We start from the raw sequence: 56,077 nt of genomic DNA, 5'->3' as shown, positions 1-56,077 counted from the left end.
CCCGACGCCCGCCGCGGCGTGGAGGTCGTCGCCGTCCGCACGGTCATCGCGTCCCTGGACGACAAGCCGCTGGACGCGCACGACGCGTACCTGCGCCTGCACCTGCTCAGCCACCGCCTGGTCAAGCCGCACGGCCAGAACCTGGACGGCCTCTTCGGGCTGCTCGCCAACGTCGCCTGGACCTCGCTCGGCCCGGTCGCCGTCGACGACCTGGAGAAGGTCCGTCTGAACGCCCGCGCCGAGGGCCTGCACCTGGCGGTGACCTCGGTCGACAAGTTCCCGCGCATGACGGACTACGTCGCCCCCAAGGGCGTCCGCATCGGCGACGCCGACCGGGTGCGGCTCGGCGCGCACCTCGCCGCGGGCACCACCGTGATGCACGAGGGCTTCGTGAACTTCAACGCGGGCACGCTCGGCACGTCCATGGTCGAGGGCCGCATCTCCGCCGGTGTCGTCGTCGGCGACGGCTCCGACATCGGCGGCGGCGCCTCCACGATGGGCACCCTGTCCGGCGGCGGCAACGTCCGCATCGTCATCGGCGAGCGCTGCCTCGTCGGCGCCGAGGCCGGTGTCGGCATCGCCCTCGGCGACGAGTGCGTCGTCGAGGCCGGTCTGTACGTCACCGCGGGGACGCGCGTCACGATGCCCGACGGCGAGATCGTCAAGGCCCGCGACCTGTCCGGCGCCTCGAACATCCTCTTCCGCCGCAACTCGGTCACCGGCGCCGTCGAGGCCCGCCCGAACAACGCGGTCTGGGGCGGCCTGAACGACGTCCTGCACAGCCACAACTGAGCCCGTCCGAACCACCGAAGCGCCCTCCCGGCCCGCCGGGAGGGCGCTTCGCGTGCGTATGCTGCGCGGGCACACCGCACATGAACCAGGGGAGGACTGGATGCGAAAGACAGCGGTCGGGTCGATGGTCACGGGCACGGTGGCCGTCGCGGTGCTCGTCGCCTGCGGGCAGAGCGTCGCGCGGACCGGGGACGGACAGGCGGACGCGGCGGCGGGGAAGACGGGTGGGCACACCTACAAGCTCCAGCACTCCGACATCCACTGGAGCGGCTCCAAGACCCCCTTCGAGTCGCAGATCAAGCTCCCGGACGGGCGCCGGGTGGCCATGCACTACCTGGAGAAGAAGGGCCTGTACGTCCAGGACTACAGCCCCAAGGCGCGCGGCTGGTCCAAGCCCAAGGCCGTCTACCGCACCAAGACCGACGCCTGCCAGGGCATCCACCTCAAGCACCGGGCCGGCACCGTCGCGGCGATCGCCGACTGGGCGACGTACTGCGCCGACGGCGAGCCCCCGCAGGAGTCCCTCGCCGCCGTCGCCACCGGCCGTCTGACCAAGTGGGACCGCCACCTCACCAAGGGCTTCGACGGCTGGGCCAAGGCCGACATCACGAAGAACGGCAAGCAGGTCACGTTCAAGTACCACTCTGACCGGCTGAAGTGGACCAAGGCGAAGGGCTTCCCCAAGAACCCCCTCGACTGACACCGGACCCGCGTTCTTCTTCGGACCCGCGCCGCGCCACAGGCATAGCGGCGCGGGTCCGCGCACGTCATCCACAGCAGAGGGGGCAGCAGGGCCGCCGGAGAAGAGAAGGTGACGATGGATGCCGAGAGCCAGGACCGCTTCCGGGAGTTCGTGGAGAGCAGATCAGCCGCCCTGCTGAGGACCGCCGTGCTGCTGTGCGGCGGCGACCGGCACGCCGCCGAGGACCAGCTGCAGACCGCCCTGGTGAAGGTCGCGGGCCGGTGGAGCAGGGTCGAGGACCCGGAGGCATACGTCCGGCAGGTCCTCTACCGCCAGCAGGTCAGCCGGTGGCGCCTGAAGTGGCCGCGCCGCGAGGTGGCCGTCGCCGAGCCGCCCGAGCGGGCCGGGGACGGCGGCGAGAGCGCCGCCGAGCTGCGCGTCGTGATGCGCGGCGCGCTCGCCCGGCTCACCCCGCGCCAGCGCTCCGTGCTCGTCCTCAGGTACTTCGAGGACCTGCCGGAGGCCGACGTCGCCCGGATCCTCGGGTGCTCCGTCGGCACCGTCCGCAGCACCACGCACCGCTCCCTCGCCCGGCTGCGCTCCCTAGCCCCCGAACTGGCCGCGCTCGGCCCGTCCTTCGACGAGGCCTCGCCGCCCCGTGACATCTCGCCTGTGGAGGTACGTCCGTGAACGTTGACCAGCTGGTGCGCGAGGCGCTCCAGGAACAGGCCGCCGAGCAGGGCGGACCGGGTGGGGACCTGGCGGGCCGGGTGCTCGCCACCAGGCGCCGTCGGCGCGCCCGGTCGATCGCGGGCGCCGCGCTCGGCACGGCCGCCGCCGTCGTCGTGGGCGTGACCGCCTTCGGCTCCGGGAACGAGGAGGCACCCCCGGCGAGCGCGTCCCGCACGGACGACGTGATCGCGCACCCCGGCCAGTCGGTGCCCCGGGACTTCGTCGCCGCCGGGAAGACCGGCCTGGCCGGATACTCCTCCAGCCGCGACGTCCCGCAGCGAAACGGCGACCAACTCCTCGTCCGCTCGTACTTCCTGCTGAACCCCACGACCATGAAGTACGAGAAGGCCGACGCGAAGTGGGCCTGGATCGCCGTCGCCCCCGGAATGCGGACCGCCGCCGTCCTGGAGGGCGAACTGCCCGCACGCCGCATCGGGATGCTCGACCTGCGGACGGGCAAGGTGACGCGCTGGATCACGCCGGGCCAACGCGTGGCGGCCGTGGAGTGGTCGCCGGACGGCAGACGTCTGGTGGCCACCGCGTACCGCAAGAACCCGGACCGGAAGGTCGCCGTGCCCGGCAACGGCTCCCTGAGCTGGCCGAAGCACCACGGCAGCCGCACCGGCTACGTCCTGATCGAGGCCGACTCCGGCAAGGTCGGGCCCTTCCGTGACGTGCCCCAGCCCGATCCGGACAAGGCGGGCATGTTCCCCGGCGTCTCGCGCCAGGACGTGCACTTCAACCACGACGGCACCCGGCTCTACGTCCAGCAGTACGCGCGTCAGGGCAAGAAGGCCTCCCGCGACTGGTACACCCTGAGCGGCAGGCCGACCTCCGCGCCCGCCGCCGAGAAGCACGCGGGCTGGCCGAAGGCCGGGCTCTCGCCGGACGGCAAGTACCTGGCCGACGACGGCAACGCCAAGGGCTCCGCGATCCGTGACCCGCGCACCGGCAAGCAGGTCGCGCGGGTGCCCGGTCAGGAGCAGCTCGCCTGGGCCGACGGCAAGCGTCTGATCGCCCTCGCCTGCGAGCCCGCCCGGTGCACCGGCAAGGACGCGGACCGCAACCGGCTCGTCCTCGTCACCGTCGGCAGCGAGAAGGTCGTGCCGCTCACCGCGGTCCGCACCGCGCCCAAGGGCTACGAGCGGGTCTGGACCCCGATGCTCACGGCCCGCTGAACCGCCCCCGCGGGCAGCGCGCCGCCGAGCGCCTCGTATGCCGCGAGCAGCCCGTCGACCGCGTTCCGGTCGGCGGGCAGCAGCGGTGCCCGCACCGGGCCCGCGGGCAGGCCGAGCGCGTCGAGCAGCGCCTTCGCGGTGACCGCGCCGGGCAGTCCGGAGGCCATCATCAGCTCGATCAGCTCGGTGAGCTGCCGCTGCAGGCGCGCCGCGCGGGCCGTGTCGCCCGCGTCGAACGCGTCCACGACCGCCCGCAGGCTGCGCGGCGCCACATTGGCGACCGTGCTGATGAAGCCCGCTCCGCCGAGCGCGTACAGCGGCAGTACGAACTCGTCGCAGCCCGTGTAGTACGCGAGGTCGGAGCCCGCCATCACCTTGGCGGAGCCGAGCATGTCGTACGCGCAGTCCTTCACCGCCACGATCCGCGGGTGCTCCGCGAGGCGCAGCATCGTGTCCGGTTCGACGCGGGTGCCGGTCCGGCCCGGGATGTCGTACACCACCACCGGCAGGCCCGACACGTCCGCGACCGCGCGGAAGTGCGCCTCGACCGCCTCCTGCGGCGGCTTGCTGTAGTAAGGCGTGACCACGAGCAGCCCGTCCGCGCCCGCCTTCTCGGCCTGCAGGGCCAGTTCGCCGGTGTGCGCCGTGTCGTTGCTGCCGACGCCCGCGACCAGCGTGGCCCGCGCGCCGATCGCCTCCCGGACGGCCCGCACGAGCGCGCCCTTCTCGGCGTCGGACGTCGTGGGGGACTCGCCCGTGGTGCCGGAGAGGACCAGGCCCTCGCAGCCGTCGGTGACAAGCCGGTCGGCGAGGACCTGGGCGCCGTCGAGGTCGAGGGCGCCGGACGCGGTGAAGGGCGTGACCATGGCGCACAGGGCGCGGCCGAAGGGGGCGTTCGCGGGCGGGGCCGCGGCGGGCGTGGAGGGTGTGGAGGGTGCCGTCATAGGGGCAGTGTCGGCCGACCCGTCGTGAAGCTCCACTTAATTCTGCTACGAGGTAATGCGCAGGTGTGCTACGAGGTTTGAGGTGTGTGCGCGGGGCCGGGTGCGCCCGTGTTTCGCCGCTGCCCACCGTCGGCCGGGGCGTGGGAGCATCCGTGGGGCGCGGTGTACAGGAGTGTGCCACGCGCCGCCGAGGCGTCGTTGACGGGCTCGGGCGGGCGCAGGACCCTCGGGCCATGACCACGCATCCGTACGAGCGTTACGTCGCCGTCGGAGACAGCCAGACCGAGGGGATCGGCGACGGCGACGAACGAAACGGCTACCGCGGCTGGGCCGACCGGCTCGCGGAGATCCTCGCCGTCGAGAGCCCCGACTTCGCGTACGCCAACCTGGCCGTGCGCGGCCGCCTGGCGGAGCAGGTCAGGGACGAGCAACTGGCCCCCGCCCTGGCGCTGAAACCGGACCTCGCGACCGTCGTCGCGGGCATGGGCGACCTGGTCCGGCCCGGCTACGACGCGGCCCGCACCGCCCGCGCCGTCGAGGAGATGTTCGCCGAACTCACCTCGGCGGGCGCCCGCGTGGTGACCGTGACCTTCCCCGACATCGGCCGCATCGCCCCGCTGGCCCGCCGGGCCCAGCCGCGCGTCATGGAGCTCAACGCCCGCATCCGCGCCGCCGCCGACCGGCACGGCGTCGCGGTCCTCGACCTGTTCCCGCAGCGGATCACCGCCGACCCGCGGCTGTGGAGCCGCGACCGCACCCACGCGAGCCCCGTCGGCCACGCCCGCATCGCCGCCGGTGTCGCCGACCTCCTCGGCCTCACCGGGCACGAGGACTGGGCGCGCCCGCTGCCGCCGCTCGCCCCGGTGTCGGCGCTCGGCGGCGCGGCCCAGGAGGTGCGCTGGCTCGTCGGGGCCGCCGGGCCCTGGGCGCGGCGGCGGGTGCGGCGGGTGCGGCCCGGAGGCACGGGCGGCGCGCACCGGGCGAAGCGGCCCGGGCTCGACGCGGTCACCCTGCCCGCACCCGAACGGGCTTGACCTGAACCTAACTTCACGTTGGAGCGTAGGGGTCGTACGCAGCGCACGAACACCGCGTACACACTGACTGACCTGCGCTTTCGCGGCCGTTTCTACGGCCTCGTGCGCCTACCGAACGTGGAGTTCACCATGACCCGCCGCGCCACCGCCCACCCCGACCCGACCCGCTCCGACATCGGACTCACCTTCTTCAGCACCTGGCACGTCGGCACCCCCGAGCGGCAGCGGGCTGCCGTGGCCGCCATCGCCCACGCCTGGGAGAGCCGCCCCTGGCCGCACGAGGGCCTGCTGGGCTACCACGTGTACGCCGGGGAGGACGGCGAGACCCTGATGCACCACTCGCAGTGGCGGGACGAGGAGTCCTACCAGGACTTCTTCGCGAACAGCCGGGACGCGCGCAACGACGAGATCGACGCGGCCGTGCCCGGCATCGAACGCCTCGGCCTGGTCAAGTCCCGGCTGTACCGCAGCGTGACGCCGGGCTCCGGCGACCCCGCGCCCGAGGCGTTCGTGACCGTGCACGTCGACTTCGAGGGACCCGACGCCGACCGGCAGCGGAAGTGGGTGGACACGGTCCTCGCCGCGATGGACACCGGCCCCGTCCCCGGCCTGGTCTCGGCGCACTTCCACCTGAGCACCGACGGCACCCAGATCGTCAACTACGCGGAGTGGGAGACCGCGGCGGCCCATCAGCGGGCGCTGGAGGGGCCGGGCGAGGGCATCGGCACGCTCTCGGAGGAGTGGCGCCGGGTGCGGGAGTTCCCGGGGATCGTGGAGGGGAGGGCGGTGCGGCGCTGGCGGCGGGAGTTCGGGGTCGTGCCCGGGTAGTTCATGCCCGGGGCTTTACCCGGAGGGCCGTCCGTGGGGTCATGGAGGCGTGAGCGGGACCGGGGCCCGGCGGCCGAGGCCGTCCCGCTCGATCCGAGGAGTCGCCATGGCCAAGGACAGCCGCAGGGGCAGCGGGAGCGGCAGGAGAGACACCGGCGGCAGGGGGGCAACCAGGGGAGCAGGCAGGGGCACGGGCTGGGGCAGGGGCACCGCCAGGGACGCCGCCGGTGACTCTGCCGGTGACGGTGGCGCCGACGGCAGCGGCGGCGTGCGGGAGTTCGAGATCGTCCGGGAGTTCGAGGTCGGCTCCCCGCCGCAGCAGGTGTGGGACGCCTTCACCACGGTCACCGGCACCGGCGGCTGGCTGTGGCCGGTGGAGTACGAGCCGCGGGTGGGCGGTGCCGCGCCGCACGGCGCCGTCGTCACGGCCTGGGACCCGCCGCGGCGGCTCACGGTCCGCTCCGAAGGACCGGCCGCGCTCTTCGCGGAGCGGAGCACCATCAACCTGGAGCACCTGATCGAGCCCTGCGACGGCGGCCGCCGTTCCTGGGTGCGGCACGCGCACAGCGGGATCTTCGTCCAGGACTGGGAGAACCAGTACGACGCGGCGAGCAAGCACACCGACTTCTACCTGCACACCCTGCGCGAGTACTTGACGTACTTCGCGGGCCGCCCGGTCACCTACACCCACCTCGACGCCCCCGCCGCCGCCACGGCCCGCGACGCCTTCACCCGGCTCGCCCTCGAACTCGGCCTGCCCGCCGACGCCTCGGAGGGCGCCCGCTTCCGGCTGAGCGCCGCCGGTGCCGACCTCGACGCCGTGCTCGACTTCCGCACGCCGTACTTCATCGGCCTGCGCACCGACGACGCCCTCTACCGCTTCTTCGGCCGCAACCACTTCGGCCGCCGCGTCGGCGTCACCGTCCACGACTTCGCGTCGCACGCGGACGCCAAGAGCGCGGAGCCCGCGTGGCGGGACTGGCTGACGCGGCTGTACGGCTGACGCGGGCTCCGGCTGTGGCTCTACGGCTGTGACTACGGCCGGAAGCGCACCACCTGCGGGTCGTGGTCGCTGTTCTGGTCCGCGAACTCGGCGTTCACATGCACGCTGTCGTAGTGGAACCGGCCCACGCCGGGGCTCACCAGGATCTGGTCGAGGACCTGGGAGTTGCCCTGGAAGACGTAGGAGTACCGCTCGGAGCGCGGCAGCGTCCTGACCCCGGCGCGCAGCGCGCCGCCCTTCTCCAGGGCCTTGGTCGTGGCGGAGAACTCGAAGTCGTTGATGTCGCCGACCACGAGCACGTCCGCGTCCCGCTGGGTGGCCCGGATCTCCCGGACGAAGGAGTTCACGGCCTCGGCCTGGCGCACCCGCTGCGTCTCCGAGGACCGCACCGGCGGCTGGTGGTGCGAGGTCAGCGACTCGTCGCCGCCCTTGGACGCGAAGTGGTTGGCGACCACGATCACCGGCTTGCCCCGGAAGGAGAACTCTCCGGCGAGCGGCTTGCGGCTGTTGGTCCACGCCGTGTCCGCCGGGGCGATCCGGCCGGGCGAGTGCGTGAGCGCGGCCCGCTTGCCGACGCGGACGACGCCCGTCGGGGTCGTCGCGTCACCGGCGGCGCGGTCGGTGAACGACACGCGCTCGGGGTTGAAGAGGAACACCTGCCGGATGTTGCCGCCCGGCTCGCCGCCGTCCTTGTTGTTCTCGGGGTCGATGGACCGCCACTCGTAGCGCGGCCCGCCCGCCGCGACGATCGCGTCCGTGAACTTCTTCAGGGTCCGCGCGGCGGACACCGTGCCGTCGTTCTTCGCGCCGTTGTCGTCCTGGATCTCCTCCAGGGCGACGATGTCGGGCGTGGCCAGGTTCGTGACCACACCGGCGGCGAGCGCGTCGAACTTCGACTGCGGGTCGCCCGGGTCGAGGTTCTCGACGTTGTACGTGGCCACGGCCAGCTCGCCCGTGCGCTGCGGCCGGGTCCTCTCCCGCTGCAGGCCCTTGCCGCCCTTGCCCTGCGGCACGACCTTGCCGAGCTCCCGGGCGGTCAGCGTGTACCCGCCGAACTGGTTGAAGTCCAGCGGCCCCTCGGTCGCGCCGGTCAGCGTGTCACCGACGTTCGCCTTCGGGAACGGCTGCTCGGAGACCGGCGCCAGCTGCTGGATCTGGAGCCTGCCGGTGTTCTGGGAGTCGTACGAGCCGTACAGCGCGCCCCCACGCCGGGTGGCGTTCTCGTGCGGCTTCACGGTCACCCAGAGCTCGTTGTACGGGTCGGTCGCGCCGACGACGCGCGAGGAGCCGACGCGTACGTTCATGCCCTCCAGGGACTCGTAGAGGTCCAGGGCGTACGAACGGGGCTTCAGGGGCAGCCCGTTGACGCTGTTGCCCGCGGCCGGGTCGCCCTTGGGGGCGTACGCGGCGGGCACGGACTTCGCGCCGACGGTCACCGGCGCGGGCAGGGCGTTGCCGGAGGACTCGACGGTCACCGTCGGCTTGGTGATCTGGGTCAGCGACTGGTTGCCGGAGGCGGCGCCGCCGGGCACGTACTCGGTGACGGTGCCGGAGACCCGGACCGCGTCGCCCGCCTTCACCGTCGGCGCCGAGGAGGTGTACACGAACACGCCCTCGCTGGTCGCGCGGTCGTCGTCCGGCTGCGCGTCCTGGATCCAGAAGCCCTTCGAGCCGTAGCCGCGCACGCCCGTGACGATGCCCGGTACGTCGCTGACCTGCTGCCCCGCCAGCGGTGAGAGCCGCGTCGTGCCCTGGATGTCGTGCACCCGCACCTGGTCGGCGGACGCGGTGGAGGCGGTGGCGACGAGCAGCCCGGCCGCGAGGGCGGTGGCGACGAGGGTGCTGACGGCGGCGGATCTCGGTATGTGGGGCATGGGGGCTCCGGAGTGAGGGTGGGGAAGGGGACGGTGCGCGGCCGGGGGAGTGGCGCTCTACGCGCGTCAATCTCTTGTGCGGGCGGGGGAGTTGTCAAGGTTCTTCGGGTGTGCGTGATCTGTACGTCTCCTGACGGGAGGAGGAAGCCGGGCGGAGTCGGGGCGAGGTGGGCGAAGCCGGGCGGTGGTGCGGGGCGACGGGCGGGAGCGGGGGCCGGTCCGGGCCAGTGCGTCCGACGGGCGGGCGGCAAACGGTCAAATCCGTCTAGGCTTCACGCAGCAGACCCGCACGCCCGCCAGACCGCACGCCCGCCAGGGCGGCAGACCGTACGCCCGCCAGGGCGGCAGACCCGCACGTTCGTCAGGAGAACCAGCCGATGTCCCAAAGCCCCGCCACCCTGCCGCCGGTGCTGCTGCACTCCGAAGCGGAGCTCGCGCGGGACGCGCTCGCCACGCCGCTGCTCGCCCGCGCCGTGCGGCTCGCCCGCTGGGCGGGACCGGACACGCGGGTGGGCGCGGGCGGCGAGCTCGTCGACGAGCAGCTGCCGGCCGCCGCGGCCGAGCTGGGGCTCGCCGGATCCGACGGGGCGGACGGGTCGGACGGGCCGGACGAGGGGGACGCGGCGGCGTACGCCAGCGAGGCGTGGCGGGTCGCCGTCGACACCGGCCTGGTGGAGATCCACGAGGCCCCCGAGGACACTGACGGCGCCGAGGCCGAGGCCGACGGGACCGTCACCGAGGGCGAGGAGCTCGGGCTGCTCACCTCCGGGGCGCCGCAGGACGTCCTCGGCATCTGGCTCGCCGCCCTGGAGACCGTGTTCGCCGACGCGACGGTCCCCGACCTGGAGGACCTCGTCGACGCCATCGAGGACGGCGGCGAGATCGACTTCGAGGCCCTCGGATGGGACCCGCAGGGCGAGGCCGACTTCCTGGAGGGCGTCCTCGGCAACCTGTACCTGCTGACCGTCGGCGAGGGTGCCGCGGACGGCGCGGTGCCGCTGCCCGCGCTCGCCGCGTCGATGATCGTGCCCGACGACATGGGGGAGCCCACCGACGACATCCTGGAGCAGGTGTCGGACGCGATGATGCGGCTCGACGACCAGTTCCGGATGCTGGAGCCGATCGGGCTCGTCGAGTACCAGCCCGTCGACGAGGCCCTGATGGCCGACATCGACAGCGAGGAGCCGATGCCGCCCGTCGACGACGAGGACGTCACGCGGTACGGCATGGTCAGGCTGACGCCGCTCGGGCTCTACGGCATCCGGGCCAGGATGCTGGAGGCCGGGCTCGACGCGCCCGCCGTCGGTGACCTCGCCGACAAGGGCGCCGACACGCTCCTCGACGGCACCGCCGGGTTCCCGCAGGGGGCCGCGCAGGCCGAGATCGAGCAGTGGCTGGCCCGGCGGGAATCGCTCGGCGCCGCACGGGAGTTGCTGTCCGCCGCGCGCGGCGGCGACGAGGGGGCGCCGCTGCGGCGGCTGCGGTGCCAGCAGGCGCTGTCCCTCGTGGGCGGCGAGGCCGAGCCCGCGCTGCGGGAGGTTCTCGACGACGCGGATCTCGGCGGGCTCGCCCGGGTGTGGCTCGCCGAGCACGGGGCCGCCGATGTGCCGCCGCCGTCCGAGGGCATGGTCTTCTGGCTCACCATCGACACGATCGCCGCGCAGCTCGCCGCCGAGGGCAACTCCGAGGAGCTTCAGGCTCTCGTCGAGGGGCTCGCCGCGCAGCACAGCGGGTTCTTCGCCGCGGCGTGGCGCGTGGAGCACCCCGCCACCGCGGACGTCCTCGAGGCGATGGGGCGCCTCCACCCCGACAAGAAGGTCGCGAAGGAGGCCCGCAAGGCCGCGTTCAAGGCCCGCTCGCAGCAGGCCTAGGCCGACGTCCCCTTCGGGTGGGACAGCCTCCCCCGAATCGGCGCTCCGCGCCTCGTCCTCAATCGCCGGACGGGCTTTCTCCCACCCGCCCGCCCGAGCTGTTCCGACTCGACAAGAGCCCGGCACTTCCAAGCCCGCCCGGAGGGCAGGAAGGGGCGGGCGGGTGGAGAAAAGCCCGTCCGGCGTTTGAGGACGAGGCCGAAGGCCGATTCGGGGGAGGCTGTCCCACCCGAAGCTGACACCGGCCCGGAGAGCCCGTCCGGCGACTGAGGACGAGCCGGGCCGGAGGCCGCGAAGTACGGCTCCCCGGCCCGGCCCGAGGGCTCAGCACTCGTAGCGCGTCGTGTGCTTGAACGACGATGTGGCGCCGTCGAAGCCGTACGTGCCTCGGTACGCGGGCGGGTTCTGGTACTCGCCGACGATGGTGATCGTGTTGGCGCAGGAACCCTGGCCGGCGCGCTTGGCGTCCAGGCGGATGGTCTCGCCGACGAAGCCGCCGGTGATGTCCCAGGGGGCGCCGCAGATGCCGGAGGTGATCTGGCCGCCGGTCACGACGTGCGGGTAGGTGTTGGGGTTGTACTTCACCTCGATGCCGAACGTGACCTGGCCGTTGTGGAGCGTGAGTTTGCAGGCGGTGGAGACGGCCTCCGTCGAGACGTCCATCTGCGTGGCGAAGGCCTCGTCACGCGTCTTGACCTCGGCCCCCTGCGGGTTGTGGAAACGGTGCTCCGCGCGGGCCTGGCCCTTCTGCTTGCGTGCCTGTGTGGTCATGGAACCCTCCCTCCGGGAAGTCGTGCGTCAGGCCAGCTGCTCGGCGATCTCGACCCGCAGCAGCGCGCGGACGTTCTCGATGTGGTTGACGACGGTGACGGTCGAGGAGCCCGCGAAGAGCAGACCGAGCGCCACGTTGTCGTGCGAGGTCACGAGGGAACCGGAGTCGCCGCCCGCGGAGATGTTCGTGGTGAGGATCTGGTCCTTGAAGCGGGCGGTGCCCGCCGTGCCGTAGTTGACGTCGACGGTGGCGTCCACGGAGATGATCCGGCCGAAGCTGATGTTCGTGGTGCGGCCGGACTTCTTGACGAGGTCGCCGACGGCGACGTTGGCCTTGCGCCGCCAGGCGCGCGGGGCCCCGCTGAAGTACTGCTCGCGGGTCGCGTCCTGGAAGTCCACGGTGCCGAGCGCCGCGTCGACGACGTTGTTGTGCCGCTCCAGCGGGATCTGCGGGGCGAACTGGATCGTGATGAAGCGGTCCAGGGTCGCGATCCGGTCGGCGGGGTCCTGGCCGCCGTCGAACACGCCGGGCTGCACGATCGCGCTGCCGAGCTGGGCCCGGTTGGAGTCGGCGAGGACGTGGTTGTTGGACAGGATGTAGAACTTCGCCGGGACGCCGAGTCCGGCGCCGGGCGGGTCCACGGACGCGCCGGGCAGGAAGTCGTACACCACGCTGCCGAGGGTGCCCGCGGTCACGCGGACGTTGCCGACGGAGAAGCCGGAGGGGCTCGGCCGCATCCGGCGCTTGAGGAGCTGCGGCTCGAACGTGCCGAGCCCGCTGAGCTCTTCGAGCCGGGGCTGGGACAGGCCGGCGAGCTGTTCGCTGACGGTGCCGTCGGGGTTGTACGTCAGCGAGGAGCGGTCCTCGCCGCGCAGGGACTGCCGCTGCTGGCGCTGCGCGGCCACATGGCCGACGGCCAGGATGTCCGTGGGGGTGCCGTCGTCCATCTGACGTGGAATCACATCCCGTTCGGGGAGCAGTGATTCGGGCACCTTCTGGGTGACGAACACGAGCACGGCGGGCTCGCCGGTGGGCTGTCCGTCGATCCACTTCACGCCGTGACCGAAGCCGACCACGTTCGCGAGCGGCTCTTCGCGACGCATGAAGTCGGTCATCGCCTGCTGGCGGGCGCTGTCGCTGAGCGTGCCGCCGGTGGGTCCTCGCATCAATTCGGGCTGGCTCACGCCAGACCACCTCTTCCCCTGGTGGTGAAGTCCCGGGTCCCGGTGGACGTCTCAGGCGTCGCCCTGCGCGCCGACGTCGCCGATGGCCAGCACGCGCACGGGCACGCCGTCGAGTACGTCCGGAACCACGTCTTCGTCCCGGAGCCGGTCACGGGGCACCCGGTGCGTGACGAAGACGACGATCACGTCCGCGCCCGAGTGTTCGTCCCTGCCCGTGCCTACTCCGGTGACATTGGCCAGCCTCATCAGCCGGCCCTCATGGAGGCTGCGGGCCTGGTGTGCGTCCACTCCGGCTCGCCTCCCCGCGTGGGTGATGCGGTTCCGCAGGTGTACCTGCGGGATGCGGTACCTGGGTGTCTATTGCCGTGGCTACCGGCGGTCAAGGCGTTCTGCGCGAAATCTTGTCTTTACGGACGGTCCATGCCTGTTGACCTTGTTTATAAAGACTCTTCCAGGAATACGAAGTCTCTTCCGACCAGTAACGCGCACGCAGCGTACGCCGCTTCACGTAGCCCGGAGCGGGTTCAGGTGCGCAGGTGGGACGCGCCGTTGAGATCCAGGACCGCGCCGGAGGCCCACTCGGCCATCGGAGAGGCCAGCCACACCACCGCCGCCGCGATCTCCTCGGCCGTGCCCGCCCGCCCGAACGGGCTCTGCGCCCGGATCGCCTCGCCCTCCGCCCCGCTCAGCCGGTGCGCGACCCGCTCCGTCGCGAAGAACCCGGGCGCCACCGACGCCACCGCGATCCCGTGCGGCGCGAGCGCCACCGCGAGCGACTGGCCGAGCGCGTGCACGGCCGCCTTCGTCGCCCCGTACGCCGGGTGGTCCGGCTCGCCCCGGAAGGCGCCGCGCGAGCCGATGTTGACGATGCGGCCGCCGGTGCCCTGGCCGATCATGCGGTGCGCCGCGAGATGGCTGAGGTTCGCGGTGGCGAGCAGGTTGACCGAGACGTGCCGCTGCCACAGCGCGGACCAGTCCTCGTACGAGGTGGTGGCGGGCGGGTGCGGCAGGTTCACGGCCGCGTTGTTCACCAGTACGTCGACGCCGCCGCCGAGCGCCTCGGCCGCGCGGTCCGCGACGTCCTTGGCCCCGGCCGGGTCCGACAGGTCGCCGCCCACCAGGGCGTGTCCGGACCCCGGCAGCGAGTCGAGCGTGGCCCGCGCCTCCTCCTCGCGCGAGCCGAAGTGCACCGCGACCCGGTCGCCGTTGTCCGCGAACGCCCGCGCCAGGGCGCGGCCGAGCCCCCGGGAGGCGCCGCTGATCAGGACGCGGCGGCCGGTGGCGGGAAAGGGGGGAAAGGAAGGAACGGCAGGAACGGCAGGAACGGCGGGAACGGCGGGAACGGCGGCGTGCCTGCTCGCGTCGTCGGCCGTGTGCGCGTCACTCATGGGAGCCTCCTGGCGGAATGTGAGCATCCGGAAAACGACCGCCGAAGTCGGCCTTCGTTCAACCGCCGTTTATACGTGAGCGGGAATCTGTCGCCGACAGCAGGCCCGGTCGCACGCGCCCCCAGGAGAAATCATGCCGTCGCTCACCCGCAGGGACTTCGCCAGACGATCAGCGGTCACCGGGGCGGGCGTCGCCCTGGCCGGCAGCGTCGGCGCGCTCGCCACCGCGCCCGGCGCGCTCGCCGCGGAGGACCCGGAGGTGGCCGGGGCCGACGGGCCCGACGGCCACGACGCGTACGGCCACGGCGCACCGGGCTACGGCCCGCTCCTGCCCGACCCGAAGGGCCTGCTCGCCCTCCCCGCCGGATTCTCGTACCGCGTCATCACGTACAGCGGCAGGACGAAGCTGGACACCGGCGAGTTCACGCCCTCGAACCACGACGGCACCGCCGCCTTCGAAGGCCCGCGCGGCGTCACCCTGCTCGTCAACAACCACGAACTGGGCGGCCCCCGCACCCGCGTCAAGCACCCGGTGCCCCTCACCGACGGCCTCGTCTACGACCCGGCGGCGGCCGGCGGCTGCACGGTCGTCGAGGTCCGGCGCGGCGGCGAGGTCGGCGAGTGGGTCGGCGTCGCGGGCACCGCCACCAACTGCGCGGGCGGCTCCACCCCTTGGGGCACCTGGCTCACCTGCGAGGAGACCGAGGACAAGGCCGGCCAGAACGGCATGACCAAGGACCACGGCTACGTCTTCGAGGTCGACCCCTACGACCGGCGCGCCAACCGCGACCCCAAGCCCCTCAAGGCCCTCGGCCGCTACGCCCACGAAGCGGTCGTCGTCGACCCCAAGCGCGGCCACCTCTACCTCACCGAGGACGCCGCGGGCCCCAACGGCCTGCTCTACCGCTGGACCCCGCCGCACGGTTTCCGGCACGGCCGCGGCAAGCTGCGCACCCTGGCCGACGACGCCGGCGTCCTGAAGGCCCTCAAGTGCTACGACTCCGGCGGCCGCTTCGTCGACGACCTCGCGCGCGCCACCCGGATCGGCACGGTGTACGGCGTGGACTGGGTGGAGGTGGAGGACCGCGACGCGCGCACCGTGCCGGTCCGCAAGCAGTTCGACACCGGAGCCGTCACCCGCGCCCGCAAGCTCGAAGGCATGTGGTGGGGCGACGGCGGCACGTACATCGTCTCCTCGTACGCCCGTGCCGAGAGCCCCGAACAGCACGACGGGCAGGTGTGGTTCTACCACCCGGGCCGCCGCACCCTGACCCTGAAGGTGCTCCTCGGCGTGAATCCCGACCCGGGCAAGGACGGCGCGTACGACGGTCCCGACAACATCACCGTCTCGCCCTACGGCGGCATCGTCATCGCCGAGGACGGCGACGGCGTCCAGCACCTGTTCGGCGCGACGGAGCGCGGGCGGACGTACCCCATCGCCCGCAACGAACTGAACGCGGGCACCCCCGAGAAGCCGTCCTACAGCGAGTTCGCGGGCGTCACCTTCTCGCCCGACGGCCGGACGCTGTACGCCAACATCCAGACGCCGGGCATCATGCTGGCGATCAAGGGGCCGTGGCGCCGCCAGCGCCCGTGACCGGCGCCGCGCCCGCCCCGGCTACCGTGCGGGCGCGGCGACGGCCCGCACGGACGTCCCGTCCACGATCGCGTACCACCCGTCGGCGTCGGCCGTGAGCGCGGTGGCCGTGCCGTCCAGGCGCCACCGCGCCCGCCGCTCGCCGTCGCGCAGGCCGAGGGCGCGGACCTCGCGGCCCGCCGTGACGTAGACGGTGTCGCCGCCGATGGCGGGCGGGCGCTGGCCGGTGGCCTCGAACGACGCGGTCCACAGCGGCTTTTGGCCGTCGCGCACGTCGACGGCCGCGAGGGTGTTCGTGTCCGTCCAGTGCACCAGGACGCCGTCGGCGGTCACCGGGCCGCGCGCGCCGCCCGCCCGGCGCGGCCAGCTCGCGTCGAGGCCCGCCGACGCGTGGCTCCACAATTGCCCGCCGTCGCGGGGGTCGAAGCCGACGATCCTGCCGCCGCCGAGCACCAGGCCGACCCCGGCGGCCTGCCCCACGGCCGTCGTGCCCCGCCCCGCCGCCAGGCGAAGGCGCCGCCGCGCCAGCCGCCCGCCGTCCCCCACGTCGACGAGATGCAGGTCGGACTCCTCCGTGAGCAGCGCGAAGCGCGGGCCGCGCGCGCCCTTCCGGGGGAGCGTCACGGGGGCGGCAACCGCCCGGTCGTCGCCGGTGAGGTGCCGGTACGTCCAGCGTGCCGCGCCCGTGCGCGCGTCCACGCAGGACGCGCCCTCCACCAACTCCGAGGGCTCCGGCGCGAGCAGCAGCGACGCCCCGGAGACGGCAGGGGCCAGCCACGCGGGCACGTCCTTGCGGACGCCGGGCGCGGTACCGCCCGACAGGGTGCGCAGCCGCAGCTCGGGGTCGTTCGACGAGCCGGTCACGTGCAGCGTCACCAGGCGCCCGCCCGCGACCGCGAACCACCGGGTGGTCCCCGGCGACGGCCAGGCATCCCGCACCGGCCACGGCTTTCCCGTACGTACGTCGACGGCCTCCGCGAGGACGTCCGGCGCGATCAGGAGCCCGTCGGCCACGCCCCACAGCGCGGCCCCGGACCGCGTGCCGCCGTCCCGTCGCCACCGCTCGGTGCCGTCGGCGGCACGCACGGCGTGGACGGTGCCGTCGCCGAGTGTGGTGCCGCGTTTCGGTCCGCGCACCAGCACGGTGTCGCCCGCGAGCAGCAGCGCGTCCAGGCTGGCGCCGCCGACCGCGTCGTCCAGGGCCAGCGTCCACCGCGTGGCCCCGGGGGCGCGCTTTCCCTTCCGCAGGCTGAGGGCGCTCTCCGCCGCCGCGTCCTTCGGACGGGAGTCGGACGGCGCGTTGCTGATGGCCCACCCCATCAGCGCGACGAGCCCGCCACCCGCAGCGGTGAGGGCGGAGCGGCGGGCGAGGGTGCGGCCGCGGTTGGCGCGGTCGGAACGGTCGGCACGGTCGGGGGCGGTGAGGTGGGCGGAGGGTTCGGGGGACCGCTCCGCCCTGAGGGTGGCCGCCGTCCCGAAGACGGCCCCGCCTTCGTGACCTGCCGCCTTTGCTTCTTCCTCTGCTCCCTCTGATCTCTCTGTTCCCTCTGCTCCCGCCGTGCCTGCCGCCCCCGCCGCCTCCTCCGGCACCGCGTCGGCGATGCGGGACCGCAAGGGCTCATCGCGCCACCACAGCGGGCTTTCGGGTTCGGCGGTCCGGCGCAGGACGTCCCCGACCGAGGGGCGCTCGGCCGGATCCCGCCGAAGACAGGACGCGACGAGTGCGCGCAGCCCCGCCGTCTCCGGGACGTCCCCGAGATCGGGCTCCTCGTGGGCCGCGCGGTACAGGAGGACGGCGACGGGGCCCGTGCCGAACGGCCCCGAGCCGGTCGCCGCGAAGACGAGGACCGCGCCGAGGGCGAACACGTCGGTGGCCGGTCCCGTCGGGTCGCCGAGGATCTGCTCGGGCGCCATGTAGCCGGGCGTGCCGAGCATCGAGCCCGTCGCGGTCAACGGCCCGTTCCTCGCGTACTCGCCCGTGGCCCGGGCGATGCCGAAGTCGATGACACGGGGGCCGTCCGCGGTGACCAGGACGTTGGACGGCTTCAGGTCGCGGTGCACGATGCCCGCGGCGTGGATGCCGGTCAGGGCCTCGGCGAGGGCGGCGGCGAGCGCCTGGGCGACCTCACCGCGCAGCGGGCCGCCGACGGCGACGGCCTGGCGCAGGGTGAGCCCCGGCAGGTAGGCGGTGGCGAGCCACGGCTGGTCGGCATCCGGGTCGGCGTCCACCACGGCGGCGGTATGGGCACCGGTGACGGCCCGCGCGGCGGTCGCCTCCCTCCGGAAGCGCTCCCTGAACTTCGCGTCGGCGGCGAGGTGTTCGTGCACGGTCTTCACGGCGAGCAGCCGCCCGCCCGGACTCCGGGCGAGATAGACCTGCCCCATCCCACCCGCGCCGAGCCGGGCCAACAGCCGGTGTCCGCCCAGGGTTTCGGGGTCCTCGGAGAGGAGTGGTGAGGTCATGCGCGGGCGCAGGGGGCTACGGGGTCAGCAGGGCTGATAGGGACGGCAGGACGGACAGGGACGGCAGGGCCGAGGGGGGAGGCAACCCTGGGAGGGGCGGCGGCGCCGAGGCGCCTGGAGGCGGTCGTCATGATCGCTCCGGGGGTGCCATCGCCACGACCGTCCCGTCCGCGTACAGGTGGATCACGTCCGTCGCCGCGGCGGCCGCCTTCACCGTCGTGAGGCCCTCGGACCGTGCCGCCCAGGCCGTGCGGCCGGTGCGGACGTCCAGGGCGTGCAGACCCCAGCCGGGATCGCCGGTCGTGCCCGGCTCGGGCCCCACGACGTACACATGGCCGTCCGCCGTCAGCAACGAGCCGTCGGCGGCGGTGAGTTCCTCGACGTCCGTACGGGTCCACCGCGGCTTGCCGCCAGACGTGACCGCGTACCCGCTGAGGCCCTCGGACGTCGCGGCGAGCAGCATGCCGCGCGTCGGCACGGGTGTGACGGCCGTCGGCGAGTCCAGGCGGCGGGTCCAGCGGACGCGGCCCGTGGTGAGGTCGACGGCCCGGATCGCGGTGCGGCTCGCGTAGCACGCCACGCCCTTCGCGCCGGGGTGGGCGCGCGGGTGCCGGGCCCCGTCGCGCACCGTCCGTTCCACCTTGCCGTCCGCCGCGCGCAGGACGACCAGCGGGTCCCGCCGCGCGTAGTCGTCCGTGCCCGGCAGGCCGGGGTTCGCGGACACGGCCACGGCGATGCGTCCGCCCGCCTCCTCGACGCCGATCACCCCGGCGGCGGTGCCCTCGTGGAACCACAGGGCCTCGTATGTCCGCGCGTCGAACCCGTACGCCCGCCAGCGCCGCCCCCAGGAGCTGCGCCGCGCCCACATGGTGTCGTACGGGGCGTACGTCAGGAAGCACAGCACGTCCCCGGCCAGCACGAACGCCCCCTGGTTGCCCTCCAGGGCGCTGCTGCCGGAGTCGAAGGAGGGCAGGCCCTCGGCGCGGCGCTTCGGATTGAGGCGCGGGAACGGGGACGTCCACACCTTGCGGCCGGTGGTGGCGGTCAGTGCGTGCATCTCTGGTTCGAAGAGGTCGTCGCGGAGGACGTAGACCGTGTCGCGGTGGCGGTCCACGTTCTGCAACCGCTCCGCGGAGTACACCCAGCGCTCGGTGTTGGAGCGGGCTTCGAGGCAGGTCAGGGAGTCGGCGGCGAGCAGGTAGAGGTCGTCGTCCCGGCGCACCAGACCGTCGGGCCGGAGCTCGCCCACGTCCCTGCTCCACAGGACCCGCCCCTTGGCCGTCGCGTCCGACGGCCCCTTCGGCGAGCCCCCGTCCTCGCCGTCCGTGTCCCCGTCCCCGCCCTGGAGCGCGATGGCCACACCGGTGACGCCCGCCGCGGTGGCGAGGGCGGCGCCGCCCCAGAGGAGGAGGCTGCGGCGGGAGGGGGGTCGGTCGGTGGGGGGAGACGCGTCGGTGGGGGGAGACGCGTCGGTGGGGGTGGATTTGCGGGTGGGGGGTGAGGGGTTGGTGGGGTGAGGGTTGGGCGCTATTGGTGCCGGTGTCGGCGTAGAGGTCGGCGTCGACCTGGTGGGCTGCGGGGCGCTGAGCTGACCGTCGGGCGACGACCGGACCTCGGACTGCGGGGTGGCGGACGCAGGAGCCTTGAGTGCCGGAGCCTCGGGTGCCGCAGTCCCGAGTGCCGCGGCTCCGAGTGCCGCGGCTCCGAGTGCCGCGGCTCCGAGTTCCGGCGCCCCGGGCTCCGCAGCCTCCGAAACACCCCCCGCGCCCGCCCCCGCGCCCAAGCGCCTCTCCCCACCCCCCAACAACCGCACCACATCATCCTCATGACGCCGTATCAGCCCGGCGGCAGCGCCCCGCTCCCACCACGGCGCCCCCTCCACCCTCGCCGCGCACCAGGTCAGGACCTGCTCGACCGTGGGGCGGGCGGCCGGGTCGCGGGTGAGGCAGTGGGCCAGGAAGGCGTGCAGGGCGGGGTCGGGGACGCCGTCGAGGTCCGGGTCCTCGTGGAGGGTGCGGTACAGGACGCGGGCGGCGCCGTCCGTGCCGAAAGGGGCGCGGCCCGTGACCGCGAGGGCGAGGAGGGCGCCGAGGGCGAACACGTCGGCGGGCGGCCCGGGGCGGGCGTGGTCGGCGCCGCGGGCGAGCTGTTCCGGGGCGATGAAGCCGGGGGATCCGATGGCCTCGTCGGTGGCGGTGAGGCTGTCGTCGGCGGCGGCCTTGGCGATGCCGAAGTCGAGGACTTTGGGGCCGTCGCGGGTGACGACGACGTTGGACGGCTTGAGGTCGCGGTGGACGAGGCCCACCGCGTGCACGGCGGCGAGGGCCTCCGCGAGGGAGGCGCCGAGCGCGGCGAGGTCGGCGGTGGAGAGGGGGCCGTGCGCGGACACGGAGTCCGTGAGGACGGGGCCCGCGCAGAACTCGGTGGCGAGCCACGGCTGTTCGGCGTCCGGGTCGGCGTCGAGGACGGCGGCGGTGTAGGGGCCGGTGACGGCGCGGGCGGCGGCCGTCTCGCGCCGGAAGCGCTCGCGGAACTCCGATTCGGCGGCGAGGTGCGGGTGCACGGTCTTCACGGCGACCGGGCGCCCGGACGCGGCGCGCGCCAGGTGCACCTGCCCCATGCCGCCCGCCCCGAGCCGGGCCACGAGCCGATACCCACCCACCTCGACGGCCGCCCCACGCCTGGCCCCAGCCATGCCCCGCGTACCCCCTCGTCCCACCGTCCCGCCCGCCCCCGCACCCGGCCGAACTGTGCGACGCCTGGGGGGCATCGTACGGTTGCGCCCCCCGATGGGCCGCCGCCTCGCCCCCCGACGAGTCACCCCACCCGCAGGGTCCGCCCCGCTCTCACAGGTCCCCCCGCCCGTCGACGACGGCCAGGGTCCAGCGGGCGCCGTCCTCGGCGCTGACGGCCAACCGCTGCCGGCCGGGGGCGGTGTGGACTTGGCCGACGGTGAGGGGGCTGTCGCAGCGGACGGTCGTCGGCGCGACGGTCGTTGAGGCGTTCTTCCCGGACGAGCCCTTCCTCGACGAGCCCTTCACCGACGTGTCCTTCGCGCCGTCCCGGGTGGCGATCTTCACCGACTTGGCTCCCGTGCACGTGACGTGCACCGTGTAGGCGTCCTTGCTGGGCGTGAAGTCCGGCAGCGGCGCGGCTCCGGCACCGGTGCGCACCTTGACGAGGAAGCGGGGGTGCGCGGGCAGCGCCAGTGCCTTGGCGGCGTCGCTCCTGGCCGCCTCCTCCTCGTTGCCGCGGTCCGCCGACGCGGCGCCGGAGGGCCGTCGCGGCGCGTCACCCGCGTCGGCACGGGAGGCGTCGCCATCCGACGTGCACCCTGCGGTGAGCAGCAGAGCGAGCAGGGCGGCGGCGCGGACGTGGGCGGGGCGGTACATGGGCGGTGGCTCTCCTGCACGTAGTCGTTGAACGCGATTCAACCCGGTCCAGCGCGGCTCGTCGATCGCCCCCCACGCCGATCGATCGCCTAACTCGCGCCCGCGCCCGCGCGTCGGCTCCGCCCCACAACGGCCCCCGCAGCATCTCGTGCTGCGGGGGCCGCTGTTCGGTGTCGGAGAGGGGCCGGGGGAGAGCCGGTCGGGGCGGGGCGTCCGTTACAGGGCCTGGGCTGCCGGCTTCACCATGCCGCGTACCGTGCGGGACTTCACGAAGTCGCCCATCGCCGTCATGTCCCACTCGCCCGTGAACTGGCGGATGAGCTTGGCCATCATCACGCCCGTCTGTGCCTCGGCGTTCGTCAGGTCGAAGCGGACCAGCTCCTCGCCCGTGGCGCCGTCGATGAGGCGGCAGTAGGCCTTCGCGACCTCGGTGAACTTCTGGCCGGAGAAGGAGTTGACCGTGAAGACCAGGCCGGTGACCTCCTGCGGGAGGGCGCCGAGGTCGACCACGATCACCTCGTCGTCACCGCCGCCCTCGCCCGTCAGGTTGTCGCCGGAGTGCTTGACGGCGCCCTTGAGGATCTTCAGCTTGCCGAAGTAGCAGCTGTCGATGTGGTTGCGCTGCGGGCCGTACGCGATGACCGACGCGTCCAGGTCGATGTCCTTGCCGCGGAACGCGGGCTCCCAGCCGAGGCCCATCTTGACCTGGGAGAGCAGCGGGCGGCCGCCCTTGACCAGGGACACCGTCTGGTTCTTCTGGAGGCTCACCCGGCCCTTGTCCAGGTTGATCTTCCCGGCGCCGGGGGCGGGGGCCGCCGGGGCGGCAGGCGCGGGCGGGGCCGGGGGCTGCTGGGCGAGGCGCGGGTCCGCGGCCGGGGGCGGCGGCATCTGCACCGGGGGGCCGGACGGCGGGGCCATGGGGGCGGCGGGCTGCGCGGGGGCCGGGGCCGGGGCGGGCTCCTCCACCGTCACGCCGAAGTCCGTCGCGATGCCCGCCAGGCCGTTGGAGTAGCCCTGGCCGACCGCTCGGGCCTTCCAGGCGCCGTTGCGCAGATAGACCTCGACGATCACGAGGGCCGTCTCCGCGCCGAGCTGGGGCGGGGTGAACGTCGCCAGGACCGAGCCGTCGTCCGCGTTGCGAATGGTGGCCGTGGGCTCGACGCCCTGGAAGGACTGGCCCGCCGCGTCCGGGCTGGCCGTCACGACGATCTTCTCGATGCCCGGGGGGACGGCCGTCGTGTCGACCGTGATCGCGTCGGGGGACGTGCCGCCGCCCGAGCGGTACGTCACGCCCGGGCCCGCGGGCTGGTTGTAGAAGATGAAGTCGTCGTCGGAGCGCACCTTGCCGTCGGCGGTGAGCAGCAGGCCCGATACGTCAAGACGCACGGGGGCGGAGACGTCCACCGTCACGCGGGCCGCGGTCAGGGGGATGTTCGAGCCAGGGGTCATAGCTGTCATGCCTGGGGTAACGAGCGGGGGGACTTTGCCGTTCCCTTACTCGGGGAGATTTTCGGCGGCGGGCGGGTGGTCCCTGCCGGGGGTTCCTTGCCGGGGGCTCCCCCATCCCGCCCCTTCCCGGAACCGGGGCGCTGCGCCCCCTGGACCCCAGCCCACCAGGCACGTCCCGTGCGGGTGGGACAGCCTCCGCCGATCGGCCTGCGGCCTCGTCCTCAAGCGCCGGACGGGCTGGAATTCCGCCGACCGGACGTGTCGCGTGGGACAGCCTCCGCCACCCGCCTCAGCGGGCGTTCCGAGGATGCGCCCGCGACATCCTCTCGTTGCCCCGCTTGTAGTTCCCCGTCCAGCGCGCCATCACCAGCTGCGCGTCGCCGGACTGTGTCTCCGCCAGGAACTGCTCGGCGCGGGGGCCGCGCAGGGTCGCTGCGGTGCGGGCGCCGTGGGTGATGACGACGGTGCCGTCGGCGCGCTGCTCGTACTGGAATCCTTGAGGTCTCGGCATGACCGGGATGGTAGGTCCCGGTCGTGCCCGGGCGGTACCGGATTTGGGCCGGGCCCGGAAGCGGGCCCGGACGGGCTCAGCTCACGGCACGACGACGATCTTGCGGCCCTCGCCCGCCGCGAACTTCTCCAGGGCCTCGGGGTACTGGGCCAGGGGCAGCCGGTCGCTGATGAAGACGTCGGGGTCGAGGACACCGGCGGCGAAGAGCTCGGCGGCGCGTTCGAAGCTGTGCAGGACGGCCATGGAGCCGGTGATGGTGATTTCCTGGTTGTAGATGCGGTACGGGTCGATGGTGACGCGGGTGGCGTAGTCGGCCACGCCGAACTGGAGGAACGTGCCCGCCTTGGCGACGCGGTCGAGGCCGTCCTGGATGGCGGCGGCATTGCCCGTGGCGTCGATGACGACGTCCCAGCCGCGCGGCCGGTCCAGCTCGTCGGGGTTCGCGCCGGAGCCGCTCACGCCGAGGCTCTTGGCGGTGGCGAGCCGGTCGGGGTTGAGGTCGACGACGTCGACGCTCGCGGCGCCGGTGCGCTTGGCCAGCTCCAGCATCATCAGGCCCATGGTGCCGGAGCCGTAGATCAGGACGCGGGCGCCGAGCCGGGAACGCAGCACGTCGTAGCCGCGGACCGCGCAGGACAGCGGCTCGATGAGGGCGGCGTCCTGGGTGCGGATGTGCTCGGGCAGGCGTACGCAGTTGGCGACAGGAGCCACCGCGTACTGCGCCGCTCCGCCCGCCGTGGTCACGCCGATCGCGGCCCACCGCTCGCACAGGTTGTTGTGGCCCTCGCGGCAGTAGCGGCACTCGTGGCAGTACAGGGAGGGGTCCACGGCGACCTGGTCCCCGATCGACACCTCGGTGACGTCCTTGCCCACGCCCACCACCTGGCCTGCGAACTCGTGCCCCGGCACCACCGGCAGCGTCGGCGCGAACTCGCCCTGCAGAATGTGCAGGTCGGTGCCGCACAGGCCGCACGCGGCGACCTCCACGACCACGTCGCGCGGTCCGGGCGTGGGGTCGGGGACCTCGCCGACCACGGCCTTGCCGACGGACTCGATGATGGCGGCTTTCACTTGACGGCTCCCAACGACAAGCCCTGGACCAGTTTGTCCTGGGCGGCGAACCCCGCGGCGAGCACCGGCAGGGAGATCACGAGCGACGCGGCGCACACCTTGGCCAGGAACAGGCCCTGGCTGGTGATGAAGCCGGTCAGGAAGACGGGTGCCGTCTGGGCGACCACGCCCGTCAGGACCCGGGCGAAGAGCAGTTCGTTCCAGGAGAAGATGAAGCAGATCAGGGAGGTCGCGGCGATGCCCGGCAGGGCGATGGGGGCGACGACCCGGGTGAGGATCGTGGGCAGCCTGGCGCCGTCGATCTGCGCCGCCTCGATGATCGCCACCGGCACCTCGGACAGGAACGACTGCATCATCCAGACGGCGATCGGCAGGTTCATCGACGTGTAGAGGATGACCAGGAGCCAGATGTTGTCGAGGAAGTCGGTGTTCTTGGCGAAGAGGTAGATGGGGAGGAGGCCCGCGACGACCGGGAGCATCTTGGTGGAGAGGAAGAAGAAGAGGACGTCCGTCCACTTCTTCACCGGGCGGATCGACAGGGCGTACGCGGCGGGGAGAGCCAGGACCAGGACGAGCAGGGTCGAGGCCGTCGACGCCACGAACGAGTTGATGAGCGAGGGCCAGGGGCTCGCGCCGCCGCCCGCGCCGAAGAACTCCCGGTAGCCGTCCAGGGTGAGGGACGCCGCCACCGAGGGCGGGTTCGTCGCCGCGTCCTCCTCGGAGTGGAAGGACGTCAGCGCCATCCAGGCGATGGGCAGGAAGAAGAGCAGCCCGGCCAGCCAGGCGGCGAGCGCGAGGCCCGCGCCCCGGGCCCGTGCCGGTTTCCGGTTCCGGAGCGCCTCGGGCCGGGTGGCCTGCACGGCGGGGCCGGTCGTACGGATGTCGTTCACGCGGACGTCGCTCATGCGCGGGACACCTCCTCACGGAAGAGGGACGACACCACGCGGAGCGCGAAGGTCGCGATGATGATCGAGCCGATGACGACGAGGACGCCGGCGGCGGACGCCAGGCCGTTCTCGTGGGCCTGGTAGAAGCTCTGGTAGACGGTGTAGGGCAGGTTCGCGGTGCCGAGGCCGCCCGAGGTGATCGTGAAGACCGCGTCGAAGTTCTGCACGATGTAGATCGAGCCGAGCAGGGCGCCGAGTTCCAGATAGCGGCGCAGATGCGGGAGCGTGAGGTGGCGGAACACCTGCCAGTTGTTCGCGCCGTCCATGCGGGCCGCCTCGATCAGCTCGGTGTCACGGCTCTGCAGCCCCGCGAGCAGGATCAGCATCATGAACGGCGTCCACTGCCAGATCAGGGACAGCTCGATGGCGATCAGCGGGGTGTTGGAGATCCAGTCGGGCTGGGTCGCGCCGTCCCCGCCGACCCAGTGCAGGACGCCGTTGAACAGGCCGTACTCGGGGTTGTAGAGCACGTGCTTCCACAGCAGCGCGGCGGCCACGGGCACAAGCAGGAACGGCGCGATGAGCAGGGTGCGCACCACGCCCCGGCCGCGGAACTTCCGGTCGAGGAGGAGTGCGAGGCCGAGTCCGATGACGAGGCTCGCGAGGACGACCGTCGCGGTCAGGAGGATCGTCGTCCACACCGATTTGCGCAGGTCGGCGTCTGTGAGGACCTCTTGGTAGTTGGCGAGGCCGGTGAAGCTGCGGGCGTCCGGGTAGAGCGCGTTCCAGTCGAAGAAGGAGATCACCAGGGTCGCCACGAACGGCAGTTGCGTCACGGCGATCATGAAGATCAGGGCGGGAAGCAGCGGGGCCCGGGTGGCCCAGGCGCGCAGACGTCCCGGGGGGCGTGGCGCGGAGGTCCGTTCGGCCGCGCGCGGGAGCGGGGTGCTTGTCGTGGCGGTCATCGTCCCTCGTACTCCTCGGAGATCTTCTCGGCGAGATCCTGGGACTTGTCCAGGGCCGACTCGACGGACTGGCGTCCGGCGATGGCCGCGCTGATCTCCTGGGAGACCCGGGTGCCGAGGTCGGTGAACTCGGGGATGCCGACGAACTGGATGCCGGGCGCGGGCCGGGGCTGCACCCCCGGGTCGCGCGGCCGCGCGTCGGCGATGGCGGCGCGCATGACGCCCTGGAAGGCGGCCGCCTCCTCGCGGTAGCGCGGGTTCTCGTACGTCGACGCGCGCTTGCCCGCGGGCACGTTGGACCAGCCGATCTTCTCGCCGACCAGCTCCTCGTACTCCTTGCTGGACGCCCAGGAGATGAACTTCCAGGCCTTGTCGGGGTTCCGCGAGGACTTCTGCAGGCCCCACGCCCAGGTGTAGAGCCAGCCGGAGCTCGCCGTCTTCTCCACCGGCGCGGCCACATAGCCGATCTTGCCCTTGACCGGGGACTTGGCGGCCTCCAGCGAACCGGCCGCGGCCGTGGCGTCGTACCACATGGCGGTCTTGCCCTGGGTGAGGTTGTTCAGGCACTCCGCGTACCCGGACTGGGCCGCGCCGGACTCGCCGTGCTTGCGCACGAGGTCCACGTAGAAGCGCGTTGCCTTCTCGAACTCGGGGGAGTCCAGGCGCGCCTTCCAGTCCTTGTCGAACCAGGTGCCCCCGAAGGTGTTGACGACCGTCGTCAGGGGCGCCATCACCTCGCCCCAGCCGGGCAGACCGCGCAGACAGATGCCCTTCATGCCCTTCTCGGCGCCGTCCACCTTCGCGGCGAGGTCCGCGACCTGCTGCCAGGTGGGCTTCTTCGGCATGCTCAGGCCCGCCTTCGCGAAGACGTCCTTGCGGTACATCAGGAACGACGACTCGCCGTAGAAGGGCTCTCCGTAGAGCTTGCCGTTCTCGCCGGTGAGGGACTGGCGCATCGGCGGCAGGATGTCGTCCTGGTCGAAGGCGCGGTCCTTGCGGGTGTACGGGCCGAGCTCGCGCAGCCAGCCGTTCTTGGCGTAGATGGGGATCTCGTAGTTGCTGAGCGTCGCCACGTCGTACTGGCCCGCCTGGTTGGCGAAGTCCTGGCTGATCTTGTCGCGGACGTCGTTCTCGGGCAGCACGGTGAAGTTCACCTCGATGCCCGTCTTCTTGGTGAAGTGGGCGGCGGTGAGCTTCTGCAACTCCACCATCTGCGGGTTGTTCACCATCAGTACGTTGATGGAGTCGCCGCCGGAACCGGACCCGCCCGCCCCGGCCCAGCAGCCGGAGAGCAGCGGGGCGAGCAGCGTCCCTGCGGCGGTCGCGGCGAGCAGCCGCCGCGACCTCCGTCGGCTCTGGGTTCGCATGAATCGCTCCTGAACAAGGGGGACAGAGAGGGGGGATGGAGAGGGGGAGGGGGATTGAGAGGGGGATGGAGAGGGGGAAAGTGGGAGGAATCGGGGATTTCAGGGTGTGCGGTGCCGCACCGGCGGCCGTGCGGAAGCCGGTGTGCGGCAGCGGGATGTCAGGTTGTCGGGCCGGTGGCCGGTGGTGTGCGGCCCGTGGACCGGCCGTCAGACGCGGATGACCTGCGGTCCGCGCAAGGAGTAGCGGTGCGCCTCGGAGGCGGGCAGTTGCACGCCGGTGACGATGGACTCCAGGTCGCCCACGCTCGCGAACCGGCAGAAGCTCGCCGCCCCGAACTTGGTGTGCACACCCGCGAACACGGTGCGCCGGGAGGCCCGCATGGCCTGCCCCTTCACCTCGCTGACCGCGGGGTCGGGGGTGGTCAGGCCGTGTTCGCGGGAGATGCCGTTGGCGCCGATGTACGCCAGGTCGATCACGAAGCCCGCGAGCATGCGGGTCGTCCAGTGGTCGACGGTGGCGAGCGTCCCGGACCGGACCCGGCCGCCGAGCAGCAGGACGGTCACGTGCTCGGACGCGGCGAGCGCGCCCGCCGTCGAGAGCGAGGCGGTGATCACGGTCAGCGGGCGGTTCTTGGGCAGTGCCTCGGCGATGAGCTGCGGGGTGAAGCCCTCGTCGATGAAGACGGTCTCGGCGTCGCCGAGCTGCTCGGCCGCGGCGGCCGCGATCCGCCGCTTCTCGGGCACGTGCATGGTCGTACGGAAGGCGAGCGTCGTCTCGAAACCGGCGCTCTCCACCGGGTAGGCGCCGCCGTGGGTGCGGCGGACCAGGCCGTGGTCCTCCAGGGCGCGCAGATCGCGGCGCACGGTCTCCTTGGCGACGCCGAGCTCGGCCGCGAGCACGGACACGTCGACGGATCCGGAGCGGCGTGCCGCGCGCACGATCTGCCGCTGACGTTCCTCCGCCGACATGGGTGCCACCTCTTCCCACAGACTCCACTGCGATGTGCTGCCCGTTCGGGCCCTGTGGGGAAGTTCTACAGCGCGCGGAAGTGAGTGACCAGGCGCGCAACGGCCACGATGATGCCCGAATCCGCCCGTTTACCCGGGCGATGTCCTGCGTGGCAACGTGATCATGTGCCCGTTCGTCGGCTCACCGTGCCCGTTTCCCGCCCGTTTCGAGCGCGGGCGGAGAGCGGGGCGAGGCTCGGACGGCTGGAAATGAACGCTCGGAAATGAACGGCCGTGGGCCTGCCGTCGGCCGGGACGGGTCGGGTGCCGGGCCGGTCCGAGCCGGTCCGGGGCGGCGGCAGGCCCCCTCCTGCGTCAGGGCCGGTGGAAGCCGACCTCGGGGTGGGCGGGCGTCGGCCCGTCGAGCAGCGGCTGCCCGATCCCGCGCAGGTGCTGGTCGTAGAACGCGGCGACGTAGGCGCGGGTGATCTGCTCGGACCGCCGCCCCGAGAGCGGCACCTGCGGGTCGCTCATGCCGAGCTGACCGAAGACGACCGGCGTGTCGGTGAACGTGAAGTGCCCGGACCCGGCGACCGTCAGCCAGCGCTTCCAGCCCCGCAGGCGAGGCCAGGCGTCGCCCCAGTCGTAGGGGTCGCCGCTCTGGACCGTGGTCGTGGTGCCGAGCAGCAGGAAGGGGCGGTCCACGCCGTCGGGCCTGGTGTGGAAGCCGCCGTCCATGTTCACGCCCGCGCGCACCCGCGGGTCGGTGTCCATCAGGGCGGCCGTGGCGGCGCCGCCGATGGAGTGTCCGCCCATCCCGATCCGGCGGGCGTCGATCATCCCGGAGTGCCGCCAGGTCGCCTTGCCCGACGGGCCGCCGACGAGCCGGTCCAGGACGAACGACAGGTCATCGGCCCGCCCCGCGGTGATCCGCGGACCCGAGTCGCCCCCGCCGTCCACACAGCCGACGCAGGGCGGCACGCGCCCGCCGTCGAACTCCGCTCCGGCCGCCTCGTAGGCGTGGTCGACCGTCGCGACCACGTACCCCCGGCTCGCCAGGTCCTCGGCGAGGTGCGTCAGCGTCGAGCGCGGCGCGGTGAAGCCCGGGGAGAGCACGACCAGCGGGAACCTGCCGCCCGCGGGGTGCGCCCCGGTGCGGGCGTAGGTGCGCGTGGAGCTGTAGTCGGCGGCGGAGATCCGCCCGTCGAGCTCGTTGTACGCGAGCAGCTCCTGGGCCGCCTTCTTGGAGGTGTACGCGGTGGGCCGCCCGCCCGCGCCGCGCGCCGGGTAGTACATCGACAGCATCAGCTCCCGCGCCCCGGCCGAGGGCACCCAGGGGTCCTTGCGGCTCTTGTCGACCAGGTGCAGGGTGTCGCGGCCGACGGTGAACCGGCCGGTGGGGCGGGGGAGTTCGGGCCGGGTCGCGGGCGCGTCGGCGGTGGAGGCGGCGGCGCCGTGGGCCGCCGTCGTCGTGGGTGCGGCCTGGGCGCTCGCCGCGGCCGCGAGGGGCACGGCGAGCGCCAGCGCGAGCACGGTGGCGACGGCGCGCCCGCGCGGGGTCTTTCGAGGTGCAGTCATGACAACTCACGCTAGCCAGCGGCCCGTTCCCGCACGTCGCCCCGCGGGCTGACCCGCACCAGACCCGAGGCGTACGGAACCGTCAACTCCAAGGACGAGCCTCAATACGGCCACACTGGCGGGTTCGTGCAGAAGTGGCCGCCCAGGTGCGCGTGGTCGGGGTTGGCGGGGTCGAGCTCGCCGTGCTCGGCGATCAGTTTCTCCGCGTACTGCTCGGAGTCGTCCCGCGGCTCGTACCCGAGCGCCCGCGCGGGCCCGAGGTCCCACCACAGGCGGGTGTTGGCGGACGAGCCGTACACGACGGAGTGCTTGACGTGCGGCGCGGTGAGCGCCGCGTGGAAAAGGCGGGCCCCGTCGCCGGGCGACATCCACACCGACAGCATCCGGACGTTCGCGGGCTCCAGGAAGCAGGAGCCGATCCGCACGGACACCGTCTCGATGCCGTGCTTGTCCCAGTAGAACTGCGCCAGGTCCTCGCCGAAGGACTTCGAGAGGCCGTAGAAGGTGTCGGGCCTGCGCGGGGTGTCGACGGGGATCAGCGGGTCGTCGCCGACGGGGCGCGGGGTGAAGCCCACCGCGTGGTTGGAGGAGGCGAAGACGACCCGGGGGACGCCCTCCTCGCGCACGGCCTCGTAGAGGTTGTGCACGCCTTCGACGTTCGCCTTGAGGATCTTGTCGAAGGTGGACTCCAGGGAGATCCCGGCGAGGTGCAGGACGGCGTCGACGCCGCGCACCGCCTCGCGCAGGGCCGCCCGGTCGGCGAGGTCCACCGTGAGGGCGTCGGGCTCGCCGTCGACGGGACGCAGGTCGAGCAGCCTCAGGTCGTATCCGTACGCGGGCAGGAGCCCCCGCATCAGGGTGCCGAGACCACCGGCTGCGCCGGTCAGCAGGACGGTGCGGGGAGCGGGCATGTGGTGATCTCCTCGTACGCGTTCATGTATGAGATTCACATTCGTGGACACGCTAGGGAGCGACGCCCCTCGACGTCAAGTACCGCGCGGAGTCCGCGAATCCGCTCCTGAGTTGCGGGTTTGCGCGCTTGACCGGCCCGGCGCCGCGGCTTAGCGTGGGCGCGTTCAGGGATATGGATATGAATCAGAAACGTGCACGCTTAGGGAGAGCCCGTGACGTCAGCCCCCCTCGCCGCCAGGCTCCGCGTTCCCAGCGGGCCGCTGTTCTTCCCGGTCACGCCGTACGGGGCCGAAGGATCCGTCGACATCGAGGCCTTCCGCACGCATGTGCGCGGGGGCGTGGAGGCGGGCGCGGCCGCGGTGTTCGCGTGCTGCGGCACGGGTGAGTTCCACGCCCTCACCCCCGAGGAGTTCCAACTGCTCGTCACGGCCGCCGTCGAGGAGACCGCGGGCCGCGTCCCGGTGATCGCGGGCGCCGGGTACGGCACCGCGCTCGCCGTCCGGTACGCGCGCCTCGCCGAGGAGGCGGGCGCCGACGGGCTCCTCGCCATGCCGCCGTACCTGGTGGTCGCCGCCCAGGAGGGCCTCCTTCGGCACTACACCGAACTGGCCGCCGCCACCTCCCTGGACGTCATCGTCTACCAGCGCGACAACGCCGTGTTCACCCCCGAGACGGTCGTCGAGTTCGCCCGCGCCGACGGCATCATCGGCTTCAAGGACGGCCTCGGCGACCTCGACCTGATGCAGCGCGTCGTCAGCGCCGTGCGCGCCGAAGCCCCCGGCGAGTTCCTGTACTTCAACGGCCTGCCCACCGCCGAGCTGACCGGCCTCGCCTACCGCGGCATCGGCGTCAGCCTCTACTCCTCGGCCGTCTTCTGCTTCGCGCCCGACATCGCGCTCGCCTTCCACAAGGCCCTGAACTCCGGCGACGACGAGACCGCGGAGCGCCTCATCGACGGCTTCTACCGGCCCTTCGTCGAACTGCGCAAGGAGGGCCGCGGCTACGCGGTCTCCCTCGTCAAGGCCGGGGTGCGCCTCGCCGGACTCGACGTCGGCGGGGTGCGCCCGCCGCTGCACGAGCCGTCCGACGACCACGTCAAGCGGCTCGCCGAACTCGTCGAGCGCGGCCGGGCGCTGCTGCGGGAGGGCGTGTGAGAGCGTCCGCGTTCCTCTACCCCTGGGACGTCGTCGGCGACCCCCGGGCCGCCGCGCGGATCGCGGACCTCGGCGTCGAGCAGGTCACCCTCGCCGCCGCCTACCACTCCACCCGCGCCCTCACCCCCCGCCACCCCCGCCACCGCGTCGTCACCGCCGAGCACGCCGCGGTCCTGTACGAGCCGGACGACCGCTGGGCCTCCCGCACCCTGCGCCCCCACCCGGCCGGTGCCTGGGCCCCGGGCGACACCTACCAGGAGGCCGCCGACGCGCTGGCCGCCGCCGGGCTCGACGTGCACACCTGGGTGGTCCTCGCCCACAACTCCCGCATGGGCGCCGAACACCCGGACACCTCCGTCGTGAACGCCTACGGCGACCGCTACCCGTGGGCGCCCTGCATCGCGCAGCCCGCCACCCGCGCCTACCTGACGGACCTCGCCGCTGAGGCCGCCACGAGGCCGGGCGCGGGCGGCACCGAACTGGAGTCGTGCGGCTGGTACGGCCTCGCGCACCTGCACGCCCACGACAAGATCGCGGGCGTGGACCTCGGCGAGGCCGGGCAGTACCTGATGTCGCTCTGCTTCTGCGGGGGCTGCCGCGCCGGGTACGCCGGGCACGGCCACGACCCCGACGAACTGGCCGCCGCCGTGCGCCTCGCCCTGGAACCGGTGTGGCGGGGCGCGGCCACCGACCCCGGTTGGGCGGGCGTGGAGAAGCTCCTCGGCGCCGGGACGGCGGCGGTCACCCGGGCCTGGCGCGAGGGGTGCGCCCGCGCGCTCCAGGAGGCGGCGGTCGGCGCGGTGCGCGCGGCGGCTCCCGACGGCTTCCGGGTGCTGCTGCACGCCGACCCGGTGGCCCACCACTGCGGGGCCAACGCCGGGGTCGACCCGCGGCACGTCCTGTCCGTCGCCGACGGCGTGGTCGTGCCCTGCGCGTCCGGCCCCGAGCTGCTCGCCCCGTTCGCCGCGCATGCCGGACCCGACACGGTCGTCGCGGCCAACCTCACGGTCGTGGCGGGCATGGGCGGCAGCCCCGCGACCCTCGCCGCCGACGCCCGCGCCGCGGCCCGGCTCGGCGCCACTGAACTGCGGCTTTACCATGCCGGTTTGGCCTCGGACGACGATCTGGCCCGGGTCGGGACGGCCCTGTCGCAGATCGACTGACAACGGCTACGATCCGCGCACCACACGCCGCGAACGGGTGAGAACAGGGGGAACCCGCCCGCTCTCCCCGCGGCACGACTCATCGTCAGACGAGGAGACAAGGTGCGCAACAAGGGGATATCCGCGCTGGTCTGTGCCGGACTCACGGCGGGGGCGGCGGTGCTCGCGACCGCCGCGCCCGCGATGGCGCAGACCGGGCAGACCGGCCCCCGCCCCACCGGCACGGCCGACATCCGCGAACAGCTGGAGAACATCCCGGGCATGACGGTCGTCTCCGTCACGGAGAAGGAGGGCCACCCCCTCTACTCCCTGACGTACCGCCAGCCCGTCGACCACCACCGCCCCGGTGCCTCCGGGACCTTCACCCAGCGCCTGACCCTGTGGCACAAGGCCACCGACAAGCCGACCGTCCTCTACACCGGCGGCTACACCCTCGCGTCCGGCACCACCGCCCTCACCAAGCTGATCGACGCCAACCAGGTCAGCCTGGAGCACCGCTACTTCGAGCAGTCCCGCCCGAGCGGCGCCGCGGGCAAGGACTGGTCCAAGATGACCGTCCAGCAGGAGGCGGCCGACGAGCACCGCATCACCAAGGCCCTGCGCACCGTCGAGAAGGGCAAGTGGCTCGGCACCGGCGCCAGCAAGGGCGGCATGACCGCCACGTACCACGAGCGCTTCTACCCGGGCGACCTGGACGCCGTCGTCGCCTTCGTCGCACCGAACGACGCGAACAACAAGGACGACAGCACCTACGAGCGCTTCTTCAGGACCGTCGGCACCAAGGAGTGCCGCACCGCCCTGAACGCCGTGCAGCGCGAGATGCTGGTGCGCCGCGACGCGCTCCTGCCCAAGTTCGAGGCGGACGCCAAGGCGAACGGCCAGACCTTCCACGAGACGCTCGGCACCACCGACCGCGCGTACGAGTTCGCCGTCCTGGACCAGGTGTGGAACTTCTGGCAGTCCGGCACCGCCGCCGACTGCCCGACCGTGCCCGACGCCGGGAAGGCCAGTGACGACGAGCTGTACGACTGGTCGAAGAAGCACGGCCTGAGCGTCTACCACGACGCCGAGCTGGGCGAGAACGGCACCGGCCCCTACTACCGCCAGGCCGCCACCCAACTCGGCTGGGCCGACCTGAAGTTCAAGCACCTCAAGGGCGTGCGCCACTACCCGGACATCTACCAGCCGAACTCGGTGCTCCCGCCCGCCATGCGCGGCTCGTACAACAACAGCACCATCGCCGACGTCGACCGCTGGGTGAAGACCCGCGGCCAGCGGATGATGTTCGTCTACGGCGAGAACGACCCGTGGAGCGCGGAGCGGTTCGAGCCGAGCCACCGCGACTCGTACCTGTACGAGGTGCCGGGCGCCAACCACGGCGCGAGCATCGCGAAGCTGCCCGAACCGCAGCAGTCGCGGGCTGTCGCCACCATCAAGCGCTGGGCCGGCGTGCAGTAGCGCGTCCGGCCACGGACCGGAGCAGGGGCGCGGCGACCAGCAGCCGCGCCCCCGCGACGGCGTACAACGGCAGCCGGTGGTCGACGAGTTCGACGAGCGCCGCGCCGAGCGCGATGCCCGCCGCCGTCGGCGCGAACATCAGCGTGCCCGCGGTCGCGGACACCCGCCCCACCAGGTCCGGCGGCGCCTCGCGCTGCACGGCCGTCAGCGCGGCCACGAGCACGCACGGCAGCCCCAGCCCGTTCGCGAGGCTCCCCGCGAGCACCAGCGCGTCCCACGGAAGGGCGAGCAGCACCGCCGACACCGCGGTCAGCGCGATCCCGCCGCCCGCGAACCGCCGCTCGCCCACGCGCCGCATCAGGGCGCCCGAGGCGATCCCGACGGCGACGGACCCCGCACCCTGCGCGACGTACAGCGTGCTCGTGTACGCGGGGGAGTGGCCGAGCGCCTCGACGACCGCGTACACCAGCGCGCCGCTGACACCCGACGACAGCATGGTGAGGCCGCCCGCGACCACCAGCGGCCGCAGCCGCGCGTCGCCCCACAGCAGCCGGGCGCCCCGCGCGGTGCCCGCCCGCCACCCCTCGGGGTCCGGCGCCGGGCGGACCTCCGCCACCCGCAGCAGCGCGAAGAGACCACCGGCAAGGACGAACGTGACGGCGTCGAGCAGCGCCACCCGCGGCCCGCCCCAGGCGGCGAACACCGCCGCCCCGGCCACCGGCGCGAGCAGCTTCATGCCCTCGTTCGCGGACATCCGCAGCCCGTTGAGGTCCCCGAGCAGATCCTTGCCGACGGCCCCCGCGACCAGCGCGGCCTCCGCCGCGTCCGTGACCACGCCGCACGCCCCGTACACCACGAGCACGGCGAACAGCAGCCCCAGCCCCGCCGCCCCGCCCACGCGGTCCACCCACAGCAGGGACAGCAGCAGCACCCCGAGGCCCACGTTCACGGCGACCAGCAAAGGGCGGCGCCGGGTGCGGTCGGCGAGGGTGCCGAGCAGGGGGCCGAGGAGCAGCGGGGCCCACAGGGCGAGGGTGCACAGGGCGGCCAGGCCGTCGGAGCCGGTCCGCTCCTTCACCCAGATGCCCGACACCAGCGTCATCGCGGAACTCCCGAACCCGGAGACCACGACCGCCGTCAGGTACAGACCCGCGTTGCGGTCCCGCAGGACACGTCCGATCGTCGTTGCCATGCGCCCGATGCTGGTTCTGAGGCCGCGCGCAGGGCATCGGGCAGATGCCCTACGCGGCGGCGATGAGTTCGGCGCGCCCGAGGAGTCGACCTGAGGAGAAGGCCTTACCAAGGCCTCCTACGCGGACGAAGGAGAACCCATGCCGGACGACACCGAGGCCCTGCTGCCGGACTTCGGCCCGCAGGCACAGCTCGTGGCCCGCCTCGCCGAAGCCGTCAAGGACGACCAGCTCGACGGGCCCACGCCCTGCCCCGACTACGCGGTACGCCACCTCATCGGCCACATCGTCGGCCTGACCGCCGCCTTCACCGACGCCGGCCGCAAACAGCTCGGGCCGACCACGGACACCGACCCGGGGAGCGCCCTGCCGGACCTTCCCGAGGACTGGCGCGCGCCGCTTCCCGGCCAGCTCGCCCGGCTCGCCGAGGTGTGGCGGGACCCGGCGGCGTGGACCGGGGACACCCGGGCGGGCGGCGTCGAGCTGCCCGGCGACATCGCGGGCACGGTCGCCATGAACGAACTCGTCGTGCACGGCTGGGACCTGGCGCGCGCCACGGGCCAGGAGTACGCCCCCGACGAGGTCAGCCTCGCCGTCTCCTACGCCATGGTGTCCGCCACCGCCGCGGAGTCGCCCGAGGCGCGGGGCACCCTCTTCGGGCCGCCGCAGCCGGTCGCCGAGGGCGCCTCGCTCCTGGACCAGGTGGTGGCCCTGAGCGGACGCGACCCGTCGTGGCGGCCCTGACCCGAGGCGACCGGGCGACCGGGAGCGACAGGGGCGACCGGGAGTGACGGGCAGGCACAACGACCGGTCGTCGCACAGCCGTTGACGGGGCCCGCGCGGCACGCCTAGCTTCATCGCGTCGTACTTCATGCGTCATATATGAGACGCGATACGCGAGAGGCGCGCGCCCATGACTCCAGCGACCTCAGGAACCTCGACCTCAGGAACCTCGGCCTCGGCGGCGGCGGGGGCCCCGTGGGACTCCTCGGACCCGCGCCGCGCCGCCCTCGCCGACGTCGTGGCCATCCCCGTCACCCCGTTCGCCGCGGACGGCTCCCTCGACCGCGCGGCCCACCGCGCCCTGCTGCGCCGCCTGCTCGACACGGGCATCCGCACGCTCACGCCGAACGGCAACACCGGCGAGTTCTACGCCCTGAGCCCCGAGGAGCGGCGCGCCGTCACCGAGCTGACCGTCGCCGAGGCGGGCGGGCGGGCCACCGTCGTCGTCGGCGTCGGCCACGACCTGGCGACCGCGACGGCCGACGCCCGGCACGCCGCCGGGGCGGGCGCGCGCCTGGTGATGGTGCACCAGCCCGCGCACCCGTACGTCTCCGGCGCCGGCTGGGTCGCCTACCACCGGGCCGTCGCCGAGGCCGTGCCCGGCCTCGGCGTCGTGCCGTACGTGCGCGACGCGCGCCTGCCGGGGGCCCGGCTCGCCGAGCTGGCCGACGCCTGCCCGAACGTCACCGGCGTGAAGTACGCGGTGCCGGACGCGGCGCGCTTCGCTGCGTTCGCGCGGGACGCGGGCGCCGAGCGGTTCGTGTGGGTGGCGGGCCTCGCGGAGCCGTACGCGCCCGCGTACTTCTCGGCCGGGGCGACCGGCTTCACCTCGGGCCTGGTCAACGTCGCGCCGCTGCTGTCGCTCGCGATGCTCGGGGCGCTGCGGGAGGGGGACCACGGCACGGCGATGGCGGTCTGGGAGCGGATCCGCCGCTTCGAGGAGCTGCGGGCCGCCGACGGCTCGGCGGCCAACGTGTCCGTGGTGAAGGAGGCGCTCGCGGTCCTCGGCCTGTGCCGACGCGACGTGCGCCCGCCGAGCAGCGTGCTGCCGGAGCCGGTGCGCGCGGAGGTCGCGGAGATCGTGGCGGGGTGGGGCCGGTGAGCGGCCTGCGCAGCCAGCAGTGGTACGGGTCCGGCGTCTCGTCCGGCCTGCGGTCCTTCTCGCACCGCGCCCGCACCCGCCAGCTCGGCTATCTCCCCGAGGAGCACCTGGGCAAGCCCGTCGTGGCGATCCTCAACACCTGGTCGGACATCAACCCCTGCCACGTCCATCTGCGCGAGCGCGCCCAGGCCGTCAAGCGCGGGGTCTGGCAGGCGGGCGGCTTCCCCCTGGAGTTCCCGGTCTCGACGCTCAGCGAGACGTTCCAGAAGCCCACGCCCATGCTCTACCGCAACCTCCTCTCCATGGAGACCGAGGAACTGCTCCGCTCCTACCCCGTGGACGGCGCGGTGCTGCTCGGCGGCTGCGACAAGTCGACGCCCGCGCTCCTGATGGGGGCCGCCTCCGTCGACCTGCCCACCGTGTTCGTGCCCGCGGGGCCGATGCTGCCGGGCCACTGGCGCGGCGAGGTCCTCGGCTCCGGCACGGACATGTGGAAGTACTGGGACGAGCGACGGGCCGGTCTCATCGGCGACTGCGAGCTGGCCGAGCTGGAGAGCGGCCTGGCACGCTCCCCGGGCCACTGCATGACGATGGGCACCGCCTCCACGCTCACCGCCGCCGCCGAGGCCCTCGGCGTGACCCTGCCCGGCGCCTCGTCGATCCCGGCCGTCGACTCCGCGCACGACCGCATGGCCGCCGCGTCCGGCCTGCGCGTCGTCGAACTCGTCCGCAGGGGCCGCACGTTGTCGCACCTGCTCACCCCCGACGCCTTCCAGGACGCGGTGACGACGGTCCTCGGCCTCGGCGGCTCCACGAACGCCGTCATCCACCTGATCGCGATGGCCGCCCGCGCCGGGGTCCGCCTCACCCTCGACGACTTCGACCGCACGGCACGCCGGGTGCCGGTGCTCGCCGACGTGCGGCCGGGCGGCTCGACGCACCTCATGGAGGACTTCCACTTCGCGGGCGGACTGCCGGGCTTCCTCACCCGCATCCCCGACCTGCTGCACCTGGACCGCCCCACCGTCGCCCACGACACCCTGCGCGAACAGCTCAAGCCCGCCCGGGTGCACAACGACGACGTCATCCGCACCCGCGACAACCCCGTGGCCCCCGAGGGCGGCGTCGCCGTCCTGCGCGGCAACCTCTGCCCCGACGGCGCCGTCATCAAGCACATCGCCGCCGAGCCCCGGCTGCTGCGGCACACCGGCCCGGCCGTGGTCTTCGACGACTACCGCACCCTGCAGCGCACCATCGACGACCCGTCCCTCGGCATCACCGCCGACCACGTCCTGGTGCTGCGCGGCAGTGGCCCCCTGGGCGGCCCCGGCATGCCCGAGTACGGCATGCTGCCGATCCCCGAGCGGCTCCTGAAGCAGGGCGTGCGGGACATGGTGCGGATCTCCGACGCGCGGATGAGCGGCACCTCGTACGGCACCTGCGTGCTGCACATCGCGCCCGAGTCGCACGTCGGCGGCCCGCTCGCCCTGGTCCGCACCGGCGACACCATCACCCTCGACGTACCCGCCCGCACCCTCCAACTCAACGTTTCCGAGGAGGAGTTGGGCAGCCGCCTGGCCGCCTGGACGCCACCCCCCGTCCGCCACGAACGCGGCTACGGCGCCCTCTACGCCGCCCACGTCACCCAGGCCGACACCGGCTGCGACTTCGACTTCCTGGCCAGGCCGGGGTCCGTGCCCGACCCCTACGCAGGCTAGCTGGCTAGGTTGCATTCCTAACTAGGTCGCTCTACGGTCTAGGTAGTTCACAAGACCAGGGGGCGCACGACCATGTCATCCATCCTCACGCCGGACTCCGCACCGGAGTTCTCCGCCGCCGCCACGGCCGTCGCGGGCGTGCTCGGCGCCTATCTCCTCCTGGTCGAGCCGTGGCTCGGCCGCCGGATGTACGCCTCGCTGGCGCGCCGCCGCGCCACCGAACCGCGCGCGCTAGTGCGCTACTTCACCTTCTCCATCGGCTTCTGGTGGGTGTTCGCCGCACTGGCGTCGACGACCCTGCTGCTCTCGCCGGACGTCACGGCCGCGGACCTCGGACTGGCACTGCCCGAGGACCCGCTCTTCTTCTTCCCCGTGGTCCTCCTCTTCGCGGTGATCGCCGTCGCGTCCGGGCGGGCCTTCCGGGACATGGCCAAGGAGGGCAAGCACATCCCGGGCCGCGCCGCCATCGAGGCGATGCTGCCGCGCACCGGCACGGAGCGGCGGCTCGCGATCGCCGCCGCGGTGACCGACGGCGTCTGCGCGGAACTGGTCTACCGCGGCCTGCTCATCGCCTTCGGCGTCGGCGCCCTCGGCCTCGACCCCTATCTGGCGGCGGCGCTCTCACTCGCCGTGTACGCGCTCGCGGGCTGGTACCAGGGCGGCACCGGCATCGTCGTCCTCGCCCTCTTCGGCGCGCTGCTCACCGGCCTGTACCTGGCCACCGGCAGCCTGCTCCTGCCCATCGCCGTGCACGCCATGATCAGCGTGCGCGACCTGCTGATCCCGGCGCCCGAACTGCCGCGCGCCCAGGGCGGGACGGCGTGAGCGCGGACCGGCGCGCCAGCTGGTTCAAGGGCGTGCTCGACCTCCTGGTCCTCGCCTCCCTCACCGACGGCGAGAGCTACGGCTACGAGATCGCCAAGCAGCTCGGCGCGGCGGGCTTCGGACAGATCAAGGGCGGCACGCTGTACCCCGTCCTGAACCGTCTGGAGGAGGCGGGCCTGGTGGCGGCGGAGTTCCGGGCCACGGAGAAGGGGCCCGGCAGGCGCTATTACACACTCACCTCCGAAGGCCGCGAAGTCCTCTCCTCCCAGGGCGAGTTGTGGCTGGCCTTCGACGGTTCGGTACGTGAGGTCCTGGCGAAGGCGGGAGTGCGATGAACTCGGCGGACACGGTGGCGGGATACCTCGACGACCTGGGCGCGCGGCTGCGGGAGCTGGGGCTGCCCGCCGAACACGTCCGGGTGACCGTCGCGGACCTCGCGGCGCACCTCGCGGAGTGCGGGGGCACGGCGGAGGAGGAGTTCGGGCCGGTCGAGGAGTTCGCGCGCGAGCTGGCGCCGGCGGGGGCGGTGCGGGAGGCTCCGCCGCGGGCCGCCCAGGAGAGGGACGCGCGGACCGACCCGGAGGGGGACGCGCGGACCGAGGTCTGGCGGTGGACCGCCGACACGTTCGTCGACGAGGAACTCCTCGGCCGGTTCGGCGACGAGGGCTGGGAGATGCGGCGGGTCGACGCGGTCGGCCGGTTCGTCTGCCACCGGGACCTCGACCGCCCCCAGCGGTGGGAGTACCGGCGGGAGCTGGTCACGCGTGGCCGCGAGGGCCTGGACGAGCGGTTGGCGCCCGAGGGCTGGGAGGCCTGCGGCGACTGGGTGGTGTACGCGTGGTTCAAGCGCCCGCGCGCGGCGAGCCTCGGCCCCGCCGCGGAACTGTCCACGATCCCCGCACCCCCCACCCGCCGCACCTACTTCAGCCCCCGCTTCTACGCACTCCTCGCCCTCCTGGCGACCGCCCTCACCGCCTCCGCGGTGACCGCCGCCCTCCGGGACGGAGACGCGACCTCCGGCCTGGGCTACGTCACGGGCCTCGTGGCCGGGGCGGGGGTGCCGGTGGCCCTGTTCGTGACTTGGCGCCATTGGCGTAACCGTCGTCCATAACGGCACCGTGGGCCTGGGCTGTGCCCACCCTCCCCCAAGCTCTCGGCTTCGCTCGAGCAGGGGGGGGGACCCCCATCGCCCCTGGCAGCCCAGCTGCCCACAGGGTAGGGGGGCACAGGTAGATCGCAGCCGCCGAAGGACCGTCCGTGGCACAAGCGGCCAGGAGCCTGCGGCCGACTGGAAACGGGCGGGCGGGTGGGAGACCCGCCGCGAAGCGGCGAATAAGGACTGACGGCCCGCAGTCGCCGAGCGACCTTCCGTGGCACAGGCGGCCAGGAGCCCGCGTCCGACTGGAAACGGGTGGGCGGGGTGGGAGAGGGGATCCGGCGCGCAGCGGCGGGACCGAAGTCCCGGCTAGCGCAGAGCCGCCCGCATCATCGCCGAAGCCACCGGCGCCGCAAGCCCATTGCCGCTGACCTCCGACCGCGCGGCGTCGGACGACTCCACGATCACAGCGACAGCGACCTCCTTGCCGTCCCCGCCCTTGGCGTACGAGGTGAACCAGGCGTACGGCGTCTTGGAGTTGTTCTCACCGTGCTGGGCGGTACCGGTCTTGCCCCCGACGACGGCCCCGTCGATCTTCGCGTTGGTGCCCGTACCCTCCTCGACGACCGTCTTCATGGCGGACTGCAACCCCTCGGCGGTGCCGGCACTCATCACCCGCTTCGAGCCCTCGTCACCGAAGTCCCGCAGCACGTTCCCGTCCGCGTCGGTCACCTTCGACACCATGTGCGGGGACGCCAGCTCCCCGCCGTTGGAGATCGCGGCGGAGACGAGGGCCATCTGCAGCGGCGTGGCGGTGACGTCGAACTGTCCGATGCCGGTGAGCGCGGTCTGCGCCTTGTCCATGCCGGAGGGGTAGGAGCTCTCCGCCGCCCGCACGGGCACGTCCAGCTTGTCGGTGTTGAAGCCGAACTTCTCGGCCTGGGCCTTGACCTTGTCCTGCCCGAGGTCGACGGCCATCTTGGCGAAGACGTTGTTGCAGGAGTACCGCAGGGCCGTGCGGATCGTGGCGTCCTCGCAGGGCGCGGAGGCGTTCTCGTTCTTGAGGACGGTCCGTGTCCCGGGCAGCGTGTACGGGTCGGGGCTCGCGGTCTTCTCGTCGACCGACCCGTAGAGCCCGCTCTCCAGCGCGGCCGCCGCGACGACCAGCTTGAACGTCGAGCCGGGCGGCAGCGGCTGGCGCAGCGCGCGGTTCACCATCGGCTTGTCCTCGTCGGAGGTCAGGGCCTTCCACGCGTCGCCGTCGGTGGAACCGCTGATCTTCGACGGGTCGTACGACGGCGTGGAGACCATGCCGAGGATCTTCCCGGTCTTTGGGTCGACGGCGACGGCCGCGCCCTTCTTGTCGCCGAGCGCCTTGTACGCGGCCTTCTGGACGGCCGGGTCGATGGTCGTGAGGACGTCACCGGGGTCGGCACGCTTGTTGGTGAGCGTGTCGAGGGGGTTCTTGAGGCGGTTGTCGGTGCCGTCGAGGAGGTCCTTGTAGATGCCCTCCAGCTGGGTGGCTCCGTACACCTGTGAGCTGTAGCCGGTGACGGCGGAGTACAGCGGGCCGTCCTTGTAGGTGCGTTTGTACGCCAGGTCACCGCCCTTCGTGCGCTTCGAGCCGGTGACGGCGTCCCCGGCCACGATGATGTCGCCCAGCGGGTACGCGTACTGCTCGATCGCGTTGCGCCGGTTCAGCTTGTCGTCCGCGAGTGCCTTCGAGTCGTGGAACTGCACCCAGGTCGCCCGCACAAGCAGGGCGAGCACCAGGAGCAGCACGAACACCGAGGTGTGCCTGATCGTCTTGTTCATCCCACAGAAGGACGAGCACGCCTCCGCTTTCCGTTCCCCTCTTGCGGCGATGTGTCCGTTTTCTCAGGAGCTCTTCATGAACCGTGCCGCTCAGGAGCTCTTCATGAAGCCCGCCTCGTACGCCGCGATCACCGCCTGCGTGCGGTCCCGTGCCCCCGTCTTCGCGAGGACCGCCGCCACATGCGTCTTCACCGTCGCCGGACCGACCTCCATCCGCTCGGCGATCTCCGCGTTGGTGAGCCCGGCCGCCATCAGCCGCAGCACCTCGCTCTCGCGCCCGGTGAGCCGCGCGATCCAGGGCGCCTGCGCCGCCTCGGGGCGTCCGTGCTCGGCGGCGAGCGCGCGCACGGCCGCGGGGAACAGCAGCGAGTCGCTGCGCGCCACCAGGCGCACCGCCTGCACCAGCGCCTCCGCCTCGGCCCGCTTCAGGAGGAAGCCGGACGCTCCGGCGCGCAGCGCCTCGTACACGTAGGAGTCGTTCTCGAAGGTCGTGACGACGACGATGCGGGGCGGCTCGGGCATCGTCTGGAGGATCTGCTCGGTGGCGCGGATGCCGTCGATCTCCGGCATCCGTACGTCCATGAGCACCACGTCGGGCCGCAGCTCGCGCACCACGGACACCGCCTCGGCGCCGGTCGCCGCCTCGCCGACGATCTCCAGGTCGGGCTCGGCGGCGAGGATGGCGCGCAGCGCGGTGCGCACCATGCGCTCGTCGTCGGCGAGGACGACGCGCAGCGGGGCGGCGGGGTCGGTCATGGGTGTCCCTTCGTGCGGGTCGTGCGGGTCGTGCGGGTCGTGCCGCGGGGCGTGCGGGTCATGCGAGCCCCGTCAGGGGCAGTCGTACGTGGAGTCGCCAGGTGGGGGCGGTGGTGGCCGTGGCCGCGCCGTCGGCCGGAGCGGCGGCATCGGGCGGGCCGTCGACGGGTCCGGCCTGCGCCGTGCCGCCGAGGAGGCGGGCCCGGTCGGCGATGCCGCGCAGACCGTGGCCGCCGCCCGCGCGGGTGGGCGCGGTCCCGGCGGCGGGCAGCGGGTTCTCGGCGACGATCTCCAGGCCGGACCCGTCGAGGACGACGCGCAGGGTCACGACGGTGTCCGCCCCGGCGTGCTTGAGGGCGTTGCTGAGGGCTTCCTGCACGATGCGGTAGCCCTCGCGGGACACCATCGGCGGCAGCGCCTCCGCGTACCCGGACCCCGACGTGCCGAGCACCTCGGCGTCGATGTCCGCGTCGACGCGGAGGCCGCCCGCCCGGGTGCGGTCGAGGAGCCCGGCGAGGTCGCCGCCGAGCGTGGGCGCCGGTGCGGTGGAGCCGCGCTCGCCGCCCTCGCGCAGCACACCGAGGACGGCGTCCAGCTCACCGACGGTCCGCCGGGTGGTCTCCTCGATGGCGGCCAGGGCCTCGCGGACGAACTCGGGGTCGCGGTCGAGCAGTTTGCGGGCCGCGCTCGCCTGGAGCGTGACGGCGCTCAGCGCATGGCCCACCGAGTCGTGCAGCTCCCGGGCGAGGCGGTTGCGCACGGCCAGGTCGGCGGCGCGGCGCTCGGCGTCGGCGAGGCGGTCGGCGGGCGTGGGCCCGAGCAGCAGCGGCGCCCAGCGTGCGAGGAGGGCACCCGCACCCGCCACGCACCCGGCGAGCGCGGCGAGGAACAGGGTGCCCGTGACCGGTCCGAGCGCGAGCACCCAGGGTTCCCGCAGGTTCTCGGGGAGCCCGAGCCAGGAGTCCCCGAGGAGCACGAAGACCGGCAGGAGGATCTGGAAGGTCGCGAACGGCACGAGTCCGAGCGTCATCCCGCTGATGACCCCGCCGAAGCCGAGGTGCAGCGTGAACCAGGCGACGGTGCGCCCGCGCGCGGCCCGTGACCGCGGCGGCCCGTCGGCGAGCGACGCGTCGGGAACCTGGCACAGCGCCCGCACCGCCGCCACCGACATCGGCCGGGTCAGCGGGAACAGCGCGGTGATCGCGGCCAGCGGCAGCCCGAACGCGAACGACAGGAGCTGGGAGGTGAACGAACCGAACATCATGGCCTCGCCGAGCAGCGGCCCGGCCATCGTCGACCCGACGAAGACGTACGGCATGGCGAGCGCGCCGCCGAGGATCAGATGGATCCACCGGCGCCGCGTCCGCCGCCCGACGAGGACCGTGGCGAACCGCCGCACACCGCCCGAGGACAGTCGTCTCACGCGGACTGCCGTGGGCTCTGCGGGGCGACCCGGGGCGTGGTGCGTGTGCCCCCGGTGCGCGCCGCCGCCCGCTCCTTGAGGAAGCGTGCCCCCGTCGCCGCCACGAGCGTTCCGATGATCATCTGCACAGCGTAGGACAGGACCATCGCGGACGTGGGCTGCTCGGCCACGTCCCCGGAGCCCGCGAGCGTCGCCACGAACAGCCACCCGCCCCAGCACGCCACCGCGCCGGACCCGGCCCAGGCGAGTGCGAGCGGCACCTTCACGGGCAGCGCGGGCAGCCGCCGGAACGCGAGGACCAGGGCGCCCGCCACGGCCGCGGCGAGGTAGCCGAACTCCAGGACCGAGAGGACGTGGAAGTCGGACGTGCGCTCGGCGACGCGCGACTCGTTCAGGCCGAACGTCGAGCCGCCCGCCCACAGCAGCCGCAGCCCGGCCGGGTACAGGGCGAGCACCGCGGCCACCACCGCGCACACCCGCGGCGCCCGCCCGCCCGGGCCCGCCTTCGGCAGGTCCCACATCCGGCCCCGCCACAGGTGCCCCCACCGGTCGCGGGCGTACAGGACGAACAGCGTCCCCAGGCTGAGCCCTTGGAGGATGAACCCGCCGTACACCACCCCGAACACCCAGTCGTCGAGGAAGGCCGCGCGCCCGGTCTCCTCGGGGGTGTCCACGGATCCGCCGAACGCCCGCACCGCGAGCTGCGTCGGGAACCCGGCCATGATCGGCAGCAGCAGGCCGGTCGCGGCCCACATGGGCAGGCCGAGCAGCCAGGCCGGTACGCGTCGGCCCCAGGGCCGCGTGAGCAGCAGGGCGAGGACGATGACGGCGCCGTCCATGAGGACGGTGACGCTGTTGGCGACGGCCATCAGACCGCGGTGGTCGAGGAGGGAGCTGCCGTCCGGGATGCCGATGTGGCTCCCGGCGATCCAGGCGACCTTCAGGGAGAGGTAGGGCAGGCAGGCGGCCACGGCGACGGCGCGCAGCAGCGGCCGGAGCCTGCCGGGGGAGGGGCGCGCGCCGAGGTCGGCGGCCGGGGCGAGGACGGGTGTCTGGCTCATGCCCCCACGCTCCCGCCGCGGCCCCGCCCACCGCCTCCTGCCTGCCGGTGAACCACCTCCGCCGCACGGGGGAGGGGACACCGGCCCGCGAGGAGGGGCACGGGGGAGCCGCGCGGCGGGGGCGGGTGGGCCTCAGAGCCGCCGCGTGGCCAGCGTGAGCCGGTCCCGCGCGTCGAACAGCGCGTCCTTGACCATCTGCTCGTGGGCGGGCGTCAGGCGGGCCACCGGGACCGAGCAGCTGATGGCGTCCCGCGCGGGGGTGCGGTAGGGGATGGCCACGCCGAAGCAGCGCAGGCCAAGGGTGTTCTCCTCGCGGTCCACGGCGAAGCCCTGGTCGCGTACCGCGTGCAGTTCCTCGATGAGCTTCTCGCGGTCGGTGATCGTGTTCTCGGTCAGCGACGGCAGCGTCTCGGGGAGCATCTTGCGGACCTGCTCGTCGGTGTGCGAGGCGAGCAGCGCCTTGCCGAGCGACGTGGAGTGGGCGGGCAGGCGCCGGCCCACGCGCGTGAAGGGGCGCAGATAGTGCTGGGACTGGCGGGTGGCCAGGTACACCACGTTCGTGCCGTCGAGGCGGGCGAGGTGGATGGTCTCCGTGGTGTCGTCGGAGAGCCGGTCCAGCGTCGGGCGGGCCGCCGCCACCACCTCGTCGCCGTCGATGTACGACGTGCCGACGAGCAGCGCCCGCACCCCGATGCCGTAGCGCGTACCGGTCGCGTCCGTCTCGATCCAGCCCAGCTCGACGAGGGTGCGGAGCAGCATGTAGAGGCTGGACTTCGGGTATCCGACGGCCTCCTGGACGTCGGCGAGGGCGTGCATCCCGGGCCGCCCCGCGAAGAACTCCAGCAACTCCACCGTCCGCACCGCGGACTTGACCTGCGCGCCCCCGCCCGTCTCCCCAGCCGACATCGCCCTTGACCCCTCACGTCCGACAGGAAATAGTCTCCACTGTCCCCCACGATTCATCATCGGGGACGGCGTTCAGCATATCGAACGCCCCTGGTGAGTGGCAGCAGATCCGACGCACGGCGAGCGGCTCGTGGCATCCGGGCCGCGGACACCGGCTCGCACGGCAACCCTGGAGGAACCCGCGGTGGCAGCAGCACCAGTCTGGAGTGTGGACCCCCGAACCGGGAAGCGGCGCGCACAGGTCGCCGCCGAGGCCACCGCGCAGGACGTGGACCACGCCGTCACGGCCGCGCACGCGGCGCGCGCCGCGCTGGCCGACCGCACCGTCCGCACGGCCTTCCTGCGCACCGCGGCCGACCTCCTGGAGGCCGCGGCGGACGACCTGGTCGCGACCGCGGACGCCGAGACGGCCCTCGGCACCGCCCGCCTCACCGGCGAACTGGCCCGCACCCGCTACCAGTTGCGGGCCTTCGCGGACCTCGTCGACGAGGGCGCCTACCTCGGCGTCGTCATCGACCACCCCGACAGCGCCGCCACACCCCCCGTCCCGGACCTGCGCCGGTACAAGATCCCCCTCGGCGTCGTCGCCGTCTACGCCGCGTCCAACTTCCCCTTCGCCTTCTCCGTGCCCGGCGGCGACACCGCGAGCGCCCTGGCCGCCGGCTGCCCCGTCGTCGTCAAGGCGCACCCCGACCACCCCGACACCTCCGAGCGCGTCGCCGCCGTCCTGCGCGCCGCCGCCGCGCGCCACGGACTGCCCGAGGCGGTCGTCGGCCTGGTGCACGGCTTCGAGGCGGGCGTCGACCTGGTCCGCCACCCGCTGGTCGCCGCCGCGGGCTTCACCGGTTCGGTACGCGGCGGCCGCGCCCTGTTCGACGCGGCGGCCGCGCGCCCCGTGCCGATCCCCTTCCACGGCGAACTCGGCTCCCTCAACCCGGTCGTCGTCACCGAGGCCGCCGCCGCCGAGCGCGGCGAGCAGATCGGCACCGGCCTCGCGGGCTCCATGACCCTCGGCGTCGGCCAGTTCTGCGTGAAGCCCGGCCTGGTCCTCGCCCCCGAGGGCGCGGGCGGCGACCGGCTCCTGAAGTCCCTCACGGAGGCCGTCGGCGCCACCGACGCCGGGGTCCTCCTCGACCACCGCATGCGCGACGACTTCGTCGCCGGAGTCGTCGAGCGCGCCCAACTGCCCGACGTGAGCGCCCCGGTGGCGCCCGGCGCGGCCGACGAGCACACCGTCACCGCCGGGTTCCTCACCGTCCCCGCCGCCCGCCTCGCCGCCGAGGGCGCCCACGACCTGCTCCTCGAAGAGTGCTTCGGGCCGGTCACCGTCGTCGCCCGGTACACCGAGGAGGCCGAGATCTCGGCGGTGCTCGCCCGGCTCCCCGGCAACCTCACCGCGACCGTCCACCTGTCCGCCGACGAGGCCGCGGGCGCCCCGGCCGCCCAGGGCCGCGGCACCCGGCTCCTCGCCGAGCTGACCCCGCTCGCCGGGCGGGTCCTCGTCGACGGCTGGCCCACCGGCGTCGCCGTGGCCCCCGCCCAACAGCACGGCGGCCCCTACCCCGCCACCACCAGCACCTCGACGTCCGTCGGCGGCACCGCCATCGAGCGCTGGCTGCGCCCCGTCGCGTACCAGAACACCCCCGAGGCGCTCCTGCCGCCGGAACTCCACGACGCCAATCCCCTCGGACTGCCGCGCCGCTACGACGGGCGCCTGGAACACTGACGGCATGAACGCCAAGGAGACCGGAAGCCTCACCCTGCCCGAACTCCCCTTCCCCCTGCGGCCGTACGGCCCCGAGGGCGACTGGAGCTACGAGAACGGCGCCCTCACCGGCTGGGCCGGGCCCCGCCAGGACCGGTTCGTGCCGCCCACCGGCGAGGCCCTCGACCCGGCGTCCGACGCGCCGCGGCTGCTCGGCGCGCCCGAGGGGGACTTCCAGCTGATCGCCCGCGTCACGGTCGGCTTCGCCGCCGCCTTCGACGCGGGCGTGCTCTACCTGCACGTGGGGGAGCGGGAATGGGCCAAGCTCTGCTTCGAGCGCTCCCCGGACCGCCCCACGATCTGCACGGTGGTCACCCGGGGCCGCTCGGACGACGCCAACGCCTTCGTCGTGGACGGCTCCAGCGTCTGGCTGCGGATCAGCCGCACGGGCACGGCGTTCGCCTTCCACGCCTCGACGGACGGCGCGCACTGGACGTTCGTGCGCATCTTCCAGCTCGGCGACGAGGAGGCGGCCGCCGCCGCGCTCGTCGGCTTCCTCGCGCAGTCGCCGCAGGGCGAGGGGTGCGTGGTGACGTTCGAGGAGATCGAGTTCCGCCCGAACTGGCCGAAGGGCCTGCGCGACGGCTCCTGAGCCGGGACCGGCCCCGGCACGTCAGAGCGTGACGCGCGTTCCCGTCGCTGCGGCCCGCTCGATCGCGTCGAGCAGCCGCTGGCGCCGGGCGGCGTCCGCGAAGTCCGGGACGGTACGGGTGCCTTCGCGCAGGTCGCGCAGGACGCGGGCGTACTGGACCCCGACGTTGTACGCGGGCTCCGCACGCAGGTCGTCCAGCTCGGGTACGTCGAAGTACCGCCCGGGGACCGGGAGTTCGGCCAGCTCCGTGGCCGAGCCCCGGGCGCCCCGCACCGTCAGACGGGCCTGCTGCAGATGCCCGTGGTCACCGGTCACGACCAGGTCGCCGTCCGTGCCGTTGATCTCCCAGTGGAAGTCGGTGCCCCGCGAGAGCCCGCCCCGGAAGTGCACGGAGGCGACGGCACCGGAGGCGAGTCGCCCGCTGACCGCGACCTGGTCCTCGACGGTCATCGGGGCGACGCGCCCGCTGCCCTCCTCCGTGACGAGCGGCCGCCGGACCGCCGTCGTCGCCGACACCTCCCCGAATTCGCCGAGCACCATGGCCAGCGCGTCCACGGTGTGACCGAAGGGGATGGTGAGCATCGTGCCGCCGTTCTCCTTCTCCAGGAGGTAGCCGCCGCCAGGCTCGAACGTCGGCCCCCAGCGGCGGCCCGACGCGACGACGCTCGTGGACAGGACCTCACCGACGAAGCCGCCCGCGACGAGGTCGCGCAGATGCCGCACGGCGGGCGCCGCACGCGCCTGGAGCCCGGCGAAGGTCCGCACCCCCGCGCGGGCCGCCGCCGCGGCGAGGTCCTCTGCCTCCGTGACGCCGTTGCCCAGCGGCCACTCCGACAGGACGTGCTTCCCGGCCGCCAGCGCCGCGAGGATCACCTCCCGGTGCCGAGGCACGCGGACGCTGACGACGACCAGGTCCACGGCCGGGTCCGCGGCCAGCTCGGCGGCACTGCCGTAGGCGCGCCCGATCCCGTACTTCTCGCCCGCGGCGCGGGCCGACTCCGGCGTCGACGCGGCCAGGGCGCGCAGGTCGTAGCCGGGGAGGCGGGTGAGGGCGGGGAGGTGGGAGTGCGGGGCCCAGCCGGAGCGGGCGGAGAGCCCGACGATGCCGACACCCGTTCTGGCCTTGATGTTCTCGATCATGCCCGGACCGTAGGACCCGGGGGCCGATCACCCGCAAGGACGCCAACTATATTCTGGAAACCATGACAGCTCAGAGCCGCTTTACGCCGCCGTCGGCGGCCGCGGAGCACCGGCACGACATCTACGGGCTGCTGTGCCCCGGCCGGGAGATCTTCGAACTGCTCGCCACCAAGTGGGTGGGCCTCGCGATCACCGCCCTGGAGGACGGCCCCCACCGCTTCGGCGAACTCCGCTCCCGCCTGGAGGGCGTGAGCCCGAAGGTCCTCACCCAGACGCTGCGCCGCCTGGAGGACTACGGCCTGGTACGCCGCACGGTCTTCGCGGAGGTCCCACCCCGCGTGGAGTACGAACTCACCCCCCTCGGCAGAGGCGCACTGGAGCCCTTGGCCCACCTGCGCACGTGGATCCGCACGAACACACACCGCTTCGGCCCTCGCACGGGGTGACCGTCGTACGCAACGGCACCGCCGGCCTGGGCGGCGGCCAGGTGGCGGTTGGAGGGCAGACGGCCCGCAGCCGCCGAACAACGGGCCGTGGCACAGGCGGCCAGAGGCCCGCGTGCGACTGGAAACGGGCGGGCGGGTGGGGGATCCGCCGCGAAGCGGCGAAAGGACTGACGGCCCGCAGCCGCCGAGCGACCGTACCCGGCACAGGCGGCCAGAAGCCCGCGGGCGAGTGGAAACGGGCGGGCGGGGTGGGAGAGCGCGGCGGGAATGGAAAGGCCCGGCCCCGGGTTGCACAAACGCGGAGGACGTCTCCGCTTCGTACGACCCAAGGAAGAACCACATGCGCGTCGAGATCTGGAGCGACATCGCCTGCCCCTGGTGCTACGTGGGCAAGGCCCGCTTCGAGAAGGCCCTCCGGGCCTTCGAGCACCAGGACGCCGTGGAGGTGATCCACCGCTCCTTCGAGCTGGACCCGAACCGCCCGAAGGGCGACACGGCCGCCGTGATCCCGATGCTGGCGCAGAAGTACGGCATGACCGAGGACCAGGCGAAGGACGCCGAGCGCCGCCTCGGCGACAACGCGGCGGCCGAGGGCCTCGCGTACCGCACCGAGGGCCGCGACCACGGCAACACCTTCGACATGCACCGCCTCCTGCACTTCGCCAGGGAGCAGGGCGGCCAGGACGCCCAGGACCGCCTCATCGGCGCGTTCTACCGCGCCAACTTCGCCGAGGAGCGCTCGGTCTTCGACGACGACGAGCGCCTGATCGCCCTCGCCGCCGACGCGGGCCTGGACGCGGACGCGGCGCGCGCGGTCCTCGCCGACCCCGACGCGTACGCCGACGCGGTCCGCGCCGACGAGCGAGAGGCCGCCGAACTCGGCGCGAACGGCGTGCCGTTCTTCGTGCTCGACCGGAAGTTCGGCGTCTCCGGCGCCCAGCCCGCGGAGGTCTTCACACAGGCCCTGGAGCAGGCGTGGGGCGCCCGCTCGCCGCTGACGGTGCTCGCCGACGGAGCGGCGGACGGCGCCGACGGCGACGCCTGCGGCCCGGACGGCTGCGCGGTCCCGCAGGCCTGACCCGCACCGGCCCCCGCTGATCTCCGCCGATCTCCGCCGCCCCGCGCCGGACGGCATCCGCCCTGGTCGGAGGCCATGAGTAAGCGTCGCTAAGCGGTACGGGGCAGACATCCGCAATGGACCGGGCCCGGCCGGGACGGCACAGTGACCTCATGGAGACTTCCGGCCAGGGCCCCGTCCAGACCGTCCAGACCGCCTCGGGCTCCGCCACGACATCGGCGGCTTTCCAGGCGCTCGTCAGCTCCGAATTCACCCCCCGCACCACGTATCTGAACAGCGCGAGCACCGGTCTCCTGCCGGGCCGCGCCGTCCGGGCCATGCACGAGGCGACGCTGTCCGTGGCGGAGGGCCGCCCCGCCGACATGTTCGCGGACGTGGAGGCGGCCCGCGCCGCCTTCGCGCGCCTGGTCGGCGTGGCGCCGAGCCGGGTCGCGGCGGGCGCGTCCGTCGCCGTGTACAGCGGCCTGGTCGCCGCCTCGCTGCCCGCGGGCGCCGAAGTCCTCACCGCCGAGGGCGACTTCAGCTCGACGGTGAACCCCTTCCACATGCGCGGCGACCTCAAGGTCCGCACCGTCCCGCTGGAGCGGATCGCGGAGTCCGTGCGCCCGGGCACCGCCCTGGTCGCGGTCTCGGCGGCGCAGTCGGCGGACGGCCGGATCGCCGATCTGCCCGCGCTGCGCGCCGCGACCCGCGCGCACGGCGCCCGCCTCTATCTGGACGCCTCGCAGGCGACGGGCTGGCTGGACCTCGTCGAGCACGTCGCCGACGTGGACTTCCTGTCGTCGGTGGCCTTCAAGTGGCTCACGTGCCCGCGGGGCGTGGCGTTCTTCGTGGTCCCCGACGGCCCCGAGGACCCGGACGCCCCCGAGGCCTTCGGCGGTGTGCCCGCGCTGCTCGCGGGCTGGGTCGCGGGCGAGCGCCCCTGGGACAGCTGCTACGGCCCGGTCACCGAACTCGCCCGCTCCGCACGGCGGTTCGACGAGAGCCCGAGCCTGTTCGCGTACGCGGGCGCGCGGCACTCCCTCGCGGTGGTCGAGGAGTTGGGCGTGGCCGCGATCCGCGCCCACGACCTGGCGCTCGCGGACCGCTTCCGCGCCGGGCTCGCGGAGGCCGGCCACGAGCCGGTGGCCGCGCCGGGGTCGCCCATCGTGTCGGTGCCCGGACTCGGCGTCCGCCAGCCGGAGTTGAGCGCGGCGGGCATCGAGGTGTCGGACCGCGCGGGCCAGTTGCGGGCGGCCTTCCACCTGTACAACACGGAGGCCGACGTGGACCGGCTCCTGGAGGCGCTCGGCAAGCGCTGAGGAGCCCCAGGCCCTGTCCGACGGGTCGGCGCGGCGTCGCGGCGACCCATCGGAAAGGCCCTAACCCCCGAGCGCCGCCCGCCGCGCCTCCTCCGGGCAGTCCGCCGTCTCCACGCAGAGGTTGGTCTCGACCCGGGTGAGCAGCCGGGCCAGCTCCGCCCGCTCGGTGGGGTCGAGCCCCGCGAGGGTGTGGTCCTCCAACTGGCCCCAGGAGCGCCGTACGTCGGCGAGCAGCCCGCAGCTGGAGTCGGTCGCCTCGACGAGCACGGCCCGGCGGTCGTCCGGGTCGGGCCGCCGCCGCACGTGCCCGGCCTGCTCCAGGCGCTGGAGCATCTTGGTGACCGTCGACGGGTCGAGGTCGAGGAGCTTGATGAGGTCGGACTGGCGCACCGGGCCCGCGTCCCACAGGTGCATCATCACGAATTCCTGGCCGGGGTAGAGGCCGAGCCCCTTCAGGAGCTTGCCCGCGGCGATGCGGTGCAGCCGGGCCACCCGGCTGATCGTCATGCTGACCGGCCCGTCCTGTGCGGCCAGAGGCAGCCGCTCGCTACACGCGGGGTCGGCCTGTGCGGCCCCCGCCGTCCCTGTGTCGGCCTTCATCGCGGCTCCTGCCCTTTCACCGGCCCGGCCCTGTCCGCCGTCGCCGTTGTGCCACCAGTGTCGTCCTGCTTCCCCTCCGAGATTAACTTGGTCGGCCAAGGAATGCGCTACAGTGGCTCTCGGTTGAATTACTTGGCCGACCAATCTTCGTACGCCCTGGAGCTGTGATGACCACCGCATTCGACCCGATCGACCTGCACGGCGTGTCCCTCACCAACCGCATCGCGCTGGCACCCATGACCCGCAGCCGGGCGGGCGCGGGCGGGGTTCCCGGCGACCTCGTCGCCGAGTACTACGCCCAGCGCGCCAGCGCGGGCCTTGTCATCACCGAGGGCGTGCAGCCCTCCCTGGTGGGCCAGGGCTACCCCGACACCCCGGGCCTGCACAGTGCCGAGCAGGTCGAGGGCTGGCGCAAGGTCACCGACGCCGTGCACGCCAAGGGCGGCCGGATCTTCGCCCAGATCATGCACACGGGCCGCATCGGCCACCCCTCGCTGCTCCCGGACGGCCTGGTGAACGTCGGCCCGTCGCCGATCGCCGCCGCGGGGCAGGTCTACACGCACGAGGGACCGAAGGACTTCGTCACGCCCCGCGAGCTGTCCGGGGACGAGGTGCGCGCCACCATCGGCGAGTTCGTCGAGGCGGCCCGCAACGCCATCGAGGCGGGCTTCGACGGCGTCGAGCTGCACGGCGCCAACGGCTATCTCATCCACCAGTTCCTCGCGCCGGGCTCCAACCAGCGCGACGACGAGTGGGGCGGGTCCCCGGAGAAGCGCATCCGCTTCGCCGTCGAGGTGTCCCGCGCCGTCGCCGCCGAGATCGGCGCCGCGCGCACGGCCATCCGCCTGTCGCCCGGCAACGAGCTCAACGGCATCCACGAGCCCGACCCGGACGAGGCCTACATCGCCCTGGCGAAGGAGCTGGGCGCCCTGAACCTGGCGTATGTGCACGTCATGGAGGTCGGCCCGATCCGCGACCTGGTCAGCCGAGTGCGCAAGGAGTTCGGGGGCGTGTTCATCCTGAACCCCTCGACCGAGGAGCCCACCGGACCCGACGACCTGGGCCTGATCGAGGACGGCACCGCCGACATCGTGTCCTTCGGCGCCCTGTTCCTCGCCAACCCGGACCTGCCCGCGCGCCTGAAGGCGGGCGGGCCGTACAACACGCCCGACAAGGCGACGTTCTTCGGCGGCGACGCCACGGGCTACACGGACTACCCGACGCTGCCGACGGCGTGAGGGTCCGCGAGAACCCGTGACGGCGGTGGCCCGGCACCCAAGAGG

Annotated in this window: 50 protein-coding genes (1 of these 50 cut by a window edge); 24 read left to right on the top strand and 26 right to left on the bottom strand. The window is 73.4% G+C overall.

Annotated elements, in window-relative coordinates:
* The 4 genes from dapD to ACFVHO_RS06725 form a co-directional block, all read left to right on the top strand.
* Positions 1-792 carry the 3' portion of a 2,3,4,5-tetrahydropyridine-2,6-dicarboxylate N-succinyltransferase gene (dapD, locus tag ACFVHO_RS06740; protein WP_385710943.1) on the top strand. The gene continues 207 nt to the left of window position 1, outside the view, so the window shows 792 of its 999 coding nt (coding positions 208-999); its start codon lies beyond the left edge, outside the window; it ends in the stop codon at positions 790-792.
* A gap of 100 nt (positions 793-892) precedes the next feature.
* The gene (locus tag ACFVHO_RS06735; RefSeq protein ID WP_385710941.1) at positions 893-1,492 is read left to right on the top strand and encodes a hypothetical protein; all 600 of its coding nucleotides are present in this window, start codon (positions 893-895) and stop codon (positions 1,490-1,492) included.
* A gap of 117 nt (positions 1,493-1,609) precedes the next feature.
* Positions 1,610-2,164, top strand: a complete 555-nt coding sequence (locus tag ACFVHO_RS06730; RefSeq protein WP_385711200.1) for a SigE family RNA polymerase sigma factor — start codon at positions 1,610-1,612, stop codon at positions 2,162-2,164.
* A complete protein-coding gene (locus ACFVHO_RS06725) occupies positions 2,161-3,384 on the top strand; it encodes a WD40 repeat domain-containing protein (protein WP_385710940.1) in 1,224 nt (407 codons plus the stop codon). Before ACFVHO_RS06730 ends, ACFVHO_RS06725 begins: the two co-directional genes overlap by 4 nt.
* Here ACFVHO_RS06725 and dapA read toward each other — a convergent pair.
* Entirely contained in the window at positions 3,345-4,328 is a 984-nt protein-coding gene (dapA, locus tag ACFVHO_RS06720) for a 4-hydroxy-tetrahydrodipicolinate synthase (RefSeq protein WP_385710938.1), read from the bottom strand. The genes ACFVHO_RS06725 and dapA overlap by 40 nt on opposite strands.
* Before the next feature lie 233 nt (positions 4,329-4,561).
* Here dapA and ACFVHO_RS06715 point away from each other — a divergent pair, with 233 nt between their 5' ends.
* The 3 genes from ACFVHO_RS06715 to ACFVHO_RS06705 all read left to right on the top strand — a co-directional run bounded on the left by ACFVHO_RS06715 (position 4,562) and on the right by ACFVHO_RS06705 (position 7,193).
* Positions 4,562-5,362 (top strand): SGNH/GDSL hydrolase family protein, encoded by an 801-nt coding sequence (locus ACFVHO_RS06715; RefSeq protein WP_385710937.1) that lies wholly within the window; start codon positions 4,562-4,564, stop codon positions 5,360-5,362.
* A gap of 129 nt (positions 5,363-5,491) precedes the next feature.
* The gene (locus ACFVHO_RS06710) at positions 5,492-6,190 is read left to right on the top strand and encodes an antibiotic biosynthesis monooxygenase (protein WP_385710935.1); all 699 of its coding nucleotides are present in this window, start codon (positions 5,492-5,494) and stop codon (positions 6,188-6,190) included.
* Positions 6,191-6,296: 106 nt separating this feature from the next.
* The gene (locus tag ACFVHO_RS06705) at positions 6,297-7,193 is read left to right on the top strand and encodes an SRPBCC domain-containing protein (RefSeq protein WP_385710934.1); all 897 of its coding nucleotides are present in this window, start codon (positions 6,297-6,299) and stop codon (positions 7,191-7,193) included.
* A gap of 32 nt (positions 7,194-7,225) precedes the next feature.
* Here ACFVHO_RS06705 and ACFVHO_RS06700 read toward each other — a convergent pair whose 3' ends face one another.
* A complete protein-coding gene (locus ACFVHO_RS06700) occupies positions 7,226-9,067 on the bottom strand; it encodes an endonuclease/exonuclease/phosphatase family protein (protein ID WP_385710932.1) in 1,842 nt (613 codons plus the stop codon).
* A gap of 377 nt (positions 9,068-9,444) precedes the next feature.
* Here ACFVHO_RS06700 and ACFVHO_RS06695 point away from each other — a divergent pair, with 377 nt between their 5' ends.
* A complete protein-coding gene (locus tag ACFVHO_RS06695; RefSeq protein WP_385710930.1) occupies positions 9,445-10,938 on the top strand; it encodes a hypothetical protein in 1,494 nt (497 codons plus the stop codon).
* Positions 10,939-11,262: 324 nt separating this feature from the next.
* Here ACFVHO_RS06695 and ACFVHO_RS06690 read toward each other — a convergent pair whose 3' ends face one another.
* The 4 genes from ACFVHO_RS06690 to ACFVHO_RS06675 form a co-directional block, all read right to left on the bottom strand.
* The gene (locus ACFVHO_RS06690) at positions 11,263-11,709 is read right to left on the bottom strand and encodes a hypothetical protein (protein WP_385710928.1); all 447 of its coding nucleotides are present in this window, start codon (positions 11,707-11,709) and stop codon (positions 11,263-11,265) included.
* A gap of 27 nt (positions 11,710-11,736) precedes the next feature.
* A complete protein-coding gene (locus tag ACFVHO_RS06685) occupies positions 11,737-12,894 on the bottom strand; it encodes a hypothetical protein (protein WP_385710927.1) in 1,158 nt (385 codons plus the stop codon).
* Between the two features lie 51 nt (positions 12,895-12,945).
* The gene (locus ACFVHO_RS06680) at positions 12,946-13,140 is read right to left on the bottom strand and encodes a hypothetical protein (RefSeq protein WP_051811011.1); all 195 of its coding nucleotides are present in this window, start codon (positions 13,138-13,140) and stop codon (positions 12,946-12,948) included.
* A gap of 278 nt (positions 13,141-13,418) precedes the next feature.
* A complete protein-coding gene (locus ACFVHO_RS06675) occupies positions 13,419-14,282 on the bottom strand; it encodes an SDR family NAD(P)-dependent oxidoreductase (protein ID WP_385710925.1) in 864 nt (287 codons plus the stop codon).
* A gap of 133 nt (positions 14,283-14,415) precedes the next feature.
* On the opposite strand from ACFVHO_RS06675, the gene ACFVHO_RS06670 reads away from it, so the two are divergent.
* Positions 14,416-15,879, top strand: a complete 1,464-nt coding sequence (locus ACFVHO_RS06670) for an alkaline phosphatase PhoX (RefSeq protein WP_385710923.1) — start codon at positions 14,416-14,418, stop codon at positions 15,877-15,879.
* 21 nt (positions 15,880-15,900) lie between these two features.
* Here the strand turns inward: ACFVHO_RS06670 and ACFVHO_RS06665 are convergent, their stop codons facing one another.
* The 12 genes from ACFVHO_RS06665 to ACFVHO_RS06610 form a co-directional block, all read right to left on the bottom strand.
* Complete coding sequence (locus ACFVHO_RS06665) at positions 15,901-18,342, bottom strand: protein kinase (protein ID WP_385710921.1); 2,442 nt, start codon at positions 18,340-18,342, stop codon at positions 15,901-15,903.
* 127 nt (positions 18,343-18,469) lie between these two features.
* Positions 18,470-21,037, bottom strand: a complete 2,568-nt coding sequence (locus ACFVHO_RS06660; protein WP_385710919.1) for a protein kinase — start codon at positions 21,035-21,037, stop codon at positions 18,470-18,472.
* A gap of 151 nt (positions 21,038-21,188) precedes the next feature.
* A complete protein-coding gene (locus tag ACFVHO_RS06655; RefSeq protein WP_385710918.1) occupies positions 21,189-21,734 on the bottom strand; it encodes a hypothetical protein in 546 nt (181 codons plus the stop codon).
* A gap of 216 nt (positions 21,735-21,950) precedes the next feature.
* Positions 21,951-23,183, bottom strand: coding sequence for a TerD family protein (locus tag ACFVHO_RS06650; RefSeq protein WP_385711198.1), 1,233 nt, complete (start codon positions 23,181-23,183; stop codon positions 21,951-21,953).
* Between the two features lie 289 nt (positions 23,184-23,472).
* Positions 23,473-23,694, bottom strand: a complete 222-nt coding sequence (locus ACFVHO_RS06645; protein WP_385710916.1) for a hypothetical protein — start codon at positions 23,692-23,694, stop codon at positions 23,473-23,475.
* 81 nt (positions 23,695-23,775) lie between these two features.
* Positions 23,776-24,765, bottom strand: a complete 990-nt coding sequence (locus ACFVHO_RS06640; RefSeq protein ID WP_385710915.1) for a zinc-dependent alcohol dehydrogenase family protein — start codon at positions 24,763-24,765, stop codon at positions 23,776-23,778.
* On the bottom strand, positions 24,762-25,670 hold the full coding sequence (locus ACFVHO_RS06635) for a carbohydrate ABC transporter permease (RefSeq protein WP_385710913.1): 909 nt from the start codon (positions 25,668-25,670) through the stop codon (positions 24,762-24,764). Before ACFVHO_RS06635 ends, ACFVHO_RS06640 begins: the two co-directional genes overlap by 4 nt.
* Positions 25,667-26,617, bottom strand: a complete 951-nt coding sequence (locus ACFVHO_RS06630) for a carbohydrate ABC transporter permease (protein ID WP_385710911.1) — start codon at positions 26,615-26,617, stop codon at positions 25,667-25,669. Before ACFVHO_RS06630 ends, ACFVHO_RS06635 begins: the two co-directional genes overlap by 4 nt.
* On the bottom strand, positions 26,614-27,984 hold the full coding sequence (locus tag ACFVHO_RS06625; RefSeq protein WP_385710910.1) for an ABC transporter substrate-binding protein: 1,371 nt from the start codon (positions 27,982-27,984) through the stop codon (positions 26,614-26,616). Before ACFVHO_RS06625 ends, ACFVHO_RS06630 begins: the two co-directional genes overlap by 4 nt.
* A 207-nt stretch (positions 27,985-28,191) precedes the next feature.
* Positions 28,192-28,953, bottom strand: a complete 762-nt coding sequence (locus ACFVHO_RS06620) for a DeoR/GlpR family DNA-binding transcription regulator (RefSeq protein ID WP_385710908.1) — start codon at positions 28,951-28,953, stop codon at positions 28,192-28,194.
* 354 nt (positions 28,954-29,307) lie between these two features.
* Complete coding sequence (locus ACFVHO_RS06615; protein ID WP_385710906.1) at positions 29,308-30,510, bottom strand: alpha/beta hydrolase family protein; 1,203 nt, start codon at positions 30,508-30,510, stop codon at positions 29,308-29,310.
* 101 nt (positions 30,511-30,611) lie between these two features.
* Positions 30,612-31,421, bottom strand: a complete 810-nt coding sequence (locus tag ACFVHO_RS06610) for an NAD-dependent epimerase/dehydratase family protein (protein WP_385710904.1) — start codon at positions 31,419-31,421, stop codon at positions 30,612-30,614.
* 213 nt (positions 31,422-31,634) lie between these two features.
* On the opposite strand from ACFVHO_RS06610, the gene ACFVHO_RS06605 reads away from it, so the two are divergent.
* From ACFVHO_RS06605 to ACFVHO_RS06595, 3 genes are all read left to right on the top strand, one after another.
* A complete protein-coding gene (locus ACFVHO_RS06605; RefSeq protein ID WP_385710903.1) occupies positions 31,635-32,576 on the top strand; it encodes a 5-dehydro-4-deoxyglucarate dehydratase in 942 nt (313 codons plus the stop codon).
* Entirely contained in the window at positions 32,573-33,739 is a 1,167-nt protein-coding gene (locus ACFVHO_RS06600; RefSeq protein WP_385710901.1) for a hypothetical protein, read from the top strand. The genes ACFVHO_RS06605 and ACFVHO_RS06600 overlap by 4 nt, the downstream gene beginning before the upstream one ends.
* Positions 33,740-33,841: 102 nt before the next feature.
* Positions 33,842-35,197, top strand: coding sequence for a S28 family serine protease (locus ACFVHO_RS06595; RefSeq protein WP_385710900.1), 1,356 nt, complete (start codon positions 33,842-33,844; stop codon positions 35,195-35,197).
* Here the strand turns inward: ACFVHO_RS06595 and ACFVHO_RS06590 are convergent.
* Positions 35,172-36,389, bottom strand: coding sequence for an MFS transporter (locus ACFVHO_RS06590; RefSeq protein ID WP_385710898.1), 1,218 nt, complete (start codon positions 36,387-36,389; stop codon positions 35,172-35,174). The two genes, ACFVHO_RS06595 and ACFVHO_RS06590, sit on opposite strands and share 26 nt — an antisense overlap.
* 139 nt (positions 36,390-36,528) lie before the next feature.
* On the opposite strand from ACFVHO_RS06590, the gene ACFVHO_RS06585 reads away from it, so the two are divergent.
* The 6 genes from ACFVHO_RS06585 to ACFVHO_RS06560 all read left to right on the top strand — a co-directional run bounded on the left by ACFVHO_RS06585 (position 36,529) and on the right by ACFVHO_RS06560 (position 41,926).
* The gene (locus tag ACFVHO_RS06585; RefSeq protein ID WP_385710896.1) at positions 36,529-37,131 is read left to right on the top strand and encodes a TIGR03086 family metal-binding protein; all 603 of its coding nucleotides are present in this window, start codon (positions 36,529-36,531) and stop codon (positions 37,129-37,131) included.
* A gap of 169 nt (positions 37,132-37,300) precedes the next feature.
* Positions 37,301-38,272: a dihydrodipicolinate synthase family protein gene (locus tag ACFVHO_RS06580; RefSeq protein WP_385710894.1), complete on the top strand. Its 972-nt coding sequence runs from the start codon at positions 37,301-37,303 to the stop codon at positions 38,270-38,272.
* On the top strand, positions 38,260-39,990 hold the full coding sequence (araD, locus tag ACFVHO_RS06575; RefSeq protein WP_385710892.1) for an L-arabinonate dehydratase: 1,731 nt from the start codon (positions 38,260-38,262) through the stop codon (positions 39,988-39,990). Before ACFVHO_RS06580 ends, araD begins: the two co-directional genes overlap by 13 nt.
* Positions 39,991-40,062: 72 nt before the next feature.
* Complete coding sequence (locus ACFVHO_RS06570; protein ID WP_385710890.1) at positions 40,063-40,815, top strand: CPBP family intramembrane glutamic endopeptidase; 753 nt, start codon at positions 40,063-40,065, stop codon at positions 40,813-40,815.
* The gene (locus tag ACFVHO_RS06565; protein ID WP_385710888.1) at positions 40,812-41,150 is read left to right on the top strand and encodes a PadR family transcriptional regulator; all 339 of its coding nucleotides are present in this window, start codon (positions 40,812-40,814) and stop codon (positions 41,148-41,150) included. The genes ACFVHO_RS06570 and ACFVHO_RS06565 overlap by 4 nt, the downstream gene beginning before the upstream one ends.
* The gene (locus ACFVHO_RS06560; protein ID WP_385710886.1) at positions 41,147-41,926 is read left to right on the top strand and encodes a hypothetical protein; all 780 of its coding nucleotides are present in this window, start codon (positions 41,147-41,149) and stop codon (positions 41,924-41,926) included. Before ACFVHO_RS06565 ends, ACFVHO_RS06560 begins: the two co-directional genes overlap by 4 nt.
* Positions 41,927-42,280: 354 nt before the next feature.
* Here ACFVHO_RS06560 and ACFVHO_RS06555 read toward each other — a convergent pair whose 3' ends face one another.
* From ACFVHO_RS06555 to ACFVHO_RS06535, 5 genes are all read right to left on the bottom strand, one after another.
* Positions 42,281-43,726 carry a peptidoglycan D,D-transpeptidase FtsI family protein gene (locus tag ACFVHO_RS06555; RefSeq protein ID WP_385710884.1) on the bottom strand — a complete coding sequence of 482 codons (1,446 nt, stop codon included), beginning with the start codon at positions 43,724-43,726 and terminating at the stop codon, positions 42,281-42,283.
* 90 nt (positions 43,727-43,816) lie between these two features.
* Positions 43,817-44,482, bottom strand: coding sequence for a response regulator (locus ACFVHO_RS06550; protein ID WP_385710883.1), 666 nt, complete (start codon positions 44,480-44,482; stop codon positions 43,817-43,819).
* A gap of 58 nt (positions 44,483-44,540) precedes the next feature.
* A complete protein-coding gene (locus tag ACFVHO_RS06545; protein WP_385711196.1) occupies positions 44,541-45,881 on the bottom strand; it encodes a sensor histidine kinase in 1,341 nt (446 codons plus the stop codon).
* Positions 45,882-45,901: 20 nt separating this feature from the next.
* Positions 45,902-46,966 (bottom strand): hypothetical protein, encoded by a 1,065-nt coding sequence (locus ACFVHO_RS06540; protein ID WP_385710882.1) that lies wholly within the window; start codon positions 46,964-46,966, stop codon positions 45,902-45,904.
* Positions 46,967-47,098: 132 nt separating this feature from the next.
* Positions 47,099-47,872 carry an IclR family transcriptional regulator gene (locus tag ACFVHO_RS06535; RefSeq protein WP_385710880.1) on the bottom strand — a complete coding sequence of 258 codons (774 nt, stop codon included), beginning with the start codon at positions 47,870-47,872 and terminating at the stop codon, positions 47,099-47,101.
* 184 nt (positions 47,873-48,056) lie between these two features.
* On the opposite strand from ACFVHO_RS06535, the gene ACFVHO_RS06530 reads away from it, so the two are divergent.
* Together ACFVHO_RS06530 and ACFVHO_RS06525 are read left to right on the top strand one after the other, a co-directional pair.
* Positions 48,057-49,598 carry an aldehyde dehydrogenase (NADP(+)) gene (locus ACFVHO_RS06530; protein ID WP_385710878.1) on the top strand — a complete coding sequence of 514 codons (1,542 nt, stop codon included), beginning with the start codon at positions 48,057-48,059 and terminating at the stop codon, positions 49,596-49,598.
* 4 nt (positions 49,599-49,602) lie between these two features.
* A complete protein-coding gene (locus ACFVHO_RS06525) occupies positions 49,603-50,229 on the top strand; it encodes a DUF1349 domain-containing protein (protein WP_385710876.1) in 627 nt (208 codons plus the stop codon).
* 21 nt (positions 50,230-50,250) lie between these two features.
* Here ACFVHO_RS06525 and ACFVHO_RS06520 read toward each other — a convergent pair whose 3' ends face one another.
* Positions 50,251-51,369, bottom strand: coding sequence for a Gfo/Idh/MocA family protein (locus ACFVHO_RS06520; RefSeq protein ID WP_385710874.1), 1,119 nt, complete (start codon positions 51,367-51,369; stop codon positions 50,251-50,253).
* 62 nt (positions 51,370-51,431) lie between these two features.
* Between ACFVHO_RS06520 and ACFVHO_RS06515 the strand changes: the two genes are divergently transcribed.
* From ACFVHO_RS06515 to ACFVHO_RS06505, 3 genes are all read left to right on the top strand, one after another.
* The gene (locus tag ACFVHO_RS06515; RefSeq protein WP_385710872.1) at positions 51,432-51,815 is read left to right on the top strand and encodes a winged helix-turn-helix transcriptional regulator; all 384 of its coding nucleotides are present in this window, start codon (positions 51,432-51,434) and stop codon (positions 51,813-51,815) included.
* A gap of 340 nt (positions 51,816-52,155) precedes the next feature.
* Positions 52,156-52,893: a DsbA family oxidoreductase gene (locus tag ACFVHO_RS06510; protein ID WP_385710870.1), complete on the top strand. Its 738-nt coding sequence runs from the start codon at positions 52,156-52,158 to the stop codon at positions 52,891-52,893.
* 152 nt (positions 52,894-53,045) lie between these two features.
* Entirely contained in the window at positions 53,046-54,194 is a 1,149-nt protein-coding gene (locus ACFVHO_RS06505; protein ID WP_385710868.1) for an aminotransferase class V-fold PLP-dependent enzyme, read from the top strand.
* Between the two features lie 60 nt (positions 54,195-54,254).
* Here ACFVHO_RS06505 and ACFVHO_RS06500 read toward each other — a convergent pair whose 3' ends face one another.
* Positions 54,255-54,794 carry a MarR family winged helix-turn-helix transcriptional regulator gene (locus tag ACFVHO_RS06500; protein ID WP_385710867.1) on the bottom strand — a complete coding sequence of 180 codons (540 nt, stop codon included), beginning with the start codon at positions 54,792-54,794 and terminating at the stop codon, positions 54,255-54,257.
* Between the two features lie 167 nt (positions 54,795-54,961).
* Between ACFVHO_RS06500 and ACFVHO_RS06495 the strand changes: the two genes are divergently transcribed.
* Entirely contained in the window at positions 54,962-56,032 is a 1,071-nt protein-coding gene (locus ACFVHO_RS06495; protein WP_385710865.1) for an alkene reductase, read from the top strand.
* Positions 56,033-56,077: the final 45 nt, after the last annotated feature.

This window comes from Streptomyces sp. NPDC127108, from assembly GCF_042677545.1.
Lineage (GTDB): Bacteria > Actinomycetota > Actinomycetes > Streptomycetales > Streptomycetaceae > Streptomyces.
Note: the sequence above shows the minus strand (reverse complement) of the source record. Positions and strands in the feature narration are given on the sequence as shown.

Excerpts from the sequence above, each read along its gene's own strand:
- ACFVHO_RS06500 (WP_385710867.1), bottom strand. The coding sequence starts at position 54,794 with ATGAAGGCCGACACAGGGACGGCGGGGGCCGCACAGGCCGACCCCGCG.
- ACFVHO_RS06695 (WP_385710930.1), top strand. The coding sequence starts at position 9,445 with ATGTCCCAAAGCCCCGCCACCCTGCCGCCGGTGCTGCTGCACTCCGAA.
- ACFVHO_RS06495 (WP_385710865.1), top strand. The coding sequence starts at position 54,962 with ATGACCACCGCATTCGACCCGATCGACCTGCACGGCGTGTCCCTCACC.
- ACFVHO_RS06680 (WP_051811011.1), bottom strand. The coding sequence starts at position 13,140 with ATGAGGCTGGCCAATGTCACCGGAGTAGGCACGGGCAGGGACGAACAC.
- ACFVHO_RS06560 (WP_385710886.1), top strand. The coding sequence starts at position 41,147 with ATGAACTCGGCGGACACGGTGGCGGGATACCTCGACGACCTGGGCGCG.
- ACFVHO_RS06635 (WP_385710913.1), bottom strand. The coding sequence starts at position 25,670 with ATGAGCGACGTCCGCGTGAACGACATCCGTACGACCGGCCCCGCCGTG.
- ACFVHO_RS06710 (WP_385710935.1), top strand. The coding sequence starts at position 5,492 with ATGACCCGCCGCGCCACCGCCCACCCCGACCCGACCCGCTCCGACATC.
- ACFVHO_RS06675 (WP_385710925.1), bottom strand. The coding sequence starts at position 14,282 with ATGAGTGACGCGCACACGGCCGACGACGCGAGCAGGCACGCCGCCGTT.
- ACFVHO_RS06520 (WP_385710874.1), bottom strand. The coding sequence starts at position 51,369 with ATGATCGAGAACATCAAGGCCAGAACGGGTGTCGGCATCGTCGGGCTC.
- ACFVHO_RS06505 (WP_385710868.1), top strand. The coding sequence starts at position 53,046 with ATGGAGACTTCCGGCCAGGGCCCCGTCCAGACCGTCCAGACCGCCTCG.
- ACFVHO_RS06535 (WP_385710880.1), bottom strand. The coding sequence starts at position 47,872 with ATGTCGGCTGGGGAGACGGGCGGGGGCGCGCAGGTCAAGTCCGCGGTG.
- ACFVHO_RS06715 (WP_385710937.1), top strand. The coding sequence starts at position 4,562 with ATGACCACGCATCCGTACGAGCGTTACGTCGCCGTCGGAGACAGCCAG.
- ACFVHO_RS06620 (WP_385710908.1), bottom strand. The coding sequence starts at position 28,953 with ATGTCGGCGGAGGAACGTCAGCGGCAGATCGTGCGCGCGGCACGCCGC.
- ACFVHO_RS06510 (WP_385710870.1), top strand. The coding sequence starts at position 52,156 with ATGCGCGTCGAGATCTGGAGCGACATCGCCTGCCCCTGGTGCTACGTG.
- ACFVHO_RS06540 (WP_385710882.1), bottom strand. The coding sequence starts at position 46,966 with ATGAGCCAGACACCCGTCCTCGCCCCGGCCGCCGACCTCGGCGCGCGC.
- ACFVHO_RS06585 (WP_385710896.1), top strand. The coding sequence starts at position 36,529 with ATGCCGGACGACACCGAGGCCCTGCTGCCGGACTTCGGCCCGCAGGCA.
- dapA (WP_385710938.1), bottom strand. The coding sequence starts at position 4,328 with ATGACGGCACCCTCCACACCCTCCACGCCCGCCGCGGCCCCGCCCGCG.
- ACFVHO_RS06705 (WP_385710934.1), top strand. The coding sequence starts at position 6,297 with ATGGCCAAGGACAGCCGCAGGGGCAGCGGGAGCGGCAGGAGAGACACC.
- ACFVHO_RS06655 (WP_385710918.1), bottom strand. The coding sequence starts at position 21,734 with ATGTACCGCCCCGCCCACGTCCGCGCCGCCGCCCTGCTCGCTCTGCTG.
- ACFVHO_RS06610 (WP_385710904.1), bottom strand. The coding sequence starts at position 31,421 with ATGCCCGCTCCCCGCACCGTCCTGCTGACCGGCGCAGCCGGTGGTCTC.
- ACFVHO_RS06580 (WP_385710894.1), top strand. The coding sequence starts at position 37,301 with ATGACTCCAGCGACCTCAGGAACCTCGACCTCAGGAACCTCGGCCTCG.
- ACFVHO_RS06625 (WP_385710910.1), bottom strand. The coding sequence starts at position 27,984 with ATGCGAACCCAGAGCCGACGGAGGTCGCGGCGGCTGCTCGCCGCGACC.
- ACFVHO_RS06730 (WP_385711200.1), top strand. The coding sequence starts at position 1,610 with ATGGATGCCGAGAGCCAGGACCGCTTCCGGGAGTTCGTGGAGAGCAGA.
- ACFVHO_RS06630 (WP_385710911.1), bottom strand. The coding sequence starts at position 26,617 with ATGACCGCCACGACAAGCACCCCGCTCCCGCGCGCGGCCGAACGGACC.
- ACFVHO_RS06590 (WP_385710898.1), bottom strand. The coding sequence starts at position 36,389 with ATGGCAACGACGATCGGACGTGTCCTGCGGGACCGCAACGCGGGTCTG.
- ACFVHO_RS06665 (WP_385710921.1), bottom strand. The coding sequence starts at position 18,342 with ATGACCTCACCACTCCTCTCCGAGGACCCCGAAACCCTGGGCGGACAC.
- ACFVHO_RS06660 (WP_385710919.1), bottom strand. The coding sequence starts at position 21,037 with ATGGCTGGGGCCAGGCGTGGGGCGGCCGTCGAGGTGGGTGGGTATCGG.
- ACFVHO_RS06555 (WP_385710884.1), bottom strand. The coding sequence starts at position 43,726 with ATGAACAAGACGATCAGGCACACCTCGGTGTTCGTGCTGCTCCTGGTG.
- ACFVHO_RS06690 (WP_385710928.1), bottom strand. The coding sequence starts at position 11,709 with ATGACCACACAGGCACGCAAGCAGAAGGGCCAGGCCCGCGCGGAGCAC.
- ACFVHO_RS06615 (WP_385710906.1), bottom strand. The coding sequence starts at position 30,510 with ATGACTGCACCTCGAAAGACCCCGCGCGGGCGCGCCGTCGCCACCGTG.
- ACFVHO_RS06570 (WP_385710890.1), top strand. The coding sequence starts at position 40,063 with ATGTCATCCATCCTCACGCCGGACTCCGCACCGGAGTTCTCCGCCGCC.
- ACFVHO_RS06515 (WP_385710872.1), top strand. The coding sequence starts at position 51,432 with ATGACAGCTCAGAGCCGCTTTACGCCGCCGTCGGCGGCCGCGGAGCAC.
- ACFVHO_RS06700 (WP_385710932.1), bottom strand. The coding sequence starts at position 9,067 with ATGCCCCACATACCGAGATCCGCCGCCGTCAGCACCCTCGTCGCCACC.
- ACFVHO_RS06670 (WP_385710923.1), top strand. The coding sequence starts at position 14,416 with ATGCCGTCGCTCACCCGCAGGGACTTCGCCAGACGATCAGCGGTCACC.
- ACFVHO_RS06550 (WP_385710883.1), bottom strand. The coding sequence starts at position 44,482 with ATGACCGACCCCGCCGCCCCGCTGCGCGTCGTCCTCGCCGACGACGAG.
- ACFVHO_RS06645 (WP_385710916.1), bottom strand. The coding sequence starts at position 23,694 with ATGCCGAGACCTCAAGGATTCCAGTACGAGCAGCGCGCCGACGGCACC.
- ACFVHO_RS06735 (WP_385710941.1), top strand. The coding sequence starts at position 893 with ATGCGAAAGACAGCGGTCGGGTCGATGGTCACGGGCACGGTGGCCGTC.
- ACFVHO_RS06525 (WP_385710876.1), top strand. The coding sequence starts at position 49,603 with ATGAACGCCAAGGAGACCGGAAGCCTCACCCTGCCCGAACTCCCCTTC.
- ACFVHO_RS06650 (WP_385711198.1), bottom strand. The coding sequence starts at position 23,183 with ATGACCCCTGGCTCGAACATCCCCCTGACCGCGGCCCGCGTGACGGTG.